69 protein-coding genes (2 of these 69 only partly in view) are annotated in these 52,866 nt (G+C 64.9%); 34 read left to right on the forward strand and 35 right to left on the reverse strand.

The window, feature by feature from the left end; all coding sequences use genetic code 11:
* Nucleotides 1–707, forward strand: partial view of a hypothetical protein gene (locus H1Q64_RS18360; protein ID WP_237905031.1) — the 3' portion only. 190 nt of this gene lie to the left of the window's left edge; the window shows 707 of its 897 coding nt (coding positions 191–897); its start codon lies off the left edge, out of view; its stop codon occupies nt 705–707.
* A gap of 271 nt (nt 708–978) precedes the next feature.
* Complete coding sequence (locus H1Q64_RS18365) at nt 979–1,677, forward strand: hypothetical protein (protein WP_237905032.1); 699 nt, start codon at nt 979–981, stop codon at nt 1,675–1,677.
* 214 nt (nt 1,678–1,891) lie between these two features.
* On the opposite strand, the gene H1Q64_RS18370 is transcribed toward H1Q64_RS18365, so the two are convergent.
* From H1Q64_RS18370 to H1Q64_RS18450, 17 genes are all read right to left on the reverse strand, one after another.
* On the reverse strand, nt 1,892–3,409 hold the full coding sequence (locus tag H1Q64_RS18370; protein ID WP_237905033.1) for a hypothetical protein: 1,518 nt from the start codon (nt 3,407–3,409) through the stop codon (nt 1,892–1,894).
* Between the two features lie 825 nt (nt 3,410–4,234).
* A complete protein-coding gene (locus H1Q64_RS18375) occupies nt 4,235–4,549 on the reverse strand; it encodes a hypothetical protein (protein WP_237905034.1) in 315 nt (104 codons plus the stop codon).
* Nucleotides 4,550–4,622: 73 nt separating this feature from the next.
* A complete protein-coding gene (locus tag H1Q64_RS18380) occupies nt 4,623–4,814 on the reverse strand; it encodes a capsid cement protein (protein WP_237905035.1) in 192 nt (63 codons plus the stop codon).
* A 181-nt stretch (nt 4,815–4,995) separates the two neighbouring features.
* Entirely contained in the window at nt 4,996–5,676 is a 681-nt protein-coding gene (locus tag H1Q64_RS18385; RefSeq protein WP_237905036.1) for a hypothetical protein, read from the reverse strand.
* Nucleotides 5,677–5,937: 261 nt separating this feature from the next.
* Nucleotides 5,938–7,782 (reverse strand): prohead protease/major capsid protein fusion protein, encoded by a 1,845-nt coding sequence (locus H1Q64_RS18390; RefSeq protein ID WP_237905037.1) that lies wholly within the window; start codon nt 7,780–7,782, stop codon nt 5,938–5,940.
* Complete coding sequence (locus tag H1Q64_RS18395; RefSeq protein ID WP_237905038.1) at nt 7,766–8,251, reverse strand: MerR family transcriptional regulator; 486 nt, start codon at nt 8,249–8,251, stop codon at nt 7,766–7,768. Before H1Q64_RS18395 ends, H1Q64_RS18390 begins: the two co-directional genes overlap by 17 nt.
* 714 nt (nt 8,252–8,965) lie before the next feature.
* Nucleotides 8,966–10,240, reverse strand: a complete 1,275-nt coding sequence (locus tag H1Q64_RS18400) for an AAA family ATPase (RefSeq protein WP_237905039.1) — start codon at nt 10,238–10,240, stop codon at nt 8,966–8,968.
* Nucleotides 10,237–10,848, reverse strand: a complete 612-nt coding sequence (locus H1Q64_RS18405; RefSeq protein ID WP_237905040.1) for a hypothetical protein — start codon at nt 10,846–10,848, stop codon at nt 10,237–10,239. Before H1Q64_RS18405 ends, H1Q64_RS18400 begins: the two co-directional genes overlap by 4 nt.
* A complete protein-coding gene (locus H1Q64_RS18410; RefSeq protein WP_237905041.1) occupies nt 10,845–11,048 on the reverse strand; it encodes a hypothetical protein in 204 nt (67 codons plus the stop codon). Before H1Q64_RS18410 ends, H1Q64_RS18405 begins: the two co-directional genes overlap by 4 nt.
* A gap of 24 nt (nt 11,049–11,072) precedes the next feature.
* Nucleotides 11,073–11,474, reverse strand: a complete 402-nt coding sequence (locus H1Q64_RS18415) for a hypothetical protein (protein ID WP_237905042.1) — start codon at nt 11,472–11,474, stop codon at nt 11,073–11,075.
* The gene (locus H1Q64_RS18420; RefSeq protein ID WP_237905043.1) at nt 11,471–11,632 is read right to left on the reverse strand and encodes a hypothetical protein; all 162 of its coding nucleotides are present in this window, start codon (nt 11,630–11,632) and stop codon (nt 11,471–11,473) included. Before H1Q64_RS18420 ends, H1Q64_RS18415 begins: the two co-directional genes overlap by 4 nt.
* A complete protein-coding gene (locus tag H1Q64_RS18425; protein WP_237905044.1) occupies nt 11,625–11,873 on the reverse strand; it encodes a hypothetical protein in 249 nt (82 codons plus the stop codon). The genes H1Q64_RS18420 and H1Q64_RS18425 overlap by 8 nt, the downstream gene beginning before the upstream one ends.
* Nucleotides 11,874–12,121: 248 nt before the next feature.
* Nucleotides 12,122–12,754, reverse strand: a complete 633-nt coding sequence (locus H1Q64_RS18430) for a phage portal protein (protein ID WP_237905045.1) — start codon at nt 12,752–12,754, stop codon at nt 12,122–12,124.
* A gap of 3 nt (nt 12,755–12,757) precedes the next feature.
* Complete coding sequence (locus H1Q64_RS18435) at nt 12,758–12,997, reverse strand: hypothetical protein (RefSeq protein WP_237905046.1); 240 nt, start codon at nt 12,995–12,997, stop codon at nt 12,758–12,760.
* Nucleotides 12,994–15,027, reverse strand: coding sequence for a phage terminase large subunit family protein (locus H1Q64_RS18440; RefSeq protein WP_237905047.1), 2,034 nt, complete (start codon nt 15,025–15,027; stop codon nt 12,994–12,996). The genes H1Q64_RS18435 and H1Q64_RS18440 overlap by 4 nt, the downstream gene beginning before the upstream one ends.
* A 58-nt stretch (nt 15,028–15,085) precedes the next feature.
* Nucleotides 15,086–15,817, reverse strand: a complete 732-nt coding sequence (locus H1Q64_RS18445) for a hypothetical protein (protein ID WP_237905048.1) — start codon at nt 15,815–15,817, stop codon at nt 15,086–15,088.
* A gap of 2 nt (nt 15,818–15,819) precedes the next feature.
* Entirely contained in the window at nt 15,820–16,320 is a 501-nt protein-coding gene (locus H1Q64_RS18450; RefSeq protein ID WP_237905049.1) for a hypothetical protein, read from the reverse strand.
* A gap of 388 nt (nt 16,321–16,708) precedes the next feature.
* Between H1Q64_RS18450 and H1Q64_RS18455 the strand changes: the two genes are divergently transcribed.
* Nucleotides 16,709–16,876 carry a hypothetical protein gene (locus tag H1Q64_RS18455; RefSeq protein WP_237905050.1) on the forward strand — a complete coding sequence of 56 codons (168 nt, stop codon included), beginning with the start codon at nt 16,709–16,711 and terminating at the stop codon, nt 16,874–16,876.
* Nucleotides 16,877–17,529: 653 nt separating this feature from the next.
* Here the strand turns inward: H1Q64_RS18455 and H1Q64_RS18460 are convergent.
* Entirely contained in the window at nt 17,530–19,602 is a 2,073-nt protein-coding gene (locus H1Q64_RS18460) for a hypothetical protein (protein ID WP_237905051.1), read from the reverse strand.
* A 213-nt stretch (nt 19,603–19,815) separates the two neighbouring features.
* Between H1Q64_RS18460 and H1Q64_RS18465 the strand changes: the two genes are divergently transcribed.
* The 4 genes from H1Q64_RS18465 to H1Q64_RS18480 all read left to right on the forward strand — a co-directional run bounded on the left by H1Q64_RS18465 (nt 19,816) and on the right by H1Q64_RS18480 (nt 23,577).
* Entirely contained in the window at nt 19,816–20,196 is a 381-nt protein-coding gene (locus H1Q64_RS18465) for a hypothetical protein (RefSeq protein WP_237905052.1), read from the forward strand.
* Nucleotides 20,197–20,520: 324 nt separating this feature from the next.
* On the forward strand, nt 20,521–22,539 hold the full coding sequence (locus H1Q64_RS18470; protein ID WP_237905053.1) for a hypothetical protein: 2,019 nt from the start codon (nt 20,521–20,523) through the stop codon (nt 22,537–22,539).
* Between the two features lie 113 nt (nt 22,540–22,652).
* Nucleotides 22,653–23,141 (forward strand): hypothetical protein, encoded by a 489-nt coding sequence (locus H1Q64_RS18475; RefSeq protein WP_237905054.1) that lies wholly within the window; start codon nt 22,653–22,655, stop codon nt 23,139–23,141.
* 64 nt (nt 23,142–23,205) lie between these two features.
* Nucleotides 23,206–23,577, forward strand: a complete 372-nt coding sequence (locus H1Q64_RS18480; protein WP_237905055.1) for a hypothetical protein — start codon at nt 23,206–23,208, stop codon at nt 23,575–23,577.
* A 51-nt stretch (nt 23,578–23,628) separates the two neighbouring features.
* On the opposite strand, the gene H1Q64_RS18485 is transcribed toward H1Q64_RS18480, so the two are convergent.
* The 16 genes from H1Q64_RS18485 to H1Q64_RS18555 all read right to left on the reverse strand — a co-directional run bounded on the left by H1Q64_RS18485 (nt 23,629) and on the right by H1Q64_RS18555 (nt 36,383).
* Nucleotides 23,629–24,633 (reverse strand): hypothetical protein, encoded by a 1,005-nt coding sequence (locus H1Q64_RS18485; protein WP_237905056.1) that lies wholly within the window; start codon nt 24,631–24,633, stop codon nt 23,629–23,631.
* Nucleotides 24,630–25,040, reverse strand: coding sequence for a hypothetical protein (locus H1Q64_RS18490; protein ID WP_237905057.1), 411 nt, complete (start codon nt 25,038–25,040; stop codon nt 24,630–24,632). The genes H1Q64_RS18485 and H1Q64_RS18490 overlap by 4 nt, the downstream gene beginning before the upstream one ends.
* A gap of 196 nt (nt 25,041–25,236) precedes the next feature.
* Nucleotides 25,237–26,253, reverse strand: coding sequence for a DUF1376 domain-containing protein (locus H1Q64_RS18495; RefSeq protein WP_237905058.1), 1,017 nt, complete (start codon nt 26,251–26,253; stop codon nt 25,237–25,239).
* Nucleotides 26,250–26,372 carry a hypothetical protein gene (locus tag H1Q64_RS33860; protein ID WP_269145376.1) on the reverse strand — a complete coding sequence of 41 codons (123 nt, stop codon included), beginning with the start codon at nt 26,370–26,372 and terminating at the stop codon, nt 26,250–26,252. Before H1Q64_RS33860 ends, H1Q64_RS18495 begins: the two co-directional genes overlap by 4 nt.
* Before the next feature lie 128 nt (nt 26,373–26,500).
* Nucleotides 26,501–26,890 carry a GNAT family N-acetyltransferase gene (locus H1Q64_RS18500; protein WP_237905059.1) on the reverse strand — a complete coding sequence of 130 codons (390 nt, stop codon included), beginning with the start codon at nt 26,888–26,890 and terminating at the stop codon, nt 26,501–26,503.
* Complete coding sequence (locus tag H1Q64_RS18505; protein WP_269145377.1) at nt 26,887–27,540, reverse strand: DUF1643 domain-containing protein; 654 nt, start codon at nt 27,538–27,540, stop codon at nt 26,887–26,889. Before H1Q64_RS18505 ends, H1Q64_RS18500 begins: the two co-directional genes overlap by 4 nt.
* Nucleotides 27,537–27,731 carry a hypothetical protein gene (locus H1Q64_RS18510; RefSeq protein ID WP_237905061.1) on the reverse strand — a complete coding sequence of 65 codons (195 nt, stop codon included), beginning with the start codon at nt 27,729–27,731 and terminating at the stop codon, nt 27,537–27,539. The genes H1Q64_RS18505 and H1Q64_RS18510 overlap by 4 nt, the downstream gene beginning before the upstream one ends.
* Complete coding sequence (locus tag H1Q64_RS18515) at nt 27,731–30,322, reverse strand: DNA methyltransferase (RefSeq protein WP_237905062.1); 2,592 nt, start codon at nt 30,320–30,322, stop codon at nt 27,731–27,733. Before H1Q64_RS18515 ends, H1Q64_RS18510 begins: the two co-directional genes overlap by 1 nt.
* Nucleotides 30,319–31,689: a DEAD/DEAH box helicase gene (locus H1Q64_RS18520; RefSeq protein WP_237905063.1), complete on the reverse strand. Its 1,371-nt coding sequence runs from the start codon at nt 31,687–31,689 to the stop codon at nt 30,319–30,321. The genes H1Q64_RS18515 and H1Q64_RS18520 overlap by 4 nt, the downstream gene beginning before the upstream one ends.
* Complete coding sequence (locus H1Q64_RS18525) at nt 31,689–32,354, reverse strand: hypothetical protein (RefSeq protein ID WP_237905064.1); 666 nt, start codon at nt 32,352–32,354, stop codon at nt 31,689–31,691. Before H1Q64_RS18525 ends, H1Q64_RS18520 begins: the two co-directional genes overlap by 1 nt.
* A complete protein-coding gene (locus tag H1Q64_RS18530; RefSeq protein ID WP_237905065.1) occupies nt 32,351–32,617 on the reverse strand; it encodes a hypothetical protein in 267 nt (88 codons plus the stop codon). Before H1Q64_RS18530 ends, H1Q64_RS18525 begins: the two co-directional genes overlap by 4 nt.
* Nucleotides 32,614–33,072, reverse strand: a complete 459-nt coding sequence (locus tag H1Q64_RS18535) for a hypothetical protein (protein ID WP_237905066.1) — start codon at nt 33,070–33,072, stop codon at nt 32,614–32,616. Before H1Q64_RS18535 ends, H1Q64_RS18530 begins: the two co-directional genes overlap by 4 nt.
* 4 nt (nt 33,073–33,076) lie before the next feature.
* Nucleotides 33,077–34,708, reverse strand: a complete 1,632-nt coding sequence (locus H1Q64_RS18540) for a hypothetical protein (RefSeq protein WP_237905067.1) — start codon at nt 34,706–34,708, stop codon at nt 33,077–33,079.
* A gap of 14 nt (nt 34,709–34,722) precedes the next feature.
* Nucleotides 34,723–34,989: a hypothetical protein gene (locus H1Q64_RS18545; protein ID WP_237905068.1), complete on the reverse strand. Its 267-nt coding sequence runs from the start codon at nt 34,987–34,989 to the stop codon at nt 34,723–34,725.
* A gap of 1 nt (nt 34,990) precedes the next feature.
* Nucleotides 34,991–36,010 (reverse strand): GcrA family cell cycle regulator, encoded by a 1,020-nt coding sequence (locus H1Q64_RS18550; RefSeq protein WP_237905069.1) that lies wholly within the window; start codon nt 36,008–36,010, stop codon nt 34,991–34,993.
* A gap of 103 nt (nt 36,011–36,113) precedes the next feature.
* Nucleotides 36,114–36,383 (reverse strand): hypothetical protein, encoded by a 270-nt coding sequence (locus H1Q64_RS18555; protein ID WP_237905070.1) that lies wholly within the window; start codon nt 36,381–36,383, stop codon nt 36,114–36,116.
* A 165-nt stretch (nt 36,384–36,548) separates the two neighbouring features.
* Here H1Q64_RS18555 and H1Q64_RS18560 point away from each other — a divergent pair, with 165 nt between their 5' ends.
* From H1Q64_RS18560 to H1Q64_RS18675, 24 genes are all read left to right on the forward strand, one after another.
* The gene (locus tag H1Q64_RS18560) at nt 36,549–36,887 is read left to right on the forward strand and encodes a helix-turn-helix domain-containing protein (RefSeq protein ID WP_237905071.1); all 339 of its coding nucleotides are present in this window, start codon (nt 36,549–36,551) and stop codon (nt 36,885–36,887) included.
* 206 nt (nt 36,888–37,093) lie between these two features.
* Complete coding sequence (locus H1Q64_RS18565) at nt 37,094–37,384, forward strand: hypothetical protein (protein ID WP_237905072.1); 291 nt, start codon at nt 37,094–37,096, stop codon at nt 37,382–37,384.
* 52 nt (nt 37,385–37,436) lie between these two features.
* Entirely contained in the window at nt 37,437–37,934 is a 498-nt protein-coding gene (locus tag H1Q64_RS18570) for a helix-turn-helix domain-containing protein (protein WP_237905073.1), read from the forward strand.
* 201 nt (nt 37,935–38,135) lie between these two features.
* Nucleotides 38,136–38,327 carry a hypothetical protein gene (locus tag H1Q64_RS18575; protein ID WP_237905074.1) on the forward strand — a complete coding sequence of 64 codons (192 nt, stop codon included), beginning with the start codon at nt 38,136–38,138 and terminating at the stop codon, nt 38,325–38,327.
* A 375-nt stretch (nt 38,328–38,702) separates the two neighbouring features.
* Entirely contained in the window at nt 38,703–38,942 is a 240-nt protein-coding gene (locus tag H1Q64_RS18580) for a hypothetical protein (protein WP_237905075.1), read from the forward strand.
* A gap of 5 nt (nt 38,943–38,947) precedes the next feature.
* Nucleotides 38,948–39,247, forward strand: coding sequence for a hypothetical protein (locus H1Q64_RS18585; RefSeq protein ID WP_237905076.1), 300 nt, complete (start codon nt 38,948–38,950; stop codon nt 39,245–39,247).
* A 5-nt stretch (nt 39,248–39,252) separates the two neighbouring features.
* Nucleotides 39,253–39,429, forward strand: coding sequence for a hypothetical protein (locus tag H1Q64_RS18590; RefSeq protein WP_237905077.1), 177 nt, complete (start codon nt 39,253–39,255; stop codon nt 39,427–39,429).
* Nucleotides 39,430–39,435: 6 nt separating this feature from the next.
* Entirely contained in the window at nt 39,436–39,825 is a 390-nt protein-coding gene (locus tag H1Q64_RS18595; RefSeq protein WP_237905078.1) for a hypothetical protein, read from the forward strand.
* Nucleotides 39,818–40,909 (forward strand): phage Gp37/Gp68 family protein, encoded by a 1,092-nt coding sequence (locus H1Q64_RS18600; protein ID WP_237905079.1) that lies wholly within the window; start codon nt 39,818–39,820, stop codon nt 40,907–40,909. The genes H1Q64_RS18595 and H1Q64_RS18600 overlap by 8 nt, the downstream gene beginning before the upstream one ends.
* On the forward strand, nt 40,906–41,124 hold the full coding sequence (locus H1Q64_RS18605; protein ID WP_237905080.1) for a hypothetical protein: 219 nt from the start codon (nt 40,906–40,908) through the stop codon (nt 41,122–41,124). Before H1Q64_RS18600 ends, H1Q64_RS18605 begins: the two co-directional genes overlap by 4 nt.
* 1 nt (nt 41,125) lies before the next feature.
* Nucleotides 41,126–41,419: a hypothetical protein gene (locus H1Q64_RS18610; protein ID WP_237905081.1), complete on the forward strand. Its 294-nt coding sequence runs from the start codon at nt 41,126–41,128 to the stop codon at nt 41,417–41,419.
* A 3-nt stretch (nt 41,420–41,422) separates the two neighbouring features.
* Nucleotides 41,423–42,130, forward strand: a complete 708-nt coding sequence (locus H1Q64_RS18615; RefSeq protein ID WP_237905082.1) for a zinc-finger-containing protein — start codon at nt 41,423–41,425, stop codon at nt 42,128–42,130.
* Entirely contained in the window at nt 42,127–42,798 is a 672-nt protein-coding gene (locus tag H1Q64_RS18620; RefSeq protein WP_237905083.1) for a 3'-5' exonuclease, read from the forward strand. Before H1Q64_RS18615 ends, H1Q64_RS18620 begins: the two co-directional genes overlap by 4 nt.
* A gap of 1 nt (nt 42,799) precedes the next feature.
* On the forward strand, nt 42,800–43,651 hold the full coding sequence (locus tag H1Q64_RS18625) for a PD-(D/E)XK nuclease family protein (protein ID WP_237905084.1): 852 nt from the start codon (nt 42,800–42,802) through the stop codon (nt 43,649–43,651).
* Between the two features lie 5 nt (nt 43,652–43,656).
* Nucleotides 43,657–44,745, forward strand: a complete 1,089-nt coding sequence (locus tag H1Q64_RS18630) for a recombinase RecT (RefSeq protein WP_237905085.1) — start codon at nt 43,657–43,659, stop codon at nt 44,743–44,745.
* Between the two features lie 13 nt (nt 44,746–44,758).
* Complete coding sequence (locus tag H1Q64_RS18635) at nt 44,759–46,471, forward strand: hypothetical protein (protein WP_237905086.1); 1,713 nt, start codon at nt 44,759–44,761, stop codon at nt 46,469–46,471.
* Nucleotides 46,471–46,809, forward strand: coding sequence for a hypothetical protein (locus H1Q64_RS18640; RefSeq protein ID WP_237905087.1), 339 nt, complete (start codon nt 46,471–46,473; stop codon nt 46,807–46,809). Before H1Q64_RS18635 ends, H1Q64_RS18640 begins: the two co-directional genes overlap by 1 nt.
* Nucleotides 46,809–47,180, forward strand: coding sequence for a hypothetical protein (locus H1Q64_RS18645; protein WP_237905088.1), 372 nt, complete (start codon nt 46,809–46,811; stop codon nt 47,178–47,180). The genes H1Q64_RS18640 and H1Q64_RS18645 overlap by 1 nt, the downstream gene beginning before the upstream one ends.
* 11 nt (nt 47,181–47,191) lie before the next feature.
* On the forward strand, nt 47,192–47,671 hold the full coding sequence (locus tag H1Q64_RS18650; RefSeq protein WP_237905089.1) for a hypothetical protein: 480 nt from the start codon (nt 47,192–47,194) through the stop codon (nt 47,669–47,671).
* Between the two features lie 239 nt (nt 47,672–47,910).
* Nucleotides 47,911–48,348 (forward strand): hypothetical protein, encoded by a 438-nt coding sequence (locus H1Q64_RS18655; RefSeq protein WP_237905090.1) that lies wholly within the window; start codon nt 47,911–47,913, stop codon nt 48,346–48,348.
* Between the two features lie 10 nt (nt 48,349–48,358).
* Nucleotides 48,359–48,931 (forward strand): DUF551 domain-containing protein, encoded by a 573-nt coding sequence (locus H1Q64_RS18660; RefSeq protein WP_237905091.1) that lies wholly within the window; start codon nt 48,359–48,361, stop codon nt 48,929–48,931.
* Nucleotide 48,932: 1 nt separating this feature from the next.
* Nucleotides 48,933–49,607 carry a hypothetical protein gene (locus tag H1Q64_RS18665; protein WP_237905092.1) on the forward strand — a complete coding sequence of 225 codons (675 nt, stop codon included), beginning with the start codon at nt 48,933–48,935 and terminating at the stop codon, nt 49,605–49,607.
* A complete protein-coding gene (locus H1Q64_RS18670; protein ID WP_237905093.1) occupies nt 49,604–50,164 on the forward strand; it encodes a VUT family protein in 561 nt (186 codons plus the stop codon). The genes H1Q64_RS18665 and H1Q64_RS18670 overlap by 4 nt, the downstream gene beginning before the upstream one ends.
* Nucleotides 50,165–50,166: 2 nt before the next feature.
* Nucleotides 50,167–50,487 (forward strand): hypothetical protein, encoded by a 321-nt coding sequence (locus H1Q64_RS18675; protein ID WP_237905094.1) that lies wholly within the window; start codon nt 50,167–50,169, stop codon nt 50,485–50,487.
* A gap of 11 nt (nt 50,488–50,498) precedes the next feature.
* On the opposite strand, the gene H1Q64_RS33990 is transcribed toward H1Q64_RS18675, so the two are convergent.
* Nucleotides 50,499–51,383: an HNH endonuclease gene (locus H1Q64_RS33990; protein ID WP_330874538.1), complete on the reverse strand. Its 885-nt coding sequence runs from the start codon at nt 51,381–51,383 to the stop codon at nt 50,499–50,501.
* Nucleotides 51,384–51,479: 96 nt separating this feature from the next.
* Here H1Q64_RS33990 and H1Q64_RS18685 point away from each other — a divergent pair, with 96 nt between their 5' ends.
* The 3 genes in view from H1Q64_RS18685 to H1Q64_RS18695 are tightly spaced (at most 58 nt apart) and all read left to right on the forward strand, a layout consistent with a single transcriptional unit that may run on beyond the window.
* A complete protein-coding gene (locus tag H1Q64_RS18685) occupies nt 51,480–51,749 on the forward strand; it encodes a hypothetical protein (protein WP_237905095.1) in 270 nt (89 codons plus the stop codon).
* Complete coding sequence (locus tag H1Q64_RS18690) at nt 51,742–52,350, forward strand: hypothetical protein (protein WP_237905096.1); 609 nt, start codon at nt 51,742–51,744, stop codon at nt 52,348–52,350. Before H1Q64_RS18685 ends, H1Q64_RS18690 begins: the two co-directional genes overlap by 8 nt.
* A 58-nt stretch (nt 52,351–52,408) precedes the next feature.
* Nucleotides 52,409–52,866, forward strand: the 5' portion of a protein-coding gene (locus H1Q64_RS18695; protein ID WP_237905097.1) for a KilA-N domain-containing protein. 133 nt of this gene lie beyond the right edge of the window; only the first 458 of its 591 coding nucleotides appear in the window; its start codon is at nt 52,409–52,411; its stop codon lies off the right edge, out of view.

The following is a 52,866-nucleotide window of genomic DNA, read 5'->3' on the forward strand; positions in this document are numbered from 1 at the left end:
GTGAATTAAGGCGGCGAGACGAGCAAATTCTAGCTCTTAGAAGTGGCGCCTTGTCTGGGATGGCTAACCGAAACTCAGAACTTGACAAAAGGAGAATTGAAGCCTCCGAAAAACTGTGGTCAAGCGTAATTGATTATGGACCAGGGAAGGGATTGGTTAAGATTACATCACAGCTTCAGATGACCAAGATGATAGATTTAGCGGCACAGAACAATAGCGAAGGACACAGCATGCGTCAGTTCGCTGAGATGCTATACGAATCATCTGGAACCAAGAACTTTCGTTACCACGGAGAGCCAGACAAAGCGCGCCTGTTCATCAGCCCGATTGCTTGGGCTTTGTTTTCCGCCTACCGCAGCATCCTTGGCTATGTGGCGGCTCAGGTAATCGCTATGAAGGGCGGACTTGGAAGAGAGATGTTCTCTGACCAAAAGCCCTTACTTGATCTAATTAAAGCAGCACTTCCTCATCAGGCCACTGTAATCGAAAAGTACGGAATTGATTGCCTCTCCCTTTTAATTGATGAATTAGAGGAAAAACTGCTTACGGAGCTTGTATCTGGACTTGAAAGCACTGCCCATGATGAAAGGAGCGTTGGGCAAGCGGCAAAAATATTGGCGGCCGTTGATAGAACCATGGCGGTAACGTCGAAAGTAACGGATGATCAGCCGACCATGCCGCCTGAGGTCTCTGAGTTGCGCCGGTAGCGCATAAACTGGCTTATACAGCAGCATCATCCGCTCGATCCTTTCCGCAAAACACAACCACGAACAAAGCGTAGACCAGTTCACGAAGAAGCCCGCCGCAGGAGACCCGGCGGGCTTCTTTATGTCGGGCACCAGCGCGCCGGCCAGCGCGCCTAAAGCGGAGGGGCTACCAAGGAATCCTTCCGACAGAAGGCGACAAGCTCTTTCATTTCTCCAGTTGCTTTTGTTCTAATCGCATCCTGTTACCCCACCAATTGGGAGCGAACTGATCATGAGCATGTATCGCACAGCAAACATCGTGGTCATTGCAATAACAGGCGTGTGCATGACGTCGCAAGCACAGAGCAAGCCATGCGCTGTTGCGCTGGACGTGATAAAGGAGCATGTGGAAAGGTTGTGCTCCCCAGGAGCTCTTGACTCAAAAAAAGAAAAACTCTCTGCTTTTGGCGAATTAAGCTTAAAAGGCTTTATCGCAAAGCTAACGAACCTAGGCTTAAAAATTAATGCCGATTACGAAAGACAGATAACAAGCGGCCCTGCTCAAAATGATGTTGCTCAATTAATATCAAAATCAATTGACTGTAAGCATGACATTGCCATTAAGATGCAGAGCAGCCTCATAGATAGTTGTGATATTGTTTGCAAAAATCTTCCCGAAGACCGACAACCAAGAACAGTCGAAGGTCAAGTTGCACGGTCTCATATTGACGGAAACGACTGTTGTAGCGATGGCCCCGACACACAAGCCCATATAATTCCCACACCTGGTTGGCGTCTGATTGCAGCAACAGCACACCTTGTGCCCAACCATGAGATTGGCGGGACTATGAGCAATATAAGAACGACTTTTAGCTCAGATCATCGAGTGACACAAGTATTCTACGCGAGAAGGCCAAATACGGCAGGACGAGCTGGCGATGTGCAGGCACACCTCGTAGCCACTGAAGTCTGGGATGGACCATGCCCATAGATAGCGTTTAGGAGCGCATTTTCTGGCGAACTGCGTGGCGATCATCACCATGCAGGTGAGCAGCTCCAGGCCGGCGGGTGAGTGCCCCGATGGGATCGGGGCAGTCGGCGCCGACCACCCCTGCCCTTCGAGATGGCCGGCGGCGGGGCGGTGGCGCCGGTCGGGGCATCGGTTCAGTTTCGGATGAATGCGCTTGTCTGTCGGCTCACAAACATCAGGCCGCAAACTTGACAATCAAATCAATAATCTTATGAAGAGTTGGATTTCCTCCTAACGTATTTACAAGAACTCTAATCTGTTGCTCATATGCCAATACGAAATGAGCCGCGCCATACATTCCACACAAACCGCCAGCCATGCGATAGGCGCCTTCACGTACGCCCTTGCCAACCATGCCAGCTTCACTTTTTACCAGCTTGTAGCCGCGCCTTATTAACTCTAAGGCAAGGTTTCTAGTTGATTTAACCAAAAACTCTTTCGCCCTACTAGACGCGGGTGTGTCGCCATTTGTATCGTCAGCGACTTGCTTAAGGCTATCCGCTGCATCTTGCGATACGACTTGTGGGTCAGAAAAAGCTCCATCTGTTACTTTTAGGGCAGCGTTTATCGACGCATCGCTTGCAAGTCTTTCAGCGGGGTCACGCTTTAGCTCATCAAGTTCAATTAACTTTGGTTCGTGCGCAGAAAAGACGTTGAGAGTATCAACGAGGTCGCCAAGCGATGCAGCAATGTTTTCGGGAAGCGGAGGATAATCGGGGTCTGCGCTAAGTCGCGATCGCTCATCGGCTTCAAGCTGACGCCTTAAGCTGTTCATTTGCGACCAGAATGCTCTAATTTTTAGATCTTGAAGATGATCTCCCATAGAATTTACAAGTTTTAATGCACACGATCGCAATTTGCTTAGTTGATTCCTTGATCCACAATCTTCTGAAATATCAAAACACTTTTGCTTTATGTCTTCGTAACTCTGCCGCTGATCTTCATTATCAACAACACCAAATGCAGAATTTTCAATTATCGCAATTGGTTTGTCGACATCACCTCCAAAGTTCAGGCCGAAACCCAGTTGCTCTGGCACTGCGCTTTCAGGCGGCAATAGATCGCCTTCTGGTTTCCGCCTTGAAGGCAAGAGCCTATGATCTAACCCAAAAAAAGGACCTCTCAATCGCAACCCAACCGATGGAATACTTGAAATTTCCACAAAGTCAAAACTTTGATGTATCGATCCAGAACGCTCATACTCTTCACTAAACTCTGAAATTACGCTAGCATCTACAACAGCAGCATAAGGGCCATCAAAATACTCCGCGATTTGCTTTGATCTATTGATCGCTTCTCCTCTAATTTTTTTGATAGGGTAGCGCTCATCTTTCTCATACTCAACATACAACAAACCGCTAGACACTCCAATCGAGACAACGCTTTCTTTTCTGCCAATAATACGATGGTAAACCCTACGAAAATCCTCATTAAATTCTGGAAACCCACCAATACCTCTCACTGCTTTGACTATTTCGACGGCGGACTTACATGCTGACGCAGAATGGTTTATTGATAGCTTTTTATCACCAAAAACAAACAAACGTTTGTTGTCATTGGTTTTTAATGCGGTTCCACCATTTTCTTTGACAATCTCCTCAATCCTAAAAAAAATACTACTCAATACACCAGATGCTGCACTCTTATCACGCGAGAAAGAAAAAATATACTCTTCGTTCAACATCACAGACATGGATGTCAGTCGCTTCTCTTCATATTTTTCTTTATTTGTAACCACAACGCCTCCAAAGACCTAATGGCAGTATATCCGCAGCTAACTCGCCACGGACAAATGAGCCTCATCATAGCCCAAAAAGTTCATATTCCCAAACGCGTAGCCATAGCAGCAGACACAACCAACTGCCCTCACACCAACAAAAGCCCGTCACGGCGTTCCTCGGTGCTGTAGATGCTGGGGCCGGTATCGCCGGCCATGATGCGGCCCACGGCCATAGCCGGCTGTGCGCCGTGCAACCGTCACTCCGAAGATTCGCAGGATGCTGGGCTTGAAACGTCACATGTGACGAAATACGATTGGAAAGAGGAGGACGGGGGCTGCCACCCCCGCCCTCCAGACCCGATCTTAGCTCAGCAGGTCAAGCAACCGCTTGATGATCTCCAGAGCCAGGATCAGGAGGCTGAAGAAATCCTTCATCTTCTTCTCTCCAAAGAGCGGCGGGGCGGTGACCACTTCACCGCCCGTCCGCGCCCCTCTAGCCGGCCTCCCTTCATTGAGTTCTGGCTGTATCGGCCAGAAGGCTGTCGCAGCAAGGTGCTGGACAGGCACATCGTGACGTTCAGCCTTGGGCGAAGTCAACAATCACACAAATCAATCTGAGATGGGACAAGACTAACCGGAAATGTCTTTCCGAAAGTCGGAACGATCTTTCCGACTGGTTTCGCCCATTTCGGTTCACCCCGGTTTGGGGTGCCGGATAGGCTCATTAGCCACTGGCAGGATACTAGCTTGGAGTGGTCGCGCACTCAACTCCCAGCCGACTCGCAAGGGTGGCCTCGATCAAGGTGGCCTCGATGCCGATCGTACATCGCCCCACGGGTCCGCCCCGGTCGCCACCCGGTACTCTGCCAGCACCGCTTCGCGCAGCTCCAGAAACACCAGCTCATCGAGGCTGACAGCCGGCTTCAGCCGCTTCTTCATGAGGGTGCCCGGCAGCCGCACGAACAGGCGCCCGTCCCGGTTGGTCACCCGAACGTTACGGACCTCCACCGGCCCCACCTGAACGACGGCAACGGCCAGCGTCTGCCCGGTCCCGTCCGACAGGCGAAAGTCCAGCACCTCGACGGCCGGGCACGACGATTCAGGCTTGCTCATGGTCACCTCGCATAGAAAAGCCGGCCGGGCATGACGCGCCGGCCGGCTCCAGGTTCAGACGCTTCCACCCAGGTCAGGCCGCTGCGGTACTCACACCGTCCAGCCGCACCGTCACGGTGCCAGCCCCGTTGCCGGCGGCGGCCACAGCCACGCCCACCGGGTAGAGCCCGGCGCCAGGCGCGTCGCACTGGTGCGCGGTGTTGTCCCAGCTCACCCGGCCGCCCGCGGCGACCACGGCGGCCGGCTTCTTCGGCAGGATGAACACGCCCTTGGTGGCGAGGGTGAAGGCGGCCCCCTTCGATGGCAGCAGCGCCGGCCACGCCGAATTAGGAGGCCGCCGGCCGTGCCCCGCTTTCCAGTAACCTCCCTCCCCTCACAGAAGCTCCGCAGAAGGTTGGAATGAGCACATTGAGCTTTTCAGCTCCCTCCCATCCTACATGGTCCCATCAAGTCGGATCGAGGTTCCGGTCCAATATAACAATTATCGGAGCTGGACGATCCGGGGGCGGCTCACCGACCCACGACTCACATCGCTCGGCTGATGGCATTTTAGGGGGGCTTATCATCAGATCATTAACAAGACCAAATGACTTGGATGACATAAAAATGGCTACAGCCAAAACACTCCCTTTCAGGAGCTTATATTTATTCACGCTCCTCTCGTGATCCCTCAAAAGACCTTCGTTCATGGATATCTTACTCAACGTTATCAAAGCTTCCCTCTCGTCATCAGATCTCAATTTAATCTCCAGGCCTTTAATTAACTTTCTTTTTTCTTCAACATTAATATAATTCTCATGCTTAATAAAGTAAGCAAAAGTTAGAAGAGAAAGCATTGACCCGACGCTTATGAAATTTAGCCATGATAATGTCATGATTTGGCGCGAACCACATCGGGCAGCATAATCGTTTACGTAAAGGTAGGGCGCAGCAGATGCAGCAAATGCAAAACAAATGGCTGCCATAGCACTATAAATGCGAATTAGGATTTTTATTACATCATCTGCAAATTTCATTGATAATAAACTAGACACAGTCAGGGATAAATCCCATGAAATGCTTATGATAGCGCGGCATATTTCCCAAGAAATTCCAATCATTCTTCCTAATGCACGAATAATGTACATATCAGTCCTCTCTCCATCTGAACAGATCCTCCTATGTCTGATATCAAATTATGAAAATTCACAAGGTTGGTTGTGCGTTAGCGGCGCGAGGAGAGATGAAAAGGGCGGAACCTCAGTCCCGCCCCCTCCCTTCGGCCTCGCTCCCTTGTCCCACATAACGTCCGCCCCCGAAGGATCGGCGCGCGGCAGGGAGGGAGCTTTCCGGTATCGGGCCGGCCGCTGGCCCTCAGAGAATCGCCGCGCGTATGGTCGGCGCCCCCCTTAGCTTGCGGGGGCGCCCGGATTCTTGACCGCGCCGCGGTGGTCGATGGCGCCATAGCCAAAGTCGATGGAGGCGCGGACTTTCACCGCCTGCGTATCGAAGTCGGCTTCGGTGAGGATCTGCGGCCCTTCCGCGTCGCCGACGTAGCCGAACACGATCGACGGGCAGAGCGACGGGTCGGCGAACAGGTGCCACGCCGTGCCTTCGATGTTCGCATCCACCACCAGCTCCATCAGTCCGGCCCAGGGATTCACGGCGCTGGACTGGTTCGCGACGATGGCGGCCAGGAGCTGGCGCCCGGCCAGCTCGCCGTCCGGACCGACCACAAGGAAGCGCGGGGCGAGGTTGAGCGGGATATCGTCGAGGCTCTTCTGCTTCCGCAGCAACGCCACGGCCTTCCCGATGCTCTCCACGTTGATCGCCGCGCCGGCGGCGAGGTTTCCGTGCGCGGCATGGAACAGGGCCTTGCCGTCGGCGAGCGTCGGGTTGCTGTTGAGAAGCCCATACACCATGCGATTTTCGTCCGCGGCGGTGCGAACGCCAATCATCATGGCGTAATCACCCAGCGCGCCCAGGTCGTCGTTTACCAGGGTCTGCCGGCTCAAGATGATGCCGCTGGCGTATTCCTTCGCCGACACGGTTTCCCGGTTCTCGCTCATCGTGCCGTACTTCAGTTCGCCAACCTCGGCCATGGGCTTGAGGCTCGGGAAGTCACCCACACGCAGGAACTTCGCCGGCTTGAAGTCGTTGAAGCCGCGCCGGGCCGCCCACAGCCGATACGTCGGCGCGGCCGCGGCGTACTGCGCCAGGAGCACCTTGTTCGCCGCGCTTTCCAGCAACAGCGGAAAGTCGCTGGTGGTGTGAACCCGCTTCATCATCTCCTTGTGGTTCAGCCGGTTCACGTTCTCGCCGCGCGCGGCCAGCAGCTCGCCGACCATGCCCATGGCCGAGCAGCCCATATATTCCCGCGCCCGGTCGCCCGGCTTGACCAGGCCGGGCGCCAAGCGCGCGGCCAGGGCCTCGGCCATGAACGCCCGCGTCGTCACGGGATCATCGTGGCTGTCGTACATCTGAATGTGCGGGTTGATGTTGCGCTGGTTCGACGGTTTGGCGGCGACGTGATCGACCACCATCTCGTTGAAGCGCTGGATCGTCATGCTCGGGTCCGCCGCCGCGCGCTGAACCATGTCGGGCGGAAGCGCGAGCTGCGGGCAGGTCGCCCGCGACAGAATGTGGTCGAGCAGCTCCGCACGGCTGTCCGTGGCGGGAGCGGGCTGGTGCTGCGGCGCCGGGGGGGTCTGGGTGGTCATGGTGATTCCCTCTACACTTCGGGTGCGCGCCGCAGGATCGGCGCCGATTGCGACGATGGAGATTTCGACGGGCTGCCAGCGCCGCGCGATGAACAGCGGTTCGGCGATGTCGTCAGAAGGGCCAGCGGCCCATTCCTGCACGAAGTAGCCCAGCGAGACTTGGCGGATTGAGCCCTGCTGAACCTGCTGAAACGCCAGCTCGCCCGCGTCGGTCGTATCGAAGGTCAGCATGGCGCGGAGTTCTCCGCCGGACTTCCGCGCGCTGAGAACCGAACCGACAACGGCATCGGTGGACGGCCGATGGTCGCGAAGTACGGACGCGCCGGTGAACCGGGAGAGATCCACCCCGGCAACGTCGAGGCGCTCCCTCCAAGCGCCCCAAGTCGCATCCGGCCGCATGCCCACGCGCCGCACGTCGGCGCCGGATGAAGCGGTTACCTCCACCTCGCGCCGGTCGGCGTTCAAGGTGGACGGCGCCAGCGACGCGGCCCGCGTGCTGACAGCGCCGGCCGGTTCGTTACTCGGCGTCGTCATTGTCGTCGCCCTCCAGCCGCTCGACGCGGGCCAGGACCTTGCGGGCGATATCGCCGACGTTCACCGCCACGACGCTGCGCGGCGACTGCATGCCGGTGAAGACCGTCGCCGGGTTGTCGGTCGTCGTGACGGTCCAGGCCCGTCCGCCGTGCTCGTCCACGTCGCCGGTCAGGAGAACCACCCACATGTCGGGCTGGCCGTTCAGCGCCGCTTCCGCCGCTTCGCGGATGTAAATCCCCCCAGCGCCTCTGACGAACTTGTCATACGCCTCACTGACGTCGAGGCGGTGGTTCGCGGTCAGGTCCTGAAGGACGCCGATCAGGACAACGGAGCCGAAGGTGTACCGCGCCCATCCGCCGCCGGGATTCGGCGGGATGAAGCCGCGACGGCGCCAGACGCGCAAAGTTTCAGAGGAAAGGCCGGTCAGGTCTTCGACCTGTCCAGCGGTGAAAGTCTGGGTCGGGTCCATGTCATCTCCTCAGGTCTGGAGTCCTAATCTGGTTCAGACGTAACGCTTTTGAAAAAGCGGGTCAACGAAACTGTTTTTTGTTTTCGCTAGGAAACCGAGGCACAGGAAACCGCCACGCCGTGGCGCACGGGTTGTTTCACATGCAAGGTCAAGGGGTTGTCATCGGCCGGCGGTTTCGAAACTCTGCGGTTTCCATGAATTCAGGGCCGGAAAATCCTCGCGACATGGGGCGGGGGCTGCCCCCGGGCCTTTGCCCTCCCGGAAGGACCCGCACGCTGTCTCGAGCCCTGGATACCCCTTCCGCGCGCCTCCGGTGACCGCTGGCGTGGCTCTGCGCTGTGGTTGGCTCAGCAGGCAGCCGCCAAGCTCCCGCTCACCAGCGAGCGACTGGCGGGCGGCATCGCCCATCCCAGGCAATCACCGATGATCCCCCGGCGCGAGCATGACACCACGCACCGTCGAGCCCGGCCGCCTGTGCTTCGGGCAACGACGGTTCACAGGTTCGGTCAGGGCAATGACGTTTCGTTGGGTCATTCCAGCTTTCCGGATGTTGGCAGGTAAGACACCGCCATGCGGAGGCGGTGTCTTACTCCTCCGTTAGGAGGAGAGGGGTGTGTAGGAACCTGTTTGAAGTGAACGAAATCAAAGACTTACTAACCCTGTCCGTAGTGTCCGTAGGGGTGTATGTGAACATAACGGAATCAATGGCTTAGCTTACCTGTTCGTAGTGTCCGTAGGGGTGTCCGAACCCCCCTGCGCAGACTGTTCGAAGGTGTCCGTAGGGTCGGAGCCTGAGGCCCTTGCCCCGTCCGCATACCCCTTCGGAACGATGATCTTTTTCCGGCGGCTTGGTGGCCCGGCGGTCTCGCCCAAGACCAGCTCCCCAGATGCCATCAGCGAGCGCATGGCGGCCTCAATCTCGCGCACACCGTAGGCCCGCATTTCGGGCAGGTCGGCCGCAAGCTTGGGGGCGTACAATGAGCGCGCCTCGATGCGGTGCGATGGTTCGTAGCCCCGCCCCAGGATGGTCGCGAGGGCCTGGAGGAACGCCTCCTCCACCGCCCGGCGGCGTGCGTTCGCGTCCAGCCGGTCCACGAAGTCCATCCCGCCACCCTCGGGAACGTAGGCGCCACGCTGCCACCCCAGGCGGATCGATTCGCCAGACGGCGCATAGTTGGACTTCAGGCGCGTCAGAATGCGGTGCGTGGTGCTCGGCTCTCCGTCCTCGTCCTTCGCCCTTTCCAGGTGGAGGAATGACCGCGCCCGCGCTTTCCAGTGGGTCGAACCGCTTTCGCCCGTGCCCTGCAAAAGGCCAGCGCGCGACGGGTGCCCACAGATCACGACAGCTCCGTCGATGGCCCGCGCGAGGCGCTTGGCGAGCGTCATGAATTGGAAGACGTGTCGCCGCACGTTCTCGTTTCCGCTGAAGAAATCGGCCAGCGTGTCGAGGATGATCAGTTGCGCCTTGATCTTCTGCGCGCGCCGCAGGATGCGGAAATAATACATGCTCGTATTGCCTTCCCCCGTGTACTGGTCGAAGGCCATAAGGCTTGTATCCTCACACTGGTCGTCATCGTCTTCCGGGACGATGATTTCGAAGTCGGCAAGATCCTCGAACTGGACTCCGTACAACGCGGCCACATCGCGCATCCGGCGCATGTTTTCATCGGGCTCGTCCTCACACAAGACCGCGAGCACAGGCGAGCGCGTTGTCTCCGCTCCAAGCCAACGCTCTCCCAGCACCACCGCCGCGCCGAGCTGAAGGGCGACGGTCGTCTTTCCAATGCCGGAATCCCCCATCAGCAACGTAACTTGGTGGCGGGGTATCCAGTCGTCGGCGATCCATCCCCGCTCTGGAATGTCCTGCCCCTGCCAGTCGGAAACCCGCTGACCATGCAGCTCCGGAAGATAGCCATCCGGATTCGGTGTGCTCTGGCCCCGGCGCGGAGCTTTCCGGCGCTTCGCTTCGTCGAGGCCGAGTGTCGTCATGCTGTGCCCTCCGCCTCGATCTGCACGCGCAATTCGGGCAGCGCCAGCCGTTGCGCCTCCAGTAGCGCCTTGACATGGAGTCCTTGCTCCACGTCATCGAAGATGATTTGTGACAGCGTGCCCAGCTTCGCCCAGGCCTGTGCCTCGTCCAGCAGCACGCCGGCGAAGTTGTCGCCGTCGCGCTCGCCACCGCCACGAACGAAGCCTTCGGCCGTGCCATGCAAGCGGAAGGGAAAGCCGTTGCGCCGCGCGACCTTCAAACCCAGGACGCCCAGCATCACCGCCACGCCTGTGCGCTGGTAAAGCGCGGTGGGATCAGATGGCTTCCATGCGATCAAGTCGACCAATTCGGAAAAGTGGGCCATGCAGTAGCCGGTGTAGGCCGCGCCCGCCCAGGCCGGGATGACCAGCACGCGCGCGCCGTCGGGATGCGGTTCCCAGCTCTTGGTTGACTGGAACAGCGTGGCGCGGGTGATCCCGATCCCACCGACTTGGTGACGCTTGCGCGCCGTCAAACCGCGCCCGGCAAACCACGTCCCCAAATGCCCGGCATCGCTGATTGGCATGCATGCGAGCGCCGCGCCGAACTCGGCATAGAGGTCGATCATCGAAGCCCCTCCCGCTCGACGCGGCCGGCGATCAGCTCCGCCCAGGTGGCAAGCGCCGCCAACTCCGCCGGGTCGGGCTCCTGAAGAGAAAGCGCCCTCAGGTCGGCAGCCAGGCCGAGAAGCTGTTGGTGCACGGTTGGGCGGCGCTGGTCGAGGCGCACGCTCAGGACGTGAAGATGGAAGCTGTGAACGTTGCTCATGCCGCAAGCCCCCGAGAGTGACCGTTATTGACGGAGGTTCTGCGTCGCGGCGTCAGGACAGGCGCCCAACGCCGCTTCAGCCTCTGCAGCGGCGCGGTCGTAGTCGGCGAGCGCACGCCTACCAACGAAGCCGAGCGCCAGCGCCGACTCCACGAGCCAGCGAGCGAGGTCAACTTGCGGCGCCCCGCAGCTCCGCCGGCCGATCTTGACCGTGCCCCAGCCGCACCCGGTGTGCATTGCCAAGGCACGCCTCAGGACGAAGGCGGCAGCCGGCCGGACGTCCAGCGCCGTCACCAAGTCGTCATGCACGACACAGAGGGGCACCAGCTCGCCGCGGCGTCGGCGCTGGCCCGGCTCCAACGGCAGGCGCAGGAAGCGCACCGGGTATCCGTAGACAGCGCCAGTGTGGTTCGGAGGTGTGCTCATCGCTCGTCACCTCCGCGGCCGGCGGGGCCTTCGGCGAGGGTGACTGCTTCCCACCCCTTCCCCAGCACGTCGAGGCGCGCGAGGAGCAAGCGCCCCTGCTCGTCCGGTTCCCCGTCGAGGAGCGATAGACCGGACACCCGCACCAGTGGATCACTCATGGCCGGGGTCCTTCTCGGCGCCGGCGCCGTCGGTCCGGCCGGCAACCTCCCACCCCTTCACCAACTCATCGAGGCTTTCCCGGCGCGCGGCGATCTTGTTCGTGCCGGGCGGCTTGAAGGTCGGCAGGTTGCCCTTTTCGTGCTGGTAATGGGCCTGCCGCTTCGTGATGCCCAGGTGCTTGGCGATGTTGCCCAAGCCCCAAACGAGGGTGCCCGCCTCAGCGGACGGCTGTGCGCTCATGATACTTCTCCGTGGTGAGGGTCGTGTGGGAGGGGCCGGATTTCGGGCGCCCAACCCTGGTCAAAATGCCCCGTTCGAGGGGCCGTCTCTTGTCGCATCCATGTCGCGTCCATGTCGCGCCGTTGTCGCGTGGGCGCGCCGTAACGCCTTGTATCGCCTTGGTTTTTGGCGAATGGCCTTGTCGCATGTGAAAAAGGCCCTCCGGACGGGTCCGAGAGGGCCTAACTTATTGTTTATAAACGATAATATCAGGGTTGGCCTGGGTGAGCATCGAACAGCCAGTAGGCTCGCGGGGTGTCGGTCGGGCTGAATTCCACGCCCTGGAAGATGTAACCGTTGTCGAGCGCGACGGTCTTCTGCTCGTCCAGCAGATCGGGCTCCATCAGCTCCGCCTGGACGGGAACGTACAACCCATCCCGAGCCTGCCGTGCCCGGCGTCGGGTTAGGGTTTCTCCGCCCTCCACCATCGAGCGGCCGGCCAGCACCTGGAGGGTCACGAAGTTCCCGCCCCGCGTCCCAGCGAGGCATTCGCGCGACCACTGCGCAAAGCCGTCGTTCAGCGCCTTGTCCAGCTTCTCATTGCCAGTGGCGGCGCGCGGCATGATCCCGGTGCCGACGATGTTGGTCACCAGTTTCGACACCGCCGACCGGGCCGGGTGGGCGTTCCGCACCGCTTCGCGCGACAGGCGCCGGAGGAAGGCCCCGCCGCGCAGTTCCGAGTTCGGACCGGTAGCCGGCGCGCGCCGACCATTCGCCCGCGCCGCCGATACCGCCTCGTAGGTCCGGACCGTCATCTCCAGCGCGGCCCGGGCCTGGACGCGGCGCAGCGCGGCCCGCGGCGACACGAAGGCAATGGCGCGGTCGAGCGGGTTCATGCGCATGGGTCAGAATCCCCGGCTGAAGCGGGCCACGGTGGTGCAGCGACGGTTCGTGCGCTGCTGGCCAGCCACCGCCGCCGCGATCTGGTCGCGCAGGGCGCGCAGTTCCGGCAGGGTGACGCGGCTGAACTCGTTCTCAGACCCATCCGCGCCGCGAACGCGGACAGGACGCGCGAACGGGTCAGTTGAGAGGTCCACGATGGCCCGTTCAACGGCATCGAGGTCGGCTTGGGTGAAGCTGCTCATCGGCGTGGCCTCATGTTCGGGGTGCGCCAGGAACTCGGGCGGATCTTCGGAGCGGGCGGCGAGTCCGCTTGCGCTTGATCGGGCTCGGCCCGCTCCACCACCACCACTTCACCAGCCGCGAGCTTCATTTCTCGGGAAGCGACCGCACCAATGGCCGTCGCCTCGGCGTTGATCTTCAGCCCGTGGTGGACCAGACCGCAGAAGGCAGCGTAGGCGTAGACCGCGCAATCGAGCGCTTCGTTCGCCGCGTCCGCCGTCTTCTTCTCCCATTTGCTGACCCACAAGCCGCCGATGTATTGGCGCCGGGTCGTCTCCGCCAAAAGCTGGTGGAAGAAGCCGAGTTCCGTGTTGGCCGGAAAGTGGACGAACTCGGCGCCCGGCTTGTCCTTGCTGAGCCGGGCGCGGATCGTGTCCTTGGCCGAGTTGACGTTGATTTGCACCGGCGCATAACCGGTGCGGCGGCGCTTGCGCAGGTTGCCGGCAGGGGGCCAGACCGGCCCCCGCTTCCCATCCTTCGAGCCTTCGCCGCGAATGCCCCACACGTTGCGGCGTCCGCGGTCCTGACAAAACCGGTAGGCGACCTGCGTGCCGAAACCGCCCTGCGTGTCCATGCAGGCCGCGCGCACCTGCATCTCCGTCCCGTTCCGCTTGGCCCAGGTCCGCAGCAGGTAGGCGTCCAGCTTCTCGTAGACCTCCGCGAAAGCCGGGTCGCCCATGATGACGTGATGCTCGATCAGCCATGCCTCTTCGTCGCGGCCATACCCCCAGACGCTGATTTCGATACGATCCGTCTGGCGGTCGATCCCGGCCACCAGCACCGCCACGCCGTCGGGAATCACCGCCTCGTAGACCTCGCGGCGGCGCAACAGCGCCTCGGCGTCCAGGGGCCGGTCGCCAACCTCTTCCCAATCCTCGCCCAGCGTTTCGTTCCAGAACGCCTTGCGGCCTTCCTGTGTCCGGCACTGGACGTTCCAGTCAGCCACCAGCGCCGACCAACTCGCCTTGTCCTGCATGCTGTAGAGCGTGTTGATCGCGATGCCGGCCATGCCGTTGAAGGGCGAATCCTGGCCGCAGCGCGTGCACACCGACCGGCGGCACCCATGCCGCGGCGCGCTCCACAGTTCAGGGGTTTGCCTTTCGCCGCAGCACACGAAATCCGCTGTCTGGCGCCATTCGGCGTGCCGGTCCATCCACGCCTTCATGCCTTCATGGATCGGCTGAAGGCAGTGCCTGCACACATACCGAACGGAGCCGGTGACGACGTTGCCGTGTTCGTCCTTGTCCCATTTGATGCCGTGCGGCGTGTCGCGGCTTCCCCACTCCAGCACCTGGAACCCGGTGGGATGGCCGGCAGCCTCCGAACAATGTGGGCACGGCACGAAGCAACGCCGCTGGTCCGACTGCTCATAGAGGGAGCCGATGCGGCTGGCCCCCTTGTCGGTCGGCGTCGAAACGTAGGCTTCCAGAGAATCCCAGAACGTCTCGGTGCGCTTGTGGGCAAGGTCGATCTGGCTGCCCGCCTTCAGGACCGGCCATGCGTTTATCTCGTCCCCCACCACAAGCCGGGCGGTGTGGGCGCGGAAGTTGTCTGGCGTCTGGGCGCCCAGCATCTCCAGGCTGGCGCCGTTCCTGAAGGTCTTGCGCAGGATGGTCTGGGTTCCATCCTTCGCCCGCTCCGCCGTCAGCAGCTTGGCCAGAACCTCCACGTCGCGAAGCATTGGCCTGACCTCCTTGTGGGAGTGTCGCAGCACGTCGTCTTCGCGAGGGCCGTAGAACAGGATTGGACTTGGCTTCCAGTGGATGAAGTAGCCGACCGCCATGTTGAGGCACATCGTCCCGCCGGTGCGCGCCGACTTCTTGAAGGCAATGCGCTTTACCGTCGGGTCCGTCATGACGTCGAGCATGCCGTACTGGTAACCGAACGGCGTGAACTCGCCATGCTTCGACGTGCTTTCCGGCGACAGGCTGGCGAACTCAACCGCCCACTCCGAAAGAGACATGAACGGCTTCGGCTCGAAGATCAGGGCCACCGTCTCGGTCAGCCTACGGCGCAACTCGGCCAGACCGGGGCTGTAGAATTTCGACCGGTCAAGCGTCAGCACGGACCGCCTCCACCGTATCGCGCTTCTTGTTCTGGATTTCGCGCCGGATCACCTGCTCGACCTCAGCGGCGCGATCCGGCGCGCCGAGAAGAAGGGCGACCTCCTTCGCAATGCCCGATGGCAGATTGTCCAGCAGCTTGGCGATGGCGCTCATGGTCTTCGCCGTCTCGACCGCCACGTCCTCTACCAGCACCACCGCCTTCATGTCGGTGTCGAGCTGCACTGCCTCGCGCAGGCCCTTCTTCGCCTCCCGAAACGCCTGCCATTCACGGTGCCCGACCGATGAACCGGTGATCCGGATGCCAACCGCAGCCATCTGTGCCCGCAACTCTTCGAAGCCCGGCAGTGGTTCGTCGTCCTGATCGTCACCCGCCGCCATCGCCGACGGCTCGTGGCGCTTGGGCTGCGGCTCGGATTGTTGTGGAGCGGCTGGCCGGGCTTTGGCCTTTACCGGGGCCTGCTCGCCCTGCCCCTCCAGATACAGTTCCGCCGCCCGCCCCAGCTTCGACTTCGGCTTGGTCGGGTCCGTGTTGTCCGCCAGCCAGCGCATGGTGACGGTGAAGGTCACGCCGAGCAGCGGCATCTCCTGCCCGTTGACCAGCTTGGACACGGTGCCCTTCGTCACCGTCACCGGCTGGCCATCGTCACCGACGATCCCCAGCGCGTTGAAGCGATCGATGAACTCCTTCGCGCTGGTCTGGGGCCGTTCGCGGGCCATGGTCAGGTTTCGGCCAGGGCCTTCATGACGGCGAACAGCTCGTCGGCATCATGCCACGGGCCGCCCAGCGCCTCCGTCACGTCCTGCTCGCCACGGAACACCCGCACCTCGACACGCCGCAGGGTGTCGAACGCGCCGCAACTGTCGTCGCAGAGGATGCTGATCTCATGCCCGTGGAACGCCAGCTTCAAGCAGACGCCGGCGCCGGAGGCGCTGACCAGAGGGGGCATAGCTTCGATCATCGTGCCGCCCTCCATGCCCGCGTCGCCGGAACGATGAACACCGCCAGCTTGCCCGTGTCGAACCCGCCCGTCCTGAAGGTCGAGGATCTGGCAGGAGAAGATGGTGGGGTGCTGTTCGGCGGTCGGCTCGGCGACGGGCTCGACCAGAACCGGCAGGGCGACGTCATGCACCCAGGCGGCGGCCCGGCGCAGGCCAAGCAGGTTCAGCACCGCCATCACGGGGCGCCCGAAGAAGCTGTGGGTGAACTCGGAGGTGGACATGGGGATGGTCTCCATCGGGTCCGGCGCAGCCACGCCCCGGACGCGGATCAGGGGGTCACGCAAAGGCGACCGCCGGACCCGATGAAGATCGGGGAAACCGTTCGGTCGCGTCCTTCCCGGTGGCTGCCGGGAAACTCGCCGCCCGTGGCTGCAGGCGGGTGGAAACTGGAAAGGCTGGAAACTCTTGGGGCGTGGGCTCAGTGGCGGATTTGCCACTGTTGCCAAACGGTTACACGCCGTTGTTCACGCGGGCGGCGGTTCGGAAACGCGGCGGTTTCATTGAAACCAGAGCCGGAAAATCCTCGCGACATGGGGCCGGTGCTGCCCCCGGGTCTTTTGCCCCTGGAAGGACCCGGACACGTCTAGGAACGCGCCAGGAGCGCGCTGGATGCGTTCTGAGACCATGCCCGCTACCCACCAGCGCCATCGCACGCACTCCATCCACCCCACACAGCCCCGTCAGCACCCCGACGCCGCGCTGCAGCTCTCCACCAGCACCCCAGCGGAGCGCAGGACGAGTGAAGGCATCCACGGCGGAGAGGCGCATGGGCGTTGATCCTGCGGTGACGGTAGGGGTGGAGGAGCTGGGCACCAGGGCCAACAGCGAGGGGCGACGTCGCCGACCTGGGTGAACTGGTCACCAGAACGACAAAACCCGCCGCGGACGAACCGGGCGGGCGGACAACAGGTCAGGCACTTACAAAAATCGCCGCGAGGTACTTTGAGAATATCCCGCGCCCTCCTCCCTGGAGGGTGCCCGAAAGTGGCGGATGTCGCGGCGATCCGTCAAGCGAAATCGCCAGCGCTGGGGGGCCTCCCTCGCGCACGTATGGGCGCGCGCACGCGCGCAACCACCACCAAATAGATTCTCTTCTCTTCTCTTGGAGCCGTTTTCCCATGGGACAACCGTGGGACGTCCCATGGGACAATGGGCTTTGTCCTATGGGACATTCGCAATTGTCCTATGGGACATCGGGCATTGTCCCATGGGACACAACCGCGCCGCGACAATGCGCAATCCCCATTCCCGTGCGAACCAATCGCACCGACCAGTACCGCAAAATCTGTCCTATGGGACAAAGCCGGTTGTCCCGTGGGACATTGGCCTGTGTCCTGTGGGACAAGTGCCGTTGTCCTATGGGACAAACGCCAATGTCTCATGGGACATCGGTCCGGCAAAAAAGTTATCCACAAGGCATTTGCGGGGCTTCACCCGGCCTTCAACGGCCCTTCCCGGCATGTTCCAGACATTACAGCCGCTCCCGAGTCGTAACCGATACGCCGATTCGCCCAATCGGCCAGCACCACGACATTCGGTGCGCGTTGGATCTGGTCAGCCTTCCGTGCCTCCCGCGCCGCCGCCTGCTCAAACCGCACCGGCCCGGAACCGTCGCCGGAGGGCACCAGCGTTCCGCAAGTCGCGTAGGTCTCCGGGTGCTGCGCGGCGCACAGCTCCTCCAGCGTCGCGGCCCGGAAGGTCTCCACCGCTTGCGCCATGCGATCGCGGCGCGCCAAGTAGCGCGACGACAGGACCGACAGAGGGCCAGCGACATCACCCGGCTCCATGCCGTGGCGCGCGGCGAAGGCCTGCAGCCGCAGCAGGTCCACCGGTTCCGGCTCCTCCTCGGTCACCCGCGGGCGGAAGTAATCCAGCTCCGCCGGCGTCAAGGCGACGTCAGGAACGCCACCCAGCGCGCGCAACGCAGCTTCCGCGTCCACCCGCTCTTTGAGGGCCGACGCGCGGAACCGCGCCAGGAATGCCAGCGGCGACGCGCATTCCCGCTCGAAGGTTGATTCCCACGCTTCGGCGACGTAGCGCGTCCCCAGCTTGCGGCGCAGGTGCTGCATGCGGTCGGCGACGTCCTGCAGCGTCACCAGGGCGGCCCGGACCTTCTCCAGCACCCATTGCGGCACCTTGGCCAGGGCGATCGCTTCCGCCGTCCCCGCATCGGGATTCGCCTCGCCGTCATAACCCTGCAGGTCGAGCGGGCAGACCGGCGCAGCATGGTGGACAAGTTGGGCGCCCATGGTGGCGCGCGCCGCATCCTCCATCGGCTCCACCTGGGCAACCGGCGCCGCATCCTCCACCGCAGGAGCGACAACCGGCTCCACGGCTTTGACAGCTTCCCGGCGGGCCGGGACCTTCGCGACACGATGCGGCATCTGAACAATTCGATAGCCGTCCTCAGCGATCATCAGCGCCGGGCTACCCTCGCCGTCCATCATGATCGTGACGGGTCCAGCCCCCAGCGCCTTCGCGGCCTCGCGCATGTACTGCGCGTTGAAACCGACCTGAACCGGCTTGCCGGCCGCCGTACCCGGGGCATTGACGTCGGCGGATGCCCCTGCAGCCGTGGCGCAGCCATAGAGCCGCACCGGCAAGCCGGGCGCCACGTCCAGAGCCACCGTCCAAGGATCGCGCTTGCTGCCCATGTCGGCGACGGCGCGCGCAAGGTCCCGGCCGGTCATGGTCACGGTCGCGATTTCATCGTCGCCCTGACGATATCCCGGGACGCACCGAGCATAGTCCGGGAACGTCCCGTCGATTTCCTTCGCAACCACCGTCAAGGCGCCGCTGGTGATCCGGAGCCCGAGACCGGCGGCCGGCTGTTCGATCAGCACCGGCCCGGCATCCTTCACACCGGCAACCTTGCCCAGCGCCGAGACGAGACAGCGCGGGATGATCGATTCGCGCCACTCGCCACGAACAGCGCGCGGCGCCACGTCGAGGAGGGCCAGCCGATGCCCGTCCGTCGAGACGGCGCGGAACCCCTCCGGCATGCGCTCCAAATTCGGCCGGTGCAGATAGACGCCGTTGAGATAGTAACGGGTCTCCTCCGTCGAGATCGCAAAAAGGGTGCGCGCGGCGAGCTGGGCAACGTCGCACGCCTCGAACTCCAGGGCCGCGCCATTGAAGTCGCGAGAGAGCGGCATAACGTCGAGAGCCGAGTCGTCATCCGGCGTGGGGATCATCGAGGCGCGGCCGTCCAGTTCGAACCGTACGGCAGCGCCGGCCGGCGCGATCGTCAAGGCCCCCTCTCCGGTCACCGCCTTTCGCACCGCCGAGACGGGCACCGCGGCGCGCCAGCTCCCCGCGTCGGTCTCGCTGGTCACCGTGTAGGTCGCGCGAACGTCCAAGTCGGTGCAGGTCAGCGACAGCGCATGGCCAGCGGCCTCGATAAGGACGCAGGTCAACGCGGGGATGGACTGGCGCGTTTCAGCAGCCCAACGGACCGAGTCCAGAGCGTTGCGGAAGGCGGAAGCGGAAACGGTGGCGGACATGGCGAAGCCTCCAGAATGGGTTGCGCGGACGGCGCGTGTTCATCTGCGTTCTGTATGGCATCGCGTGGCGTTTTCGTCACCACGATATGCCATACCAATAGCTCATGAACGCTATGCTATTATGTATGGCGCTGCGTATTGCATGAAGGGCGCAAACGCCATACATTCGAGACATGAACAACGCGGCACCCGCCGCTAAGCGGAGACCTGGCAATGGCCATCCTGTTCATGCACACGCCAGAAGGCGGCTTTCTCGCTGGCGATACCGAGACCGGCTTGACGTCTTACGCCTACCCGACCAGCACGCACGCCACGCGCGCCCGGAATCATCCCGGCAAGGTCGCCGCAGAGATGATGACCAGTGAAACCGCCTCTTCGCGCAGGGCTGTTCCCGATGCGGCTGCGCGTGACGCAAAGTGGCTGGAACAACTGCGCGCATACCATGAGGAGACTGCCACCCTCAGCGCCGCGGCACCGCGCATGCTGGCCACCCTTGAGCGGATCGCCGCGGCGGACCCGAACCACAGCCAATTTGCCGTGCTCGTCAGGTCCGCGGCACGCGCCGCAGCTGCTGAAGCCCGCGGCGAGATCTGACGCCATGGGCAACCCAAAATTCGTCGTCGTCTACGCTATCGACGTTGCCGACAACAGAACGGAGATCCGCCGGATCCCCTACAGTGAGCGCGCTTGGCAAGGCGAACTGCAGTGCGCCGACATGCACAATCGCATGCGCAGTCCGGGAGGATACGGCGGAACACGCCTCCTTGTGAACGTGGTCAGCTGACCGCTCTGCGCCGGCTATTAAGCCGGCTTCCCCAAACCCCCGCCCCCTGCGGAGGTTTCGGGAAGCATCCCTTTCACCATCCCCTTTGATCGCTGGCGCCGCACTGCGGCTGCCTCACACCCGGAGTCTGTCCGATGCGCAGCACCGTCAAATTCGCCGACCTTGTCGCCCTTCCCAAGCACGATCGCGCGGACGCGCTGCAAAGCCTTTTCCCGTTCGGCGGTTTGATGGAGCGAGACGGGCGCCACATGCCGAACGCGGACCGCAACAAACTGATCCGGACCGCCATCAAGGAAGCGGTGAAGGCCGGGACCATCCCGGAAGGCATCAAGGTGTCTGTGCGTTCGCCGCATCATGGTTCAGTAACGGTCGAAATCCAGGCGGTTCCGTTCCTAATCCCGAACCCGGAAAACGTTCGTTGGCAAGCGGACAACCCGCACAGTGTCGCGGCTTATGACGCGCCATTCGAGGCGAAGGAGTGGCGGACGGACGCCGCACAAGCTCTACTCGACATCTTGGAGACGATCGCGTCGCAGTGGCGCTATGACAAGTCCGACTCCATGACGGACTATTTCGACACGAACTATTATCTTCACGTTCAATACGATTACGAGTTGGAGCGCGCGCACAAGGCCTGGATCCTCTCCGTTCCCCGGTCCGTCACGATCAAGCCGAAAGCGATCATGGCCAAGCCCGTCCGCGTCGTCTCGCGGCGCGCTGAGGCCCGCACAGAAGCGCAGGAGGAGGCGCGCACCGAGCTGCGCACCGAAGTCCGCGCGACCGTCAACGGGCCGGCGGTTGCTGAGACCAGCGCACCCCCGTTTACCACTGGGGCCGCGCCGCTCCGGATTGAGCCCTACTCGGAAAAGTCCATCATCGTGAAGGGCGAGACGCTGGCCCATAAGGACCGGATCAAGTCCGCGATTTCCGGGCTTGCCCCGTTCTGGCATCGTCGATCCGTCGGATGGATCTTCCCGACGTCGCGTGAAAGCGAGGTGCGCGCCTCCCTGGCTGATCTGCTGAGCGGTTCCGACACCCCGTCGGCCGGTCCGGATGACGGACCCGGCAACGGCAAGCCGGACATTGACGAGCGCACCAGCGCGGAGGAATCCACGGATGCCGCACCCCCTCCGGAGGTTTTTGGGAATCAGTCCAAGCTGTTCGCCATCGCGGATCGGATCGAGGCACGGGCGCAGGAGGTGCTATCCCGCGATCGCCTGACCAACACGCCGCGGCGCGTCAGCATCGCGGCCAGCGTGGAAGCGGACGCGCAGAACCAAATCACTTTGGCGCGCTCCCTCCGCGCCATCGGCGAGGCGCAGCAGGATGGAACCGCCGGCCTCCTGGCCAAATTGAGCACGGCCAAGCAAGCCGAGCTTTTCCGCTCGCTCATTCGCCGCGCCTGTTACAAGGCGGACTCCGGTCTCAGCTACTCGGAACAGCTTGACCGGAAGGGCCGGAAGGCCAGCGAGTCCGACCTGATCCATATCGACTTCCCGAAGGATGACGACGGCCACCGCTTGCGCGCCATGGGGATCTTGACCACGGGCCAGCTGCGGCAAGCGGCGGCGCGGTTCGTGGAACTCTCCAGCGAGGCGCCGAAGGCCGACCCGATCAAAGCCGCTTTGCGGGATCTCGTGGGACGCAAGATCCCCGGCTTCTTCCGCACACCGGCCGACTTGGCGCGCCGCGTTCTGGACCTGCTCGACCTGCAGCCCGGTCATTCGGTTCTGGAACCATCCGCCGGAGCTGGCGATATCGCCGACGCTATGGCCGAGACCATCGGTAAGGACGGCGTTACCGTCCTGGAGATCAACGACACCTTGTGCGGCTTGCTGGGGGCAAAAGGCTACACCGTTGCCGGGCGGGACTTCTTCGACCATGAGGGGCTTTACGACCGTATCGGCATGAACCCGCCCTTTGAAGGCTTGGCGGATACCGACCATGTGCGCCGCGCCTTCGGCATGCTGAAGCCCGGCGGCCGTCTGGTGGCCATCATGTCGGAAAGCCCCTTCTTCCGCTCCGATCGGAAAGCTGAGGAGTTCCGGGCGTGGCTCGACAGCGTGGGCGGCACGTCGGAGCGGCTTCCCGCTGGAAGCTTCCAGGAAAGCGGTACCGGCGTCGCCACGCGGCTTGTGGTAGTGGACGCCTGACCACCCCCAGAGGGGTTTTTGGGCGGACATCCCTGGCGGGGCTTTTTGGAGAATGGACAAGCCCCCGCCAGACCTCTACTGACCTTCTCATCTCCTCAGCATGGACATATAAAATGGCCCACGTCTCCTATCTGAACCTGCCGAGGTGCGCCGAGGTTTCGTTCTGGGTTCAGGGCGGACTCCCAATGTGCAAGGCGGGCCAAAAGGCCGGTCCCTATGGAGACGTCTTCCCCAGGATCATCAACGACGCTGGGGATGATGCCGGGGCGCTGCAGCAGGCAGCCGACTTGGCACTCTCCATTCTTCGCGGCGGCTTCGCGGAGAGGATGCGGGATGACGCGCGGTTTCGGGCTGCAGGCAATGGCCAGCCGTCCGACGTCGCAATCCCGACAGATGCATTGAGGATTGCTGCTCCAGGCCTGGATATTGCTGGGTGGCGGGATGCGGAATCCGTGTTCATCGCCGTTGGGGGAAAAGCCTACCGTCTGTCAAATTTGGATCACTTCGCGCTGGGCTCGGACGAGGAGGCGGCCTACACCATTAAGGCTGCAGCGTCGCTGATCTGGAGCGTCTACGCCATCAAGCGAGCGCAGCCCCGCTGAGGGTTTTTGGCATGGCACGCTGCCCGTGCTTGCGCCATACATCCCGCCATACTAGGGTTTTGCCATGCCTGAGACGATGACCTTCGCCGAACTCTCCACCCGCGCCAAGCGCGCCGGCCTGCCGGCCCCAGTCCTTACGGCTGATGGTGTGGCAGTAATCGCTGTTGTCGTGGCGAAGGCAGAGGCGGTCGAGGCCGGTGAGTCCAATATCCAGGTGGCTGTCAGCCCACCAAAGCTCGCGCTATCGACCGAAGACTATACAGCGTGGGCCGATGGTGTTGGAGGTTGGCAAGCTGCCGCTAACTGGCTGAACGCGAAGCTGGGAACCAGTTACACCCGATCGGACACCCGGCGGTGGGGACATCCGGAAGAACCCAGCCATCGACCGATACCGAAAAAAGTCGTGCAATTGCTGGCCGGCGTAGCAGCGAGGTAACCCCCTCCCCAGCGTGGCTTTCGGGGCCACCCTGGAGAGGGTTTTTGGGAATCAAAAATTCGCTTCTGCGGCCAAGAACTTCTTTGCCCGGTCATAGAGCTTCGACATCGTGGGCGCTGTCTCCACCCACCGTATGCCCTTCAGCTTGATGGCGCGCGGGATGATCCTCGGCTCTCCCGCCTCGTCGAGGCCGTCAATGTCCTCGCAGTAGCGCATCTCGATGGGAACGCCGTTGAACAAGACGCGCGTCCGCTTGATGTGCGCCGGCAGCTCGTAGACGTCGCCCACGACGTCCAGGGCGATGCGGAGCGCGGTCTTGGTGCGCTCTCTAGCCTCCTTGTTCGAATTCCGACCGCCGACAGCTTCGGTGAGTGATCGTTCCCGAATCACTATGTCCTCCACGATGGTCCACAGGCTGATGCCGTCGTACCAAGGCAGGTCACAGCACGCCCGCTTGACCAACTCGAGGTTCCGGCCTGCGGCGACGGCGAAATCCTCCCATGCCCGGCCGCCGATCGGGGAGTATTCCGGGGCCGCATCGTCCCGCGCCTCCCGCGCCCCAGCCACCGTCTTCACGTCCTGCGCCAACCGGTCGCCCGCCTCGAACTGGCGCATGGTCAGCAGGTGACGCTGCTGAAGGGTGCCAAGCGAGGTCAGCGCCCGGCCGCGGGTCACACCGGCCTTCATGGTCTGCTCGGCCACCACGTCGCCACGGGCGGCGCGGATCTCGTTCGGGCTGCGGGCGCCGATAAGGGCAACGCGGGCGCGTTCAGCGGCTGCAGATGCGTCCACCTTCTGGCGGGCGTGCTCGACCAGCTCCAGCGCCACAGCTTCGGTCGCATCCGTCAGCAGCAGTCCGCCGGCGACCTGCGAGACGCGGAAATGGCGAACGGTCTCACGCCCGTCGACAGGGCCGCGGAACGTGTAGACGCCGGGCACATTCAGGTTCTTCGACAGCCGGTCCGGCGCGGCGGTCCAAAACGCCGGGACCGACAGGCCAGTTGGAGCGGCAGCCTGGGCGTCACGCACGCGGGCCTTGGTCTTCTTCTTGCTCATCGCGCGTTCCCCACGTCGGTGTCGTCTTGCTCGTTGGTGAAGGTTTCGTCCGGTTTCCGACGCACCGGGCGCCCGCCGTTCTTTGCCCAGAACTCCTCCATAAGCCGTTCCGTGCTTTCGCTCATGGAGCGCGGGCCTGCCGGGCTGTCATCCTGCTGCCGACGGTTCTGATTGCCAGGCCGGCGGCGCACCTCTCCCCCGCGGGCGATCACGACCAGCCGCTCGAAGGTCTGCCGCAGCCGGTCGCGTTCGGCGTCCAGCACCGGGGCGAGTTCGGCCCAGCCGGGGAACCACTTGAACTGGCGGGCGACGCGGCGGAGCATCTCCAGGTCTTGGAACATGGCCGCCGGATAGCCCTCCTCGACGATGTCCGTCACGGCGGTGGCCAGCTTCGTCTCAGACGGCATGTCCCCGGCCATGCGCTTCGCGAGGTGCGCGACCCATCGCTCGGCAACATCCACAGGAACCGGGGCCGACCGATCTCGGAGCCATGCCACAGCGGTGGCGGCTTCTTGCTGTGTCTCCAGTGGGATGACCGCGGGCGGCTTCCAGTCTGAAGGGCGCATCACCCAAGCCCCGTCGACCATCGCACCGTTCTGCTGATCAGCCAGAGCCTCCCGCAAGGTCCCGCTCAACGATGGCCTCAAATCGGTTGGGAGGTGTGGCGCGGCGGCGGCCGGAATCAGTTCGTTGGACATCGGAAACCTCGGGGAGCGGACGGGAGCGGTCGGCGATGGCCCGTGCGATGGGGTCATCGAAGTAGTTCAGCGACCTGGGCGGCCCCTGCCCCTTCCTACGCTCGCCCATGACCCGCGCGACCGTGCCGACGATCAGCTCTTCGTCGGCGCCCTGCTTGAGCCACGCCATGACGCGCCCGTAATCCCCGAACCAGTTGGGGTTGTCAGCCACGCCCATGATCGCGGCGACCGTCTCACCGATGCGGACATGTTCCGCTTTTGGCTTGGGGGGCGCAGGGTCCAGAGGCGCGTCGTCATGGCCCGCCGGTTCGTCCAGACCATCGTCCTCGGCCTCCTCTCCATCCTCGTCCTGATCCAGCTCGTCCACCTCATCCGCCGACGGCACGGCGGCATCAGCCAGATCAACGGCATGATCGGGCTGCTGTTGAGCGCGAGCGCGGGAATCGGCATCCCGCTGGGCCAAGAACTCTTCGAAGGTCGGCAGATCTTGCTTCGGCAGGCCACGCTTTTCAGCCCGCTGGTTCGCTTTGCGGATGCTGGAGCACACGGTTTTCCATCGCTGCTCCAGCTTCTTTTTCCACGCGTGCAAGACACCCTCGGCCACCACGCGATGGTGAAGACGGCCGTCGGAGCACAGGAACCACCCGTGCAGCGCCATCTCCTTCACCTCCAGCCACGTCCGCATGTCACGGCCAAGTTCAGCGAGGCGGCAGAGGTCGACGTCGTTCGCTGGCAGGGTCCCCGCCGGCACCTGATCCCACGACTTCAGCCAGAGCGTGACCCCGGCCCGCCATTCCTCGGCGGTGGCATGGGCGTGGAAGGTCGAGCTGAACAGCGCGTGCCGGAACAAGGGCGTGTGCGGAAAGTCCCGCAGATCAACATCCGACGGCACGAGAGGATCAGGCTGCGAAGGCGTGTTCATGACCGCCTCTCAGGGGTTGGGGTCGAGCGGCTGGCCGGGCCGCCGTCGGCGATCAGCGAGCCTTGGCGGCTGTCGGCCGGCGCCTTGGGCAAGCCCATGCGGGCAATCTTCGTCCGCACCGCGGCGACGCTCCGTCCGACGGTTGGCGCCGTGACAGCTTCGACCTTGCCGGCGAGGTGATCCCGCTCGGCGCGGCGCTTCTGGCCAGCTGTCCAGCGAGGGCACGGGAAGTAGCGGCGCCCCGCCATCACGCATTCTCCAGCGTGGCCAACCGCAAGCCCCGGACCTGCGCACGCATCAGCGCCGCATCGAGGAGGCGTCCGCCCACGCCGTGCCCTTGGTGGCGGGGCGACGTGCCCCAATAGGCGATCTCCCAGCCCAGCGCCGAGATGAAGGCGGAGCGGTAGGCCACCACGCCGATGATGTCGCCGTCGACCACCGCCACCAGCACGTTGGAGCCGTGCGGGCAGATGGCCGCGGTGGCGTCGTAGAGCATCCTTCGCAGGGCCGATTCGCCGTAGCGCGGGGGCACCGCTCCGTCCGGCCGGCGGTGGCAGGACTGGAGGAGGTCGATCACCTCCGGCACGTCGACACGGGCCAGTGCGCGGATGGAGATGTTGCGGGTCAGCGCGGTCATGGCGTGGCGCCCTCCAGCAGGGGGTGGACAAGGCCAGCGGCGAACCCTTGCCATGGCTGGGGCTTCGCGCCGTCGGGCACCCGCCATTTCCCGCGGGCCAGGGGATGCCGGGGCGAGCCCTCGTCGTTGGTGGCGAGGCAGTGGAGCCGTTCGTCGGCGTCGACGTCGCTGGGCTGTCCGAACGCCTCCAGTACCGTGTCGAGCATCACCGGCTGGCGTCGGACGATCTCGGCACCGAAAGCGACGACGCGAAGCGCCGCGCCGCGGGCCGCCTTCTCGACCGTTCCGAGGTTCGCCTGCCATGCGTCGCGGGCCTGCCAGTCCGGCCCATTGTCCTGCCAGTTCAGCCACGGCCACAGCTCCGCCGGTTTGCTGGAGCGGAAGGGCGCGAAGTTGACGATGATCGCGCCGGGATAGCCCCAGGCGTGGGTGAACTCGATCACCCGCCAGGACGTGGGATCGTCGCGCAGATCGTCGGCGGTGCTAGGGTTGCACATCAGCCACGCGACCAGGGGGCCGGGCGCCCAGCGGCGAACCAGCGTGCTCCGGAACCGAAGGTCCCCTACCGATTCCCGGATGATGCTGGCCGGGCGCTTGCCGAGCCTGGGGCCAGCCTCGCCGGCAAAGAGCGATGCTTGAGCGGAGGTCACAGCCGACCTCCCGCCAGCCGGCGCCGGGCCGAGGTGGTGAGGTCCACAGCGAGCGCCAGGGCGTCGAGCGGCTCCAGTTCGACGCCCTGCAGTTTGCCGTCGGCACCGATCAGGGCGAGCGCCAGCGGCTTTCCGGGAACATCGAAGATCACCGGGCGCGCCACCGGATCGGTCTGGGGTTTGTGGTCCATCACACCACCTCCAGCAGGCTGTCCGCCGGCGGCGTGGGACGGCGACGAGCCGCAGGCTTGGCCAAGGGGGTCGCCTTCGGCTTCGCCGGAGCGGCCTCAGTCTCCATAAGGTCGAAGAGGGACGGCATGGACACCTCCCGCTCCATGGCCTGGAGGTACTTCACGCCATCGAGGAAATAGCCGGTGTGCAGCTCCGACGCCCGGCCCCGGCGCTTCAGCCTCAGCGCGCGATAGGGCACCGTCATCAGCCCGCCGAAGGGGTCGAACACCTCGTCGCCGGGGTTGCTGTAGCGCTCGATCAGCCGGTCCACGATGTCGAACTGGAGCGGGCAGACGTGCATCTCCAGCCCGCGCTTGGACTGCTCGCCGTTCAGTGTCAGCATGCGGTTCACGTCGTGCCAGATGCTGTCGGACCAGCTTCCCGGCGCGAGGCTCATGAAGCTGCTGGGCAGCGCGCCGCGCGCCGCCAGGGCCTCGCCAATCCGGACGTGGGCCTCGAAGTCGTAGATGGTCTGCAGGCTCTGCTCGGTGAAGAGCTTCGCCAGGGCATCCGGACCGAGCTTGGACAGCTCATCGACGCTCAGCAGGCGGTTGCCGCTGGAACGCCAGAAAGCGTGCGCGTCGACCTGCCAGCGGGCGAGGCTGTAGTCCTCGGGAGACTTGGGAACGCGCACGTCGGCGTAGCCCTTGGACCGATCGCTCTGAGGCTTGCGGAAGATCAGAACGTATTCGGGGCACCCCTGCCCCATCTTGGTCCCGTCCTTGCGCAGCTCCTTGTAGGTCAGGCGGTTGGTCTGGTTGTTCTCCCGAACCACGTCGGTCAGGATGATGTGCATCCCCATGTACTCGAAGCCATGGCGCATGTAGTGGAAGATCGCCTCGGCATGGAACGGCGACACGGTGGGGTAGCCCTTGCCCGTGACATTGCCGAAGACGATCCGGTCCTTGACGTGGATGCAGGCTAGCCGGCCCGGCTGCAGGACGCGCAGCAGCTCCGGGGTCAGGTGGTCCATCTGCTCCCAGAAATGGTGGTTGTCGTCCGTGTGACCGAAGTCGTTGTAGCTGGCCGTGTATTCGTAGTGGTTGCTGAAGGGGACGGATGTCACGATCAGACCGACGCTGTCGGTCGCCATGCGCCGGGCCTCGTCCACGCAGTCGTTGTTGGCAACGGTCCAGCCCTGGCCGGACACCTCCAGCCGCTCGACGCCGATGGAGCGCGTCAGTGCCTCGACCATGGACAGGCTGTTCAGCCCATGCTTCTTGATGATCTCGCTCATCTGGTCCGCCAATTCGTTGTGGCGCGCCCATTTGGCCTGGAGGTCCCGGACGATCTCGCGCTCCGTCTCGGTGTGGATGATGTCGATCTCCACGGTGCGGGGCTGGAGAAAGCGGTGCAGCCGGTGGACGGCCTGGATGAAGTCGTTGAACTTGTGGGAGACGCCGGCGAAGACGGCCCATGCGCAGTGGCGCTGGAAGTTGCAGCCGCTGCCGGCGATGACGGGCTTGGTGGAGAGCCGGGCGATCCGGCCCTCGCTGAAGTCGATGATGGCGGCCTCGCGCTCGTCGAGATCCTGCGTTCCCCAGACGGAGACGACGCCGGGCACCGCCGTGGCGATGGCGTGCCGCTCGGCCTCAAGGTCGTGCCAGATCACCACATGATCGGCGGGACGCGCCTCGATCAGCTCGCGCAGCTTGGCGATGCGGGCCGGCAGGGAGTCCCGCCGCTCCTTCGCCTCGCTGGCCAGCCCGACGGCGCCGGCCCGGAACAGGATGCCCTGCCCGTCCCGCTCGCAGCCGGCGGCGGCGATGTCGCTGGGCACCTCGTGCCACCGCACCACCAGCTCGGGCAGGTCGTAGCCTTCGTCGCTGAAGCCCAGGTCCGACGGCCGCTGCAGGAAGATCGCCCAGCTGTGCAGCCACGCCCAGAACTCCTGCTCCTTGTGCGGGAACAGAGTCAGGTCGTTGGCCTGCTCGCTGTTGCGCTGAAACCAGCGCGTCAGGGCCTGACCGGTGTCCATGATGCCGAGGAAGCCGGCATAGTGGATCAGCTCCTTGTACCGGTTGGGCGACGGGGTGGCCGTCGCCACGAACCGGAACCGCACCCGGTCGAACAGGGTCAGGAAGGTCTGGTAGGTCTTCGAGCCGAAGGAGCGCAGCACGCTCGCCTCGTCCAGGCTCGCCGCGGTGAACTCGTTTGGGTCGAGCTTGCCGTCGCGGACCGTCTCGTAATTCGTGATGTAGAGGCCTTCGGCGCCCGCCTCGTCGATGGAGCGGATGAACCGCATGTCGATGCCCAGCATGCGGGCGTCGCGCATGAATTCCTGCCGGACACCCAACGGCGCGACGATCAGCCCGCGTCCGCCGGCGCGCGCCAGGATCAGGCGCAGCACTTCCAGCTGCATGACCGACTTGCCCAGGCCGAACTTGGCGAAGATGGCCCGGCGGCCACCCTGGACGGCCCACCGGACGATCGCGCACTGGTGCGGCTTCAGCAGCGGGTTGATTTCGGAATCGTCCACGGTGAAGCCCATGGCGATGGCCGTCTTGATCTTGCGCTCCAGGAAGGAGCGGTAGGCGTCGGGGACCATCATGCCCGCCTCCGTTCATTCAGCCGTTCGCGCATGCGACGGGTCGCGTGATGCACCCACCCCGGATTGAAGCCCCTCACCAACGCGATGCGGCGAAGGTCCATCTCGCTGGTGGCAATGCGTTCCAAGTCCGCCACCGGCATGTTGCGGATCATGCTGTCGGCCAAGGTGGACAGCAGCGGCACGGCCGGCCGGTCCCAATAGCGGAACTCGTGCCGGCAGCTCGGGCAGAACGGGCCGGGGGCGAAACGGCGGTGGCACTTCGGGCATCGGATCGTGCGGTGGACCTGCGGGACCAGCCCGCTTTCCAGCGTCCACACCCGGTCGGCCTCCGGTAGGCCGTGGAGTTCGACGTTGCCGGAAAGATCAAGGATGCAGGAGCGGATCTTTCCATGGCAGACGCGCAAAACGCGGCCCACCTGCTGGATGAAGAGAAGAACACTCTTGGTTGGGCGCAGTAAAATAGCACCCGAGACAACTGGTAGGTCCGTCCCTTCACTTATAAGCTGGCATGAAGTCAGGACTTGATAGTATCCAGAGGCCAACCCACGGATCGCCGCATCGCGATCATCATCCGACATTTCTCCATCGACGGAAGTTGCTCGCCAGCCTCCAGCGCTGAACAGTTCCGCCACTCGACGGGCGTGCGCGACCGACACGCAGAAGGCGATGGTCGGCTCACCCGGCATCCGGGCGGCGTAGGCGTTCATTGCCATGCGCGTAATTTTGTCGTTGTTCATGAGGCGGTCGAGGTCCGCAGCGGCGAAGTCGCCACGGCTTATCGCCACGCCAGACGTGTCCGGATTCCAGGGCGCCCAGACTTCCGCTGGGCAGAGCCAGCCCGCATCCGTCAACTCCGCAACGGACGGGCCTCGCACCACTTCGTCAAAAAGAGCGCCAAGAGGTTTTCCGTCGCCTCGGTAAGGCGTGGCTGTGACCCCAACGCGCTTGGCATTCACCATCTCCTCCAGCAGGGCCTGCCAGCCGGGCGCCACCGTGTGGTGGGCCTCGTCGATGACGACGAGCCTGATCGTGCGCAACCAGCCGGCCAGCCGCTTCTTGCGGGCCTTTAGCGTGTCGATTGAGCAGACGTGGACCAGCGCCAGCGGATCGGGATCATGGTCGGGGTCAACCACAGACGCCTTGATGCCCACCTTGGCGAGCGCACGAACGGATTGATGCAGCAGCTCGCGCCGATGGACGAGGAAGACGACAGGCCATCCGTGGTCAACAACCACACGGATCACGCCGGCAGAGATGGTCAGCGTCTTTCCGCCAGCCGTGGCGAGGTGGTAGAGCACGCCGCGGACACCGCGCTCGATCAGGGCCAGTATTTCGGCCGCATTCTGGGCTTGGTAGGGGCGCAGCATCAGGAGCGCCCTCCCGCCAGATTGTCGAGAACCGTTGTCGCGGTCTCGCCGGATAGGATTCTCCTGGAAATTGCTCCCTTGGCACACCCAAGGCGTTGCTCCCAGGCAGAGACAAGCAGGCGATCTCCACGCCATTCGATCCAGCGGCACCGGCTGGTGTTGCGCGCCTGTTCAGCCTGAGTGATCCAGCGACAATTCTCTGGTGTGTAGTCGCCATTGCTGTCGCGACGGTCAATGGTCAGGTTTTCGGCGTACCCGTTGGCCTCAGCCCAAGCAAAGAAGATTGCCGGGTCGGAAAGCCACTCAGTACAAACCTTGATCCCGCGACCACCGTACAGCGCATAATCCACGTTCTTTGGATTTCCACAGCGCTGCTTCATGTGCATGTAGATGCGCTCCAGACGCGTCTTGCTGCGACCATGGGTGACTTTGGCTTGCTGGGCCTTCTTGATGGTCTGATAGCCACGCTCACGCGCGCGATCCGACTTCAGGCATCCGCAGCTCTTCGTGTTCCCCCTGGTCAGAGCGCTACCCACAACGACGGTCTTGGCGCCGCAGTCGCATTGGCATAGCCACCGGCTGGACCGATTGTGGTCGATGCAGACGAACGACACTGCGACGAGGCGCCCGAAACGCTGACCGGCGAGGTTTCGACGGAATGTCATGCGCCCCTCCGTTGGCCGGGCCGGGGCTTGCTGTCGCGCGAGAACCAGAAGATCGGGTGCGTCACGGCGTCCGCCGGCACAGCAGCCTGACCGAGGCGCTCCACCTCCAGCGCCCATACCTTGTGCTTGCGCGGCTGGCGCGCCTTCACCTCACGGCTGGTCAGCACCAGATAGGCGCGGCGGGACTTCGGCCCCTGCGGGACGATGTACGAGCCGGGCAGCGGCTGGACGTCGGAATGGTAGGTGATGCGGGGGAGCTTCATGCCGCACCTGCCAGCATCAGCGTCGCCTTGTAGACGGCGACCTCTACCCGCGGGCGGGCCGGATCGACGAACCCCTCTTCGTGCTTCAGCCGAATCTGGCGGTCGTTGACGATCAGCCGCTTCTCGACGCGGGCCTTACGCTCCTTGCCCTTTCCGATCCAGGTCGTGCGGTTCTGCAGGGCATCGTAGACGAGGCTCCCGTCCAGATCGGGCCGGCGGCTGGCGTAGAAGATGCGCAGGGAGACGCCCACGTCCCCGCCGTAGGGTTTTTCCAACTTCGGGACGTGCAGGCCGGCGGTCGATTCGAAGGCAAGCGCCTTATCACCCTTGCGCAGGGCCGCGCGCCCGCCGAACTGAACGATCTCACGGCTATTCCCCTTGGCGGCCGGTTCGCCGGGGACGACGAACCGGGCCAAGAGTTCGCCCCAGACCCATTTCTGTTGCGGGACTGCCATCGGATCAGACCGCCGCGAACATGTTGGTGGAGATGGCCGGGTGGGAGAGCGGCGGCGACAGCAGTCTGCCCAGCGCCAGCGTGGAGCAAGCGTTGACCAGCTCGGCGCGCGGCACCTCGGCCAGCCGACCGCTGAAGTGCTCGTTGATCTTGTCGGCCCAGACCTTGCCGGAGTTCTGGCCCGGCGCGTCGATCAGCGGCTGACGCTCCTTCAGGTCGTACATGACCCACTGGCCGATCTCGTCTTCCTGCACGCCGACGCGCCCCTGCTCGGGGTCCCAGGCTTCCGGCTCGACGGTGGCGATGACCTCCGCCTGCCCGGCTTGATCGTCGCCCTGCTGGTCGGCCTCGCCCGGTTCATCGGCCGGATCGGCGCCGCCGTTCTCCGCATCGACCGCGCCCTGCTCATCGGTGTTCGGCTCGGCGCCGCTCGCCTCGCCCTGCCCTTTGATGTCCGGGGCGATCCCGGTCACCTCGCTGCCAGTCTGCTCCTCCACCGGAACCTTCGCCGCCGGGCGCTCGTGCTTCGGCTCGGCCCCGGTCTGCTGGTCGCGGTAGCCGGCCTCGATCTTCGCCTTCGGCTCGCCGCGACGCCCCTTGGTCAGCACCTCCAGCGGCGTGCCCGCGGTGGCGCCGTCGTAGCCGAAGAAGTAGGCCTCGATGCGCTGCTGCTTCGCGCTGCCGGTGAACTTGACCTTCTCGTTGGTCGGGGTGGCGGGCGCCTGCTCCTCGGCATCCGGCGCGAACTTGCCCTCGAACACCACGCCGAAGTTGCCCTCCGGATCGGCAAGGCAGGGGTGCACCACGTCACGGATCTGCGCCGGAGACAGCATCTCGTCCGCGGCGGCCTGCGCGGCGTTGAGCGCATCGGCGCAGCGGGCGACCAGCTCGGCGTCTGCGTGGCGGAAGACGACAATGCCGCCCTCGTCCTGGCACATCAGCGGGTGACCGCCGGTCTCCCTGATCTCGCCGACGAAGAACCGGGACGTCCAGGCGGCACCCGCGACCCGGCCGCGCTCCCACAGCGCGTGTTCCGGCGTCTCGGCGTCGTGCGGGTTGGCGTCGGGACCGTGGCCCTGCTTGCCGGCCGTCTTGCCATTGTTGAAGGCGTAGCCGGCGCCTTCGGGCATGTCCTCCGCGGCGACCAGCGGCGGCGGGTCTTCCGAAGCCGGCTCGTCGTCGGGCACTTGGGGCGGAGCTTCGGCGTCGGGCGCGTCGGACGAATGGGTGTCTTCGCCGTCGTCGATCTCGGGCGGCGGGGCCGGCGGTTCGACCTTGGCGAGGTTGTCGCTGGCCTGCTGCAGGGCCTTCTTCACCGCCGGCTTGATGCTGGTGGTGAAGCCGAACAGGTCGAGCTTCACCACATCGCCCAGCAGCGCGTGCATGGCGACGTGGAGCTTCTTGATGCGCTTCTGCCGCTGGGCATCATCGTCCAGGTGACGGATGCCGTGGCAGAGCCGGAAGATATCGAAGTCGATGCCGGTGGCCTTGATCTGGCCCTTGGCTTCCTTGATCGGCGCGCGGGCGGCTTCCAGGGCCTCCTGCGCGTCGACCAGATCGCTCGACGCTTGTCGGAGCGTGTCGGCGACGTCTTCGTCCGCCATGTTGGTGGGGTTGTCCTTGGCCTTGCGTGCCATGGGTGGACTCCGGTTCAGAGGGTGGGGGAACCGAGGCGGGCTGCCTGCATGGCCCACGCCTCATCGACGACCTCAGCCGGCCAGAGGCCGTACTGACCGGGCAGAGCGCGCCCGACCGCGGTCGTCTCCTCGATGATCATCAGTTCGCCCTTCATGCAGGCGATGCGGCGAACGATGCGAACAGGTCGGCCCAGCAGAATCACGACAGCGCCCAGCGGCGCCTGCACGGCGATCTGCTGGACGATGGCGGTTGGGGCTGGGGCGAAGGGGATGCGGATCACGTCACCCGACCTTCATTCCGCCACGCCCAAGGCCGGGCGCGGAAACGCGAATGTCTTCCAGGTAAGTGTCGGACTTGGTCCGCCCGTAGACGCGGGCATGGTGATGCGCGCACCATGACGAACCCGGCTGATGCGGTTCGGCTTGGCAGTAGGACCAGCTCTTACCGGGCTGGCCGACCTCGTCGTCGATCCAGCGGCAGCCGTGCGGCTCCTTCGGGTCGAGAGCGGCGGGCTGGGGATGCTGCTCAACGGGGGTCGACTTCGCGCGGCGCCCGTGCGTGATGCGGCGCTTGTGACCGCCGACGCCGGTGCCCTTCGTGATGCCCAGGCGCTGCGCGCGGCCAGCCACCACGTTGCGGGTGGTGCCAAGCGCTTCAGCGGCCTCCTCATAGGTCATGCCCTGGTCGATCAGCAGGGCGCGCAGGCGATCCGGGTCGATGTCAGCGGCGAGGCCTGTCCTCAGCTTGCGCGCCGGTCCCGCAGGAACCCGTTCGCGGCGAACACGCGGGGGACGAGCGGGCACGGCTGCGACAGCCGGTCCAGCGCCACGTCCGTCCGCGTCCGCGGGCTGAAGCTGTCCAGCGGGCGCGTCGGCGGTGCTTTGATCATGCGGCGCATCCTTCTGCTGGTTGGCCGGCTCGCGGCCATGGTCACCCTGCGGCGGGCTGCCCAGGGAATCGGTGGGGGCGGGGCGGCTCGATTGGCCTTGCAGATTCACCGGTTTGACCGCACCAACGGCCTCTCCGACCTCCCGCAGCGGCGGCACTTCATCGAGCCCTTTCCCGACTATGGAAAGAGGCTGCCCCGTCGCTTCTCCAGGCGCGGCTGCTGTTCCGGCATTTTCGCCGCTGGCGTCACCACCAGCTTTGGGCGCCCCGGACGGCGCCGTCTGTGCCACGGCGAGGGCGCCGCGGATTTCCCACACCGTCGCGCCGAACCATTCGGCCAAGGTCTTGACCTTTACGCCCTTGTCGGCGTGGTGCTTGATAGTCGCGATCTCGGCGGGAGTGAAGGTCTTCATGGGACGCGTCCTTCGGGAAGAAGGAGGCGGGGTAGCGCTATAGCGCCGGCCCCGCCCAGGTCGCCCGCCCACAGGGAGGAGAAGGGCGGGTAGATGAAGGCTGTCAGGTAGCGGTGTTCGCAGCCCGACGGCCGGAACGCAGTCGCGGGAAGCCGGCCTCAGCGAAGATTTCGCTGAGGCGAAAGCGGGATATGCCGTAGCGCTTGGCGATGTTCGCCGCGGTTTCCTTCCCGGAAGCCGCAAGCGCATACAAATCAGCCACTCGCACAGCGGTATCGTTCGGCCCAAGGAAGAAGGTGCGGCCCTCTGCGCTGTGCTTTCGGCGTGCCGGGCGCGGTGATGGTTGAGCGCATTCGGCGTCGGTGGAGGTCATCGCGTTGATCCTGAGATGGTACCCCTTTAGACGTCCATATTGTTTTGCTGCACCAAACTGGTCAATGGGAATCGGTTTGGCATAAGCGGAAATTTCCTATGTTCTGATTTTCCAAACAATGATAGGGTGACTGCAACTGACCTATCACCCTCAAGGAAATCGCCTATGTCCGCCGCCACGCTTGAACAGGCTGAGGCCCTCTCCAGCATAGCCTTCGGCATCCGCCTTGAATCGGCACGGATCGCACTCGGCCTAACGCCCGAGGATATGCAGCAGCTGTTTGGGGTGACAAAGGGCACTTACTCCGGGTACATCCACGGGCGCTTCTACCCAGGCCCAGACAAGCTATATGCGCTTGTTCAGAAAGGGATATCCGTCGATTGGCTCTATTACGGGATAGATACCGCCCTTACGGTGAAGATGGCGAACGCTCTATCCGATGCATCCGCTGAGGCCGCCGAGCTGATTGCCAACCCTCAGACCGGGCGGCGGAAGGCCAAGTAACCCGGCCGACCGTCGACCCCACAGAAAGCCGCGCCTGGGCAACTGGGCGCGGCTTTTTCGTTTGCACACGCTCATTCGCGTTGAGTCACAAACAAGTTTTGCTAAGCCAAACTTTTCCGCTTGACGGTTTTGCAATTCCAAACGAACATCCCCTCACAACCGACCGAACGGGGTAGCCCGGCGGCGGTCCTGATGAGGGAAACCGCATGTCCTCCACCGACCACTGCGCCGCCAGCCGCCTGACCCGTTGCATGGGTGCCGCTTCCCTGGTGATCCAGCCGCACCCCGAAGAGGCCAAGAAGATGCTGGCTTTCATCGAGGATGCCGCCGGAAAGCAACGGTCGGTGCGCCTCCCCGTCACGCCCGAGACCGCCACCAAGCTGCGGATCGATGCGGACGGCCAGTTCTTCAACACCGCTCAAGACGCGCGCGCTTGGCTCTTCAAGCAGTCGATGGCCCTCGCCTGCCCGGCGGCCAGCAGCAGCAACGCCGCGTAGCGTCCCCTCCCGCCTTTTCCTTTTCACCCCAGCACCGAACAGGAGCTTACTCATGAACGCCGTCTCGTCCCGCCGGATCGCCACCGAAGAAGCCCCGTCCTCCGCGCGCGGTCGCAAGGGACCGAACCCGATCGACGTTCACGTCGGTTCCCGCGTCCGGTTGCGCCGGACCCTTCTGGGCATGAGCCAGGAAAAGCTGGGCGAGGCCATCGGCCTGACCTTCCAGCAGGTGCAGAAGTACGAGCGCGGCGCCAACCGCATCGGCGCGTCGCGCCTGTTCGACCTCAGCCGCGTCCTGGACGTGCCGGTGTCCTTCTTTTTCGACGACATGCCGGCGGAAGCCGCCGCGGCTCCGGTTGACGACGAAGAGGGCAACACCGCCGGTTTCGAGGAGCGTTCGGGCGCCTTCGAGCCGGACCCGATGGCGAAGCGCGAGACGCTGGAACTGGTGCGCGCCTACTACCGCATCCCCGACGCCACGGTTCGCAAGCGCATGTTCGAGCTGGTCAAGGCCGTCGGCAAGTCCGGTGCCGAGCAGCCGGCGGTCTGACCGATGGGCTTTTTCAGCAAACAGGAACGCGACCTTCTGGCCGCCCTGTGCCGGGCCTTCCCCGGCTGGTGGGCGACCGACGAGACCGCCGGGGTCTGAGCCCCCTCAACCCGGCGCACCGGGGAGTGCCCTTTCCGTCCCTGCGGGCGCTCCCCGGGAACCCTCTGCCCTCTTCAACCCCCCACTCAGCACGAGGAACCCATGAGCAACCCGGTCACCTTCCCCTTCAGCATCGGCGACACCGTGAAGATCAAGGCCAGCGGCGAGACCGGCACGGTGCGCGGCCTCAGCATCCTCTCCAGCGGCACCACGTCCGCCCTGCTCCACTACAAGGCCGGCGACGGTCGCGCCGTCGATGCTTGGTGGGAAACCGACGTGCTCGAAGCCGCCTAATCCGGGCGGCAACCGAACAGCCCCGTGGACGGTGAAAGCCCGTCGCGGGGCTTAAGGGCGTGAGAGAGCCGCGGCGAGTCAGCCCGCCGGGAAAACTGCGGATCGCGCAGGACCGAGGTGGGCATGTGGCCGGCGTCGGCGCGGAGATAGAAGCCGGCTCTCTCGCCCCCACAGCCAGCAGGGAGGCCGAGATGTCCATGTAGCCACAGCGCCCGCGCCGGGCCGCAACAGGCGCAGCACCAGACGAAGAGATTTTTCCATTCGTGTGAGTGCGATTCGCAGGCCCAGCGGGGCGGTCCCATCCACCGTCCCGCCGGTTGCCGAGAGCAGGGGAAACCGCCTGCTGTCGCCAGCCGAATTCAGGAGCTTTCCCCCATGGCTTACGCCCCGAAAGACCTCAGCGTCCTGGTCTACGCCAACGGCTTCACGCTCTGGCACTATACGACGCAGCACGACCTCCCCCAGGTGGACACGCCCGGCTACTTCGACGCCGCGTCCGACGCGCTGCACATCGGCGACCAGATCACGATCAACGCCGGCGGGCGGAACGCCTTCCGCTTCGTCGAGGCCGTGGACAGCCGCGCGGGCACCGTCCGCATCGGCAAACCGGAGTGACGGCGATGCTGATGACCGAGGAAGAGGCCCGCACGAAGTGGTGCCCGATGGCGCGAAACGCTGGCGTCACGAACCGCGACACCGGATCGACCGCCAGCGTCAATCGCAACGGACGCGAGCACTATGGCGTGGAGAACTGCTCCTGCATCGCCTCTGGCTGCATGGCGTGGCGCCGTGAAAACGCCACGGACGCAGCTCTGGCAGCGCGTGCCGCCGGAGACCGCCGGCCGGATTGGGAGATCAAGGCGAGCATTGCGGCGAACCCGCGTGGCTTCTGCGGCGCTTTCGGCAAGCCGGAGGCCTGACCGCCATGGCCCAGGTCTCCAACCGCGCCACCTTCTTCTGGCTGTGCGCCACGGCCCTCCGCCACGGCGGCCCGGTGACCAGCAACTACGTCCGGGACAGCCTCCTCCACATGGCCCAGAACGGCGCCGACCCGCTGATCCAACGCCGCGCGGCGATCGCGCTGGGCCTGCAGGTCGGGTGACAGGCCATGGACCCGATCGACGAGGCTGAAGCCTCCGACGACATGGCCCACACCTGCGGACGGGTGCGGGCGCTGCAGCGCCGCAGCTACACCAACGACCCGACGGCGGCGGCTGACCGCTGGGCGGAGCGGGCCGAGCGGTTCCGCAACACGGCCCTTCGGATGGCCTTCATCTGCAAGCTGCTGCGCGCCTACCCGAAGTCCTCGCCGCTCGAAGACCCGGAACTTGGGCGCTCGTACACGCTCGCCGAGGCGCGGAAAGAGCTGCGCTTCCAGGTCGAGCAGCACGTTCGGGCGAGGGCGCAGGAAGCGAACTGGCGTCGGATGGCCGAGCCGGACGCAGAAGCTGAAACCTCCGGCCGTGGGCCGGGAGCCATGGAGAAGAACCATGGGTGAGAACAGCAAAATTGAGTGGACCGACGCGACGTTCAACCCTTGGATTGGTTGCACCAAGCTCTCCGCAGCCTGCGACAACTGCTATGCCGAGAAGGAGCGCGCGGTGACGTGCCTGGGGGTGACCTGGGGCGCCGGCCAGCCGCGCCACCGGACGTCCGCCAGCACCTGGAAGCAGCCGCTCGCCTGGAACCGGAATGCCGCCAAGGAAGGCCGCCGGATGCGGGTGTTCTGCGCGTCGCTGGCCGACGTGTTCGACGCCGAGGTGCCGGATGACTGGCGAGACGACCTTTTCGCACTGATTGCGGCCACACCACACCTCGACTGGCTGCTGCTGACCAAGCGCCCCAAGGTGATGCGCGACTATGCCGACCGGGCGGCGCGCTGCGGGGAGCACTGGCTGGCCGACAAGGGGGCGCCGCCCGTCCAATGGCCGCTGCCCAACGTGTGGCTCGGCACCACGGTCGAGAACCAAGCCATGGCCGAGGCGCGCATCCCGCACCTGCTGGCGACCCCCGCCGCCTTGCGGTTCCTGTCCATGGAGCCGCTGTCGGGGCCGGTGGACCTGCGACGGTGGCTGGCTGATCTGTGCCCGAACTGTCTGCAACCGGGTTGCGTCCCGAGCCTCCGTTTCGACAGTGCAGAAGTGTTCAGCATCTGCGGTCGCTTCGTGATGGAGACACCAAGACCGCTTATCGACTGGGTCATTGCTGGCGGCGAGTCCGGCCCGAAGGCCCGCCCCAGCCACCCTGACTGGTTCCGGTCCCTGCGCGACCAGTGCGCCGCAGCGGGCGTGCCGTTCTTCATGAAGCAGTGGGGAGAATGGCTGCCGGGCCAGAATGAGGTCCACCCGAATTGTGATGGCCGAAAGGTCGCACACCATCAGGACGGCACCTGGGGCCTCCTGGGCGGGAAGATTCGCGCTCGCAACTACGTCACCTGGGAGCCGAACGGGACGCTGCATCACGGCGACATGCGGCGCAAGCACCACACGGTAGCAGCCTGGGCAACGCGCGTCGGCAAGAAGGCCGCCGGTCGCCTACTCGACGGCGTGCTGCACGACGCCCTGCCGGAGGTGCGGTCATGATCGGGCGCACCTCCTCCAACCCGTTCGCCGCCGCGAAGCGGAACGCCGACCCGGAGTTGCTGACCTCCCCGCTGGAGCAGGCCTGCACCCACTTCGCCCGCAAGCCGACGCTACCGATCGAGGCGCGCGACCGCCTCAAGCTCGCCTACGCCGCTGCCCACGGACGCTTTGCGCCGGGCAATCGCGTTGGGTGGATTCTTCGGAAAGGCCGCTGACATGCCCTCCACCTACACCATAGAACCCGCCGACGCGAAGTTCGACGCCGCGCTGATCCGGCGCAACGGCGCCTCCCTGCTGATCACCGGTCTGAACTGCGACCACCCCGACGGCCACAACCGCCTTGCCCAGCTGCTGGTCTACATCCTGGCCCGGCCGGAGGTGGATGCGCTGATCGCCGAGGTGATGGGCGAGCGGCCCGCTGTCGAAATCCTGCATGAATCGCCGCCGTGCGCCCTTCTGGCCCTCCGCGGTACCGGTCGGCCCGTCAGCAAGCTCGATCCGGTGGACTGAGACATGGCCGAAACGCTCCCCACCAAGCCCACCCTGAAGTGCCCGGACTGCAGCGCGCCGATGCGGCTCCAGCCGACCCCCAGCACCTTCAAGACGCCGAACCCCTTCGTCTACCTGTGCGACCGCCGCGCCGCCGGCTGCGGCGGGCTGATGAGCGCGCATCCGGACGGCACGCCTCAGGGCGCCCCTGTCGCGGCGGAACTGCGCCGCGCCCGCCGGATGACGCATCAGGTGTTCGACCGGCTGTGGCAGACGGCGCCGCACCATTACCAAGTCACGGAAATCGGCGCCGCCCGCGTGGCAGCCTTCAAGCGTATCCAGGATGCCGCCCGGAACCGGGCCTATGCCTACGTCGCCGCGCATCTCGGCATGAGCCGGGACGCCTGCCACATCGGCAAGATCACCGACATCGAAACGCTGCGCGCCTTCTACGGCATCGCCCGGCGCGCCACGCCCCTGACCGTTCGCGACTGGTGGAAGAAGCTGCAGGCGGAGGAGGCGGTGTTGAAGCCGATCCCGGCTGACGCGCTGCCCACCCTGGTCGGCCAGCCCATCCGCCTGAAGGGCGCCGGGCTGGGCATGACCTGGGTCCTCGAACGGATCAAGGGCGACACGCTGTTCCTGCGCTCCCCCACCAACAACCGCAAGCGGATGGCCTGCGCCAATCAGGCGCTGTACCCGCGTGCGGCCCAGCCCTCCGAGGCCCCATGACCGCCGCCTTGATTTTCGACACCGAAACGACGGATTTGCCGCTCTGGTCCGAGCGATCAACTCATCCCGACCAGCCCCACATCGTGCAGCTGGCCGCGCTGCTGAGCCGCGCCGACGGCGACGTCTCGGGCAGCATGAACGTCATCGTCCGCCCCTCCGGCTACACCGTCATGCCGCAGAAGGCATTCGAGACGCACGGCATCACCTTCGAACGGGCAATGGACGAGGGAATCCCCCTCGCCGATGCGCTGGACGAGTTCAACGCGCTGATGGCCCATACCGATGAGCTGGAGGCCCACAACATCAGCTTCGACGTCCGGCTGATGCGCATTGCTTTCCTGCGCGCCGGGAAGGAGCCCGCCCGCGAGAACCTGCCGAAGTTCTGCACGATGACGGCGGCGACCCGGCTGGTGAACCTGCCCCCCACCGACCGCATGCGGGCCGCCGGCTTCAACAAGCCCAAGCCTCCGAGCCTCGCGGAGTGCATCCGGCATTTCTTCGGCGAGGATCTCGACGGGGCGCACGATGCCATGGTCGATGTCCGCGCCTGTGCGCGGGTCTACTGGCACCTGAAGGGGCTGGGCGTGGCTCCGGCCAAGGCTGCGTCGGCCAAGGCCTCGGCGCCGAAGGTCAGCGCCGTCGGCCTCGACCTGACGGGGGTGGTGTGAGATGAGCGCCCCCTTCGAACCGACCATTGTCCGCTCCTCCTCTCTGTCCGGCTATCCGGATTGCCCCCGCCGCAGCGCCGCCAAGCTGTTCCGCCGCGAGGTGCTGGCCGCCGGCTACGAGCTGCGCGAACTCCCGAACGGCATCGGCGCCGCGGTCGGCACCGCCGTTCACGCCGGCGCCGCCGTGATCCTGCAGGAGAAGGCCAAGACGGGCGGCCTGCCGCCGGTCTCCACCGCCACCGACGCTGCCATCGACAGCCTGCGCACCACCGCGGCGAAGGGCATCGGCTATGACCGCGAGACGCCGGCGCTGAACGAAGCCGAGCAGCAGGCCGAACGGATGGTACGGGTCTACCGCGCCCAGATCGCGCCCGACGTCCAGCCGCTGATCGTCGAGGAGCGGCTGGAGGCGCAGGTGAGCGCCGACATCATCCTGTCCGGCCAGAGCGACGTGATCGCCCGCGAGCCGGGCCGGGTGCGCGACCTGAAGACCGGCAAGGCCCGCTCCAACCACAAGCCGCAGCTCGGCAGCTACAGCCTGCTGGCGCGCTCCAACGGAATTGACGTGACCGAGGCCTGCGAGGACTTCATTCAGCGCGCGCCGCTGAAGAAGCCGCAGCCGGACGCGATGATCATCAAGCACGACCTGGCCGCCGCCGAGACCGCGGCCATCGCCGTGCTTCGTCACATCGAGGACGACTTGAAGTCGTTCCGCCAGGGCAACCCCAGCGTGGGCGTTCTGCCCGGCGACGCCTGGGCTTTCCCCGCCAATCCCAGCAGCAAGCTCTGCTCCGCGAAGTGGTGCCCCGCCCATGGGACGTCCTTCTGCCGCGAGCATATGAGCGAGGAGTGATTCCCATGGCCACCGTTGCCACCGAGAGCGCGGGCAAGCCGCCGCAGATCGCGGCGCCCCGCTCCCCCGAAGACATCCGAAAGGCCGGGCGTCTCGTCGCCCGGCAGGCGGGCGGGGGAACCGTCGCCGCCTTCTTCGAAGCCAACAAAGACGCAATCAAGGCCGTTCTGCCGGCACACATGACGCCCGACAGGATGTTGAAGATCGCGCTTCGGGCGCTGCGCACCACGCCGAAGCTGATGGAATGCACCATCGAGTCGCTGTTCGGCGCCGTCATCTCCTGCGCGCAGCTCGGCCTGGAGCCGAACACGCCGCAGGGGCACATCTACCTGATCCCGTTCAAAACCACCAAGAAGGTGCGTGACGAGCGTAACGCACTGATCAAGATCGAGGTCTACGAGGTCCAAGTCGTCATCGGCTACAAGGGGTTGGTGGAGCTTGCCCGCCGCTCCGGTGAGATCGAGACCATTGCCGCTCGCGTCGCCTACAAGGGCGATGATTTCAGCGTCGAGTACGGAACCGCCGACAGCATCACCCACAAGCCGAACCTCAACGGCAAGCCCGGCGCTCCGCTCGGCGTCTACGCCGTCGCCAAGCTGAAGGGCGGCGGCTACCAGTTCGAATGGATGTCCCTCGAACAGGTCAACGCGATCCGCGACGAATCGCAGGGCTACAAGACCGCCAAGCGCTTCAACAGCGACAAGAATCCCTGGATCACGAACTGGGAGGAGATGGCGCGCAAGACCGTCATCCGTCGCCTCTGCAAGTACCTCCCGATGTCCGTCGAGCTGGCCGCCGCCGCGGCGCTGGAAGGGCGCGCCGAACGCGGCGAGACGCAGGGCCTTTCCCAGGTGCTGGAGGGCACCGAATACAACGTCCTCGACACGGTCATGGACAGCGAGGACGCGCCGGACGCTTCGGAAGAGACCGGTGAAGCGGAAACCGGGCAGCCGCAGCTCGAACACAAGCCGGAAACGGCCATGCCCATGCAGCAGGTTGACGCCCAGACGGCGGAAACCGTGTCGGAGGGCCAGCCGGCGCCGGGCAAGGCCGGCCCGCCCTCGGACGCCGCCAGCCTGTTCGCCGCCACCTGATCCGGGAGACGTCATGAAAGCCAACATCAGGGACTTCCAGGTGGTCGAGCGGGCCGACCTGGAGATCAAAGGCATCACGCTGGTCGCCGGCCGCAACAGCCAGGGCAAGTCCAGCATCGCCAAGGGCCTCGCGGCCGCGCTGACCGGTACCGTCCAGCTCGGCGGGCTGCTGAAGAAGGACGGCGGCAAGCTCGTCCGCGCCGGCTGCTCCACGGCCTATGCGGTGGTGCAGTCCGAGTCCGGCAAGGCCACGGCCTCCTGGCCGAAGTGCGAGTTCATCACTGACGGCACGCCGCAGGCCGTCAACGCCCACGCCGCCGGGCTGGAGCATCTGGTGGACATGGCGCCGAAGGATCGCGCCACCTTCCTTGCCAGGGCACTCCACACCGCGCCGGACAAGGACGACCTGTTGCAAGCGTTCACCGACGCCGGGATTCCGGCTGCCGTGGTCGAGAAGGTCTGGGCCGACATCGAAGCCACCGGCTGGGACGGCAAGGCCGCCGACGTGAAGGAGAAGGGCGCCCGGTTCAAGGGCCGGTGGGAGGGCGTGACCGGCGAGAAGTATGGGTCGGAGAAGGCCAAGGGCTGGCTCCCGAAGGACTGGACCGCCGACCTGACCGAGGCCGAATTGGACGACCTGTCATCGGTGGTCGGCGAGGCCCAGCTTGATCTGGAAAAGGCCATCGCCGACGCCGCGGTGGATCAATCCGAAATCGACCGCCTCACCGCCGCCTGTGCCGACGTCGAGTCCCTGCACAAGGCGTCGATGGATGCGGAGGTCGTCGCGTCGCAGGCCGAGGCCGCCTACAAGACAGCCAAGCGGGAACTCGACGATCTGCCCCCGGCCCAGCAGCCGGACGCCCTCACCTGCCCCTGCTGCAAGGCGACGCTGCAGGTGAATGGGCACGGCCCGACCATGGAACTGGTCCCGGCCGCCACGCTGCCCGACGCCGAGCTGAAGAAGCGCCAGACGGCCATCAACCTCGCCTCCGGAAACGCCTCGCACGCCAAGAAGCAGCTCGACGCCGCCAACCAGACCGCGGCGGATGCCCAGAGGGCGCATCAGGAGGCCCACAACGCCTCCCAGCGGCTGACCGATCTAAAGGCCAAGGGAGGCACCGGGAGCGCCGCCGATGTCCAGGCCGCGCGCGACCGGCTGGCTCTGGCGCAGCGGAGGCACGCCGCCCTGAAGGCGATGCTGGAAGCCGAAGAGTTGTCCAAGCAGCTGGCCGTGAACGCGCTGGTGCAGACCCTGCTTGCGCCGGAAGGCTTGCGCAAAGCGAAGCTGCTGAAGGTGCTGGACACCTTCAACGGCGGCCCGCTGGCCGAGCTGTGCTCCGCCGCCGGCTGGCAGCCGGTCCGGATCGAGCCGGATTTGTCCGTCACCTATGGTGGGCGCGCCTACCCGCTGCTGTCCGGTCTCGGCCCCCAGCTCTCCAGCGACCAGTTCCGCGTTCGCGCCGTCCTGCAGGTCGCCCTGGCCCAGATGGAGGGGCACCGCCTGGTCATCATCGACGCCGCCGACGTGCTGGACCATCTGGGGCGCGGCGGTCTGATCCAGATGCTGCGCGCCGCCGATGTGTCCGCTGTGGTGTGCATGACCTTCGGCAAGCCCGACCTCGTGCCGGACCTGCAGGCCGCGGGCATGGGCATGTCCTACTGGATCGACGGTGGCATCGCGCGACCGCTGGCCGAGGTGAAGGCCGCCCAGCAGGAGGCTGCATGATGGGTGCCGCGATCATCAAGACCATCGAAGCCATGACCGCCGCTGCCCTTTTCCTGATGGCGGTTCATGGCCTCCCCGTGTGGGCGGAGAACGTTGCGTTCTTCGCCGCCTACGGGCTCGCCGGCCTCTACTTCATCGGCGCGCTCGTCATGCTCACGACCGAGAAGCGACCCGCCCCCTCCACCCGAGCCCAGCGCTATCTGCGCCGGTCCATCGTCTTCACCTTGGTAATCGGCATGGCCGCCGCCGGCATGTTCATGGCCGCCACCGTCGCCGCGATCAGCCTTTTCATCATCGCGTCCGTCGCCGACGGCCGCGCCACAGGGGAGACCGCGTGATGGACACCACCCCCAGCACCCCCGCCGCCCCGGCCGCCGAATGGGCGAAGGTCGAGCTGCTCGGCCACCGGACCCGTTACGGGCTGGCCCGCGAGGTCGAGCGCTTCGGCACCAAGATGCTCCGGATCGACGTGTTCGGTCCGGGGTCTGACACCCCGATCCTGACCGAGTTCTACGCGGGCCAAGCCCTCTTCGGCTACCGGCCCTGTACCGAGGAATGCGCAAGGGCCTGGGCCAGCGACCGATGGAACCTGCCGGAGGAGGTCCGCCCGGCCCTCCCCGCCCCCGACAGTTCCAGCGTGGATGCCGAGTTCGACGTGGTGGACGGCGACGTCCGCCCGGCCGGCTCCTCCGAAGACCTGACATCCTGAAGGTGCCGATGATGGACGAACTGACCCACCGCACCGGCATCACCGCCACCGGGCGGCTGATCGAAAGCTCATTCCCGCCGACGCAGCCGCAGCGGCACGCCAACCGCCACCTTCGCGCCTGCGCCACCATGGCCCCGCCGCCCGCCCCTCTGACCGTCGAGGAGCTGGTCACCGCCGACGGCCGCGTCGCCTTCCCCACCATCGTGCAGTACCAGCTGAAGCGCTGGGACCCGGCGGCGCAGGCTTACGCGCCGGCCGAGTTGGTCGACCTGCCGCCGACGTTCGAGACGCACCCCGACGAGCACGCTCATGATCTGGCGCGGAAGGCTGGCCAGCAGCCGCGCCCGGCTACCCTGCCCTATGTGGCGGTGGTCCACGACCTGGACGCCTACGACCGGCTGAAGGCCACGGGCGTCCTGCATGCCGCGCACATGACCGCGCCTGAAGACGAGCGCACGGCGGTGGACAACCGCGCTGCGCCGGGGGCGTGACCGGCCATGACCCACAGCCCTCACCCGCCCGCGTCCCCGCTCCACCAGCGCATCGACGCCTTCCAGGCCCTGCGCACCCAAATCGACCGGGCGTTCGCAGCCGGCCGGATCACCCCGCAGCGGCGACGTGAACTGCTGGCTGCCGCCCGTGACCGATCCGGCATCTCGACAGGCAATCCTCGCCTCCAGCCCGCGCATGCGCGCCCTGATCGGCGACCCCAAGGCGTAAGGAGTTCGCTATGAACACCAAGCTCCTGAACTCGGACGCCATCGGTCACCGCACCTGGACCGATGCCGAGTACCGCATCATCACCACGAAGGGGTGGATGACCGCCAGCGGCAAGACCCGAGGCTTCTTCGGTGTCCACCATGATCAGGACACCGAGCAGCATGTGCTGACCCACCTGCCGACCGGCGTGTCGCTGGGTGGCGCCCCGGATCCGGAAGCTCCCCGGCGCGCCGTAACCGCGGTCAAGAACATGTGGGACTGGAGCTTCACCGACTACAGCGGGCAGCCGCCGCTGGGATCCATCATGGCGATCCGGATCGTCTTGGAGAGCCACGGCCTGACCCACCCCGACAACGCGCCGCGGTGGACGGGCCCGGAGGTCGTCGAGCGGCTGGCGGCGGCTGGATCTGCCGGCCTGCCCTCGCTGTCCACCGTCCCTGCGGTCTGAGGAGAAACTCATGAGCGACATCAACGACATCTGGGACGACGACGAAGACCGCCAGGGGCATGTCCGGGACGACCGGCCCTCCGTGCAGGACGCCGCCCCGCTCCCGGTCGGTTACATCCCGTTGCCGGCTGGCCTGCATCCCGACACCGCCAAGCTGGTCTGCGCCTTTGCAGAGGCCCTGGCCGCCAAGCTGCGGCTGGCCGAAGCCAAGTACGGCTACAGCGACGGCTGGCGCCGGGACAACTGGCTCGACGAGCTGGTGGCAAAGCTGGTCGAGCACGTCCACAAGGGCGACCCGCGCGACGTGGCGGCCTACTGCGCATTCGCGTGGTTCCACGGGTGGAGCATCGCGCCCGCCGCCCCCACGGCACAGGGGCAGGGGTGGCAGGACATCGCGAGCGCGCCGAGGGATGGCCGGACCATCATTGTCGCCTTCAGCCGTGGCTCGCACAGCCCAACCCCGCATCATGGCGCTTACCGCTGGAGCCGCCCGTTCTGGGTCGGCATCGGTGAGCAGCACGAAGACCAGTACGCCACCCACTGGATGCCCCTCCCCTCCGCCCCCTCCGCAGGGGAGGCGTGAGGTGATCCAGTACCTCTCCGGCGTCGTGCACCCGGCTATTTTTGGTGAGCGGAAAGACCTTCTGCCGGAACCTCGTCCCGATCTCGGGGTGATGCTGACGCCAGCCATGGGCAACCGCCCCGACCTGTCGTCCACGGCCTGGGCGGGGGACAACGCCTGCTTTTCTGATCCCGAAGGCTTCACCGTCGAGAGGTTCACGGAGTGGCTCCGCAGCATGGCGCCGTGGCGCGCGACATGCCTTTTCGCGGTAGCGCCAGACATCGTCGGCGACGCTGTTGCCACTTGGCAGCGGTCAGCGCCAGTCCTGCCGCTCATTCGCTCTCAGGGCTACCGAGCGGCCTACGTCGCACAGGACGGCCTGGAAAAGCAGTCGGTAGAGTGGGACGCGTTCGACGTCCTTTTCATCGGCGGACTCACCGCCTGGAAGCTGTCGCACCATGCTCGGGAACTGACAGACGAGGCCCGCAGGCGGGGCAAGCCTGTGCACATGGGTCGCGTGAACAGCAAGAAGCGTCTGCGCACTGGGTCGATGTGGGACTGCACCAGCGTTGACGGCACCTTTCTCGCCACCGCTCCCGACCACAACCTGCTGCGCCTCGTCACATGGCTGGACGAACTCAACCGCGAACCGTCGCTCCAGCTCGGCGGCGCTCATCAGAATGGACGTGCCGCATGACCCGCACTCTCGGATATGCGGCGCTTGCCGCCTATGCCGCCACCATCCCCGCAAGCAACTGGCTGATAGACAATGTGGGAACCGTGTGCGTCCCGCAGGGGCCGTGCCTGATCCCGGTCGCCCCCGGCATCCTTACCCCTAGCGGCGTCTTGCTCGTCGGCGCCGCGCTCGTCCTGCGGGACGTGGTGCAGCGCGCCCTTGGCCTCCGCTGGTCGTTGGGCGCCGTCCTGGTCGGGACGCTTCTGGCCGCGCTGATCGCCCCGCCCGCGCTGGTCACGGCGTCGGCTGCAGCCTTCCTGTTCAGTGAGCTGGCGGACACCGCCGTCTACACCCCGCTCCAGCGTCGCGGGTTGGTTCTAGCCGTGGCTGCCTCCGGCGCCGTGGGCCTCCTGGTGGACAGCACCCTGTTCTTGTGGCTGGCCTTCGGATCGCTCGACCACCTCACCGGCCAGATCATCGGCAAGGCCGAAATGGTCCTGCTGAGCCTGCCGCTGATCGACATGGCGCGCCGTGGACACCTGGCCCCGGTCGCCTCCACCTCCGTAGGGGAGCGCTGATCATGCTCAAGCTGCGCATCGTTGACGAGCCCGGCGGCTTCTGGTTCTGGCTGTGCCGGTTCTCCTACCGTCGCGTCAAAGCCATGGGGTGGGAGAAGATCCCGGTCGGTCTGCCTGGCATGCGGGACCCGCACGCGCCATGCATCGCTTACGCCCCTCGCCTTCGCCTCAAAGGCGAGATCGGTGAGTGCCTGTCGGACGGGCACTACCAGTGCGCTGACTGCGCACACCTCAAGCGCTGCCCGGACTGCGGTGAGCGGGTAAGCAACTGCGAATGCGATGACAACAGCCGAGCCGATGCTACCACCAGGGAGGCGCTCTGATGAACAGCAGCCTAGGCCATAACACGCTTTCGCGTTGTTCGATTGGGAGGCTCGACCGAGGCCACGGCATACTCGAACCGCAGGATTGCCTCACCCAGAGCCTCGTTGATGTCCTTGCCATCCGCGCCATGATGGATGCGTCGGTGGCAGGTTGGGCAAACCCCTGCAACGTAGCGAGGATCGTCTGGACCACCGTCGCTCACGCGTCGGATGTGATGTGGCTCCAGGTATGGTTCACCATTGGTTCGCAAGAATGGAGCAGGCGACTTGCAGCACTCGCAGATGCCGGCGGCACGCGCGAGCACATATCGGCGCACCACCTCGCTGCGCTGGTAAACACGCCGGCGAGCACCTTCGGCTGGCTCCTCTTCACCAGTGGATGCAGCTCCCATTGCGGCGTTCCTAAGTGCAGCCAGATCGAGCCCGCTGGCACTGTTGTCACCTTCCGTTTCCGCAGCGTCTGCCTCCTGGAGCGCTTCCACCGGAACCAGGTTGAAGACGATCCCATTCCTCATGTTCCCATGGCGATCTGGTGTCAGTTCTCTGGATGTGCTCACACAGACGAATTGGCCGAGAAACCTCAGCATCCCGGAACGATGCTGCTTCTGGAAGAGGAGCAAATCCTCTCCTTCGGCGACATGATCGCGGATGGCTTTGTTCCCAGAGGTGAAGGTCATATCGCCTTCCTGGCCTTCGCCGAAGTAGCGGAAAACCTGGCCATCTTCGGTCCAACCATCGAGATAGCCATGCTGGACGCCGCTTTCCCCGGTGATCGCAAATATGACTGGGTGCTTCGACGGCGTAATGATGCCGCCCTGCCGTTGACCGCCGTAGGGATCATGGAGATCGCGCCGGCGATTGTAACGGTGATCACGAACGAAGTTTCCAAAGGTCATGTACGAAGCCTAGAACCTGGATTGTGCGAACACGCCTCCTCTACCATCCCGTGTTGCGCTGGGGCCCGCAAGCGGGAATGTACCAGACCCCTCATAGTGCAACTCGACCACTGGGCCATCGCCTGGACCCTTGTCGCGCCCCATAGGGCACAGGCGCAGATCAACCACGGCCAGACTCTGGAACGGCTGGCCGAGCGCGGCGGCCTCGCTCTCTGCAAGCTGCTGGCCGTGCTGGAGGATCGCCCCCACCCCCGCATGCACCTGGAAGACGCCATCCGGCAGGTCCGGGCGCTGATCGAGGCGTTCGAGTTGGGCGTGGCGAGCGTCCGGGACGGCGCCGGGCGCATGGAGCCCGCCGATGCGTGACGTCCCGATCATCTTCAGCGCGCCGATGGTTCGGGCGCTCCTCGACGGCCGGAAGACGCAGACGCGCCGCCTTGCCACGTCGCCGCTCGCCAAGGTGCAGCCGGGCGACCGGCTGTGGGTTCGGGAGAACACCTGGCAAAACGGCACCTGGGTGCGCACAGAGGACGAAACCGGAGAGATTGGCTCGAAGTGGGTGGGCACCAGCAGCGTCCGGATGATGGCCGATGAGACGAAGCCGGCCGGGTCCGGTAATTTCGTGTGGCGCTCCATCCCCTCCATCCACATGCCCCGCTGGGCCAGCCGGCTCACGCTGGTGGTGGAGCAGGTGCGAGTCGAGCGGCTTCAGGACATTACCCGCGAAGACGTCTATGCCGAAGGCGCCATCACGGACGAATGGCTCCAGTGGCGGGAGGACGCCGGAAACATCGGAATGCCGGAGGGGTCGAGCATCGAGGATGAGCGCGATGTGTTCGCCCGGCTCTGGACCAGCCTCCACGGCGCCGACGCTTGGTCAGTTAACCCTTGGGTGGTCGCCCTGACCTTCGCCGTCCATCGCTCGAACATCGACAAGCTGGAGGCTCGGGAGGTGGCGGATGCCTGACCGCCCATGCGCCACCTGAATTCCTCAATTCAACATTCGAATGCATAGGAACTGGACGATGAAGAATGGGAACGGCTTGCCGCCCTACAACGACGTCGTGATCCGGAATCGCGACGAAATGCTGAACATGACCGACATGTGGAAGGCAGCAGGCTCGCCGGACGGACGAGCGCCTGGCGATTGGCGCGCTCTCGAAAGCACAAAGGAATTTGTCGCACATATCGAAGCAGCTTTCGTTGCCGGAAAATCCGGCATCGAAACGCGCAAAGGCGGAGGTGGCCGTGGCGTCGGTGGTGGCGCAACCTGGGCGCACTGGCAGATCGGCATGGCCTATGCCAAGTACCTCAGCCACAAGTTCCACGCGTGGTGCAACAGCGTGGTCCGCGCGCACATGGAGGGGAAGGTCCTCGATTCCTCTCCGTCTGGCCAGCCCTTCCATCAGCGCCTCGGCGCCGTCCGCACCGGCATGCATCTCTGGGGCAAGGAGACCGGGAGGCAGCTTTGGGTCGAGATGAA

Source organism: Azospirillum brasilense, from assembly GCF_022023855.1.
In the GTDB taxonomy this organism is placed as follows: domain Bacteria; phylum Pseudomonadota; class Alphaproteobacteria; order Azospirillales; family Azospirillaceae; genus Azospirillum; species Azospirillum brasilense_F.

What these genes read in the sequence shown, in the direction of transcription:
- H1Q64_RS18365 (WP_237905032.1), top strand. Translation starts at nt 979, where the DNA reads ATGAGCATGTATCGCACAGCAAACATCGTGGTCATTGCAATAACAGGC.
- H1Q64_RS18370 (WP_237905033.1), bottom strand. Translation starts at nt 3,409, where the DNA reads ATGTCTGTGATGTTGAACGAAGAGTATATTTTTTCTTTCTCGCGTGAT.
- H1Q64_RS18375 (WP_237905034.1), bottom strand. Translation starts at nt 4,549, where the DNA reads ATGAGCAAGCCTGAATCGTCGTGCCCGGCCGTCGAGGTGCTGGACTTT.
- H1Q64_RS18385 (WP_237905036.1), bottom strand. Translation starts at nt 5,676, where the DNA reads ATGTACATTATTCGTGCATTAGGAAGAATGATTGGAATTTCTTGGGAA.
- H1Q64_RS18390 (WP_237905037.1), bottom strand. Translation starts at nt 7,782, where the DNA reads ATGACGACGCCGAGTAACGAACCGGCCGGCGCTGTCAGCACGCGGGCC.
- H1Q64_RS18395 (WP_237905038.1), bottom strand. Translation starts at nt 8,251, where the DNA reads ATGGACCCGACCCAGACTTTCACCGCTGGACAGGTCGAAGACCTGACC.
- H1Q64_RS18400 (WP_237905039.1), bottom strand. Translation starts at nt 10,240, where the DNA reads ATGACGACACTCGGCCTCGACGAAGCGAAGCGCCGGAAAGCTCCGCGC.
- H1Q64_RS18405 (WP_237905040.1), bottom strand. Translation starts at nt 10,848, where the DNA reads ATGATCGACCTCTATGCCGAGTTCGGCGCGGCGCTCGCATGCATGCCA.
- H1Q64_RS18410 (WP_237905041.1), bottom strand. Translation starts at nt 11,048, where the DNA reads ATGAGCAACGTTCACAGCTTCCATCTTCACGTCCTGAGCGTGCGCCTC.
- H1Q64_RS18415 (WP_237905042.1), bottom strand. Translation starts at nt 11,474, where the DNA reads ATGAGCACACCTCCGAACCACACTGGCGCTGTCTACGGATACCCGGTG.
- H1Q64_RS18420 (WP_237905043.1), bottom strand. Translation starts at nt 11,632, where the DNA reads ATGAGTGATCCACTGGTGCGGGTGTCCGGTCTATCGCTCCTCGACGGG.
- H1Q64_RS18425 (WP_237905044.1), bottom strand. Translation starts at nt 11,873, where the DNA reads ATGAGCGCACAGCCGTCCGCTGAGGCGGGCACCCTCGTTTGGGGCTTG.
- H1Q64_RS18430 (WP_237905045.1), bottom strand. Translation starts at nt 12,754, where the DNA reads ATGCGCATGAACCCGCTCGACCGCGCCATTGCCTTCGTGTCGCCGCGG.
- H1Q64_RS18435 (WP_237905046.1), bottom strand. Translation starts at nt 12,997, where the DNA reads ATGAGCAGCTTCACCCAAGCCGACCTCGATGCCGTTGAACGGGCCATC.
- H1Q64_RS18445 (WP_237905048.1), bottom strand. Translation starts at nt 15,817, where the DNA reads ATGGCCCGCGAACGGCCCCAGACCAGCGCGAAGGAGTTCATCGATCGC.
- H1Q64_RS18450 (WP_237905049.1), bottom strand. Translation starts at nt 16,320, where the DNA reads ATGTCCACCTCCGAGTTCACCCACAGCTTCTTCGGGCGCCCCGTGATG.
- H1Q64_RS18455 (WP_237905050.1), top strand. Translation starts at nt 16,709, where the DNA reads ATGCGTTCTGAGACCATGCCCGCTACCCACCAGCGCCATCGCACGCAC.
- H1Q64_RS18460 (WP_237905051.1), bottom strand. Translation starts at nt 19,602, where the DNA reads ATGTCCGCCACCGTTTCCGCTTCCGCCTTCCGCAACGCTCTGGACTCG.
- H1Q64_RS18465 (WP_237905052.1), top strand. Translation starts at nt 19,816, where the DNA reads ATGGCCATCCTGTTCATGCACACGCCAGAAGGCGGCTTTCTCGCTGGC.
- H1Q64_RS18470 (WP_237905053.1), top strand. Translation starts at nt 20,521, where the DNA reads ATGCGCAGCACCGTCAAATTCGCCGACCTTGTCGCCCTTCCCAAGCAC.
- H1Q64_RS18475 (WP_237905054.1), top strand. Translation starts at nt 22,653, where the DNA reads ATGGCCCACGTCTCCTATCTGAACCTGCCGAGGTGCGCCGAGGTTTCG.
- H1Q64_RS18480 (WP_237905055.1), top strand. Translation starts at nt 23,206, where the DNA reads ATGCCTGAGACGATGACCTTCGCCGAACTCTCCACCCGCGCCAAGCGC.
- H1Q64_RS18485 (WP_237905056.1), bottom strand. Translation starts at nt 24,633, where the DNA reads ATGAGCAAGAAGAAGACCAAGGCCCGCGTGCGTGACGCCCAGGCTGCC.
- H1Q64_RS18490 (WP_237905057.1), bottom strand. Translation starts at nt 25,040, where the DNA reads ATGCCGTCTGAGACGAAGCTGGCCACCGCCGTGACGGACATCGTCGAG.
- H1Q64_RS18495 (WP_237905058.1), bottom strand. Translation starts at nt 26,253, where the DNA reads ATGAACACGCCTTCGCAGCCTGATCCTCTCGTGCCGTCGGATGTTGAT.
- H1Q64_RS18500 (WP_237905059.1), bottom strand. Translation starts at nt 26,890, where the DNA reads ATGACCGCGCTGACCCGCAACATCTCCATCCGCGCACTGGCCCGTGTC.
- H1Q64_RS18510 (WP_237905061.1), bottom strand. Translation starts at nt 27,731, where the DNA reads ATGGACCACAAACCCCAGACCGATCCGGTGGCGCGCCCGGTGATCTTC.
- H1Q64_RS18515 (WP_237905062.1), bottom strand. Translation starts at nt 30,322, where the DNA reads ATGATGGTCCCCGACGCCTACCGCTCCTTCCTGGAGCGCAAGATCAAG.
- H1Q64_RS18520 (WP_237905063.1), bottom strand. Translation starts at nt 31,689, where the DNA reads ATGCTGCGCCCCTACCAAGCCCAGAATGCGGCCGAAATACTGGCCCTG.
- H1Q64_RS18525 (WP_237905064.1), bottom strand. Translation starts at nt 32,354, where the DNA reads ATGACATTCCGTCGAAACCTCGCCGGTCAGCGTTTCGGGCGCCTCGTC.
- H1Q64_RS18530 (WP_237905065.1), bottom strand. Translation starts at nt 32,617, where the DNA reads ATGAAGCTCCCCCGCATCACCTACCATTCCGACGTCCAGCCGCTGCCC.
- H1Q64_RS18535 (WP_237905066.1), bottom strand. Translation starts at nt 33,072, where the DNA reads ATGGCAGTCCCGCAACAGAAATGGGTCTGGGGCGAACTCTTGGCCCGG.
- H1Q64_RS18540 (WP_237905067.1), bottom strand. Translation starts at nt 34,708, where the DNA reads ATGGCACGCAAGGCCAAGGACAACCCCACCAACATGGCGGACGAAGAC.
- H1Q64_RS18550 (WP_237905069.1), bottom strand. Translation starts at nt 36,010, where the DNA reads ATGAAGACCTTCACTCCCGCCGAGATCGCGACTATCAAGCACCACGCC.
- H1Q64_RS18555 (WP_237905070.1), bottom strand. Translation starts at nt 36,383, where the DNA reads ATGACCTCCACCGACGCCGAATGCGCTCAACCATCACCGCGCCCGGCA.
- H1Q64_RS18560 (WP_237905071.1), top strand. Translation starts at nt 36,549, where the DNA reads ATGTCCGCCGCCACGCTTGAACAGGCTGAGGCCCTCTCCAGCATAGCC.
- H1Q64_RS18565 (WP_237905072.1), top strand. Translation starts at nt 37,094, where the DNA reads ATGTCCTCCACCGACCACTGCGCCGCCAGCCGCCTGACCCGTTGCATG.
- H1Q64_RS18570 (WP_237905073.1), top strand. Translation starts at nt 37,437, where the DNA reads ATGAACGCCGTCTCGTCCCGCCGGATCGCCACCGAAGAAGCCCCGTCC.
- H1Q64_RS18575 (WP_237905074.1), top strand. Translation starts at nt 38,136, where the DNA reads ATGAGCAACCCGGTCACCTTCCCCTTCAGCATCGGCGACACCGTGAAG.
- H1Q64_RS18580 (WP_237905075.1), top strand. Translation starts at nt 38,703, where the DNA reads ATGGCTTACGCCCCGAAAGACCTCAGCGTCCTGGTCTACGCCAACGGC.
- H1Q64_RS18585 (WP_237905076.1), top strand. Translation starts at nt 38,948, where the DNA reads ATGCTGATGACCGAGGAAGAGGCCCGCACGAAGTGGTGCCCGATGGCG.
- H1Q64_RS18590 (WP_237905077.1), top strand. Translation starts at nt 39,253, where the DNA reads ATGGCCCAGGTCTCCAACCGCGCCACCTTCTTCTGGCTGTGCGCCACG.
- H1Q64_RS18595 (WP_237905078.1), top strand. Translation starts at nt 39,436, where the DNA reads ATGGACCCGATCGACGAGGCTGAAGCCTCCGACGACATGGCCCACACC.
- H1Q64_RS18600 (WP_237905079.1), top strand. Translation starts at nt 39,818, where the DNA reads ATGGGTGAGAACAGCAAAATTGAGTGGACCGACGCGACGTTCAACCCT.
- H1Q64_RS18605 (WP_237905080.1), top strand. Translation starts at nt 40,906, where the DNA reads ATGATCGGGCGCACCTCCTCCAACCCGTTCGCCGCCGCGAAGCGGAAC.
- H1Q64_RS18610 (WP_237905081.1), top strand. Translation starts at nt 41,126, where the DNA reads ATGCCCTCCACCTACACCATAGAACCCGCCGACGCGAAGTTCGACGCC.
- H1Q64_RS18615 (WP_237905082.1), top strand. Translation starts at nt 41,423, where the DNA reads ATGGCCGAAACGCTCCCCACCAAGCCCACCCTGAAGTGCCCGGACTGC.
- H1Q64_RS18620 (WP_237905083.1), top strand. Translation starts at nt 42,127, where the DNA reads ATGACCGCCGCCTTGATTTTCGACACCGAAACGACGGATTTGCCGCTC.
- H1Q64_RS18625 (WP_237905084.1), top strand. Translation starts at nt 42,800, where the DNA reads ATGAGCGCCCCCTTCGAACCGACCATTGTCCGCTCCTCCTCTCTGTCC.
- H1Q64_RS18630 (WP_237905085.1), top strand. Translation starts at nt 43,657, where the DNA reads ATGGCCACCGTTGCCACCGAGAGCGCGGGCAAGCCGCCGCAGATCGCG.
- H1Q64_RS18635 (WP_237905086.1), top strand. Translation starts at nt 44,759, where the DNA reads ATGAAAGCCAACATCAGGGACTTCCAGGTGGTCGAGCGGGCCGACCTG.
- H1Q64_RS18640 (WP_237905087.1), top strand. Translation starts at nt 46,471, where the DNA reads ATGGGTGCCGCGATCATCAAGACCATCGAAGCCATGACCGCCGCTGCC.
- H1Q64_RS18645 (WP_237905088.1), top strand. Translation starts at nt 46,809, where the DNA reads ATGGACACCACCCCCAGCACCCCCGCCGCCCCGGCCGCCGAATGGGCG.
- H1Q64_RS18650 (WP_237905089.1), top strand. Translation starts at nt 47,192, where the DNA reads ATGGACGAACTGACCCACCGCACCGGCATCACCGCCACCGGGCGGCTG.
- H1Q64_RS18655 (WP_237905090.1), top strand. Translation starts at nt 47,911, where the DNA reads ATGAACACCAAGCTCCTGAACTCGGACGCCATCGGTCACCGCACCTGG.
- H1Q64_RS18660 (WP_237905091.1), top strand. Translation starts at nt 48,359, where the DNA reads ATGAGCGACATCAACGACATCTGGGACGACGACGAAGACCGCCAGGGG.
- H1Q64_RS18670 (WP_237905093.1), top strand. Translation starts at nt 49,604, where the DNA reads ATGACCCGCACTCTCGGATATGCGGCGCTTGCCGCCTATGCCGCCACC.
- H1Q64_RS18675 (WP_237905094.1), top strand. Translation starts at nt 50,167, where the DNA reads ATGCTCAAGCTGCGCATCGTTGACGAGCCCGGCGGCTTCTGGTTCTGG.
- H1Q64_RS33990 (WP_330874538.1), bottom strand. Translation starts at nt 51,383, where the DNA reads ATGACCTTTGGAAACTTCGTTCGTGATCACCGTTACAATCGCCGGCGC.
- H1Q64_RS18690 (WP_237905096.1), top strand. Translation starts at nt 51,742, where the DNA reads ATGCGTGACGTCCCGATCATCTTCAGCGCGCCGATGGTTCGGGCGCTC.